Raw genomic sequence first — 57,671 nt, 5'->3', positions numbered from 1 at the left:
AAAGGCTGAGTTAGTTGATTATTCTAGTGTTAAAGGATGTATGATCATCAAGCCCGCAGGCTATGCTATTTGGGAAAATATTCAAAAAGAATTAGATAGAAGATTTAAAGAAACAGGCGTAGAGAATGTATATATGCCTATTTTTATTCCAGAAAGTTTATTAGAGCAAGAAAAAGATCACGTAGAAGGATTTGCTCCAGAAGTAGCGTGGGTAACACATGGTGGATTAAATCAGTTACAAGAGAGATTATGTGTAAGACCTACTTCAGAGACATTATTCTGTGATTTTTACAAGAATTTAATTCAATCATATAGAGATTTACCAAAGGTATATAACCAATGGTGTAGTGTTGTAAGATGGGAAAAAGAAACAAGACCTTTCCTTCGTACAAGAGAATTCTTATGGCAAGAAGGACATACAGTACATGCAACAGCTGAAGAAGCAGAAGAAAGAACAGTACAGATGCTTAATTTATATGCTAATTTCTGTGAAGAAGTTCTTGCAATTCCAGTTGTTCGTGGACAGAAAACAGAAAAAGAAAAATTTGCAGGTGCAGAAGCTACATATACTATAGAAGCATTAATGCATGATGGTAAAGCACTTCAATCAGGAACAAGCCATAACTTTGGAAATGGCTTTGCTAAAGCATTTGGAATTCAGTACACAGATAAAGATAATAAATTACATCACGCATATCAGACATCATGGGGAATGACAACACGTATTATCGGTGCGTTAATCATGGTACACGGAGATGATTCAGGACTTGTGTTGCCACCAAGAATTGCACCAGTACAGGCAATGGTTATTCCAATTCAACAGAAGAAAGCTGGTGTATTAGATAAAGCAAACGAAGTTGTTTCAAGATTAAGTAATGTTTGTAGAATCAAGATTGATGATTCAGATAAAACACCAGGTTGGAAGTTCTCTGAGCAAGAAATGCGCGGTATTCCAGTAAGAATCGAACTTGGACCAAAAGATATCGAAAATAATAAGTGTGTAGTTGTAAGACGTGACACAAGAGAAAAAATCGAAGTTTCACTTGATGAAATTGAAACAAGAGTACCAGAAATTCTTGAAGCAATTCAAAAAGATATGTTTGAAAGAGCAAAAGCTCATAGAGATTCGCATATTTGGGATGCTCATAATTATGAAGAGTTTAAAGAAGTTGCTGAAAATAAACCAGGATTTATTAGAGCAATGTGGTGTGGAGATATAGCTTGTGAGAATAAGATTAAAGAAGAGTTATCAGTAACAAGCCGTTGTATGCCATTTAAAGACCAAGAAAGAATTTCAGAAGTATGTGCTTGCTGTGGTAAACCAGCTCACAAACTTGTATATTGGGGCAAAGCATACTAATATTTAATTACAAAACTACAGCCATCCTATTTTGATTATAGGGTGGCTTTTTTAAAGAAAAAATATAAATTTTTAGGAGGAAAAAGTGAAAATAAATTTACCAGAATCAGTCAAAAAAATAATAAATGTATTAGAAGAAAATGGCTATGAAGGATATGCTGTAGGTGGATGTGTGAGAGATACTATTCTTAGTAGAAGTCCACAAGATTGGGATATCACAACATCAGCTAAACCAGAGGAAGTAAAATCACTTTTTCCTCATACAATAGATACAGGGATAGAGCACGGAACAGTAACAGTTATGGATCAGCATATCGGTTATGAAGTTACAACTTATAGAATAGATGGCGAATATGAAGACGCAAGACATCCTAAGAATGTATTTTTTACTCCAAAATTAGAAGAAGATTTAAAAAGAAGAGATTTTACAATTAATGCAATGGCATATAATGAAAAAGATGGTTTAGTTGACTTATTTGAAGGAAAATTAGATTTAGAGAGAAAAATTATTCGTTGTGTAGGAAATCCGATGGAAAGATTTAGCGAAGATGCACTTAGAATGTTAAGAGCGGTAAGATTTGCAGCACAATTAGGTTTTTCTATAGATGAAGAAACTAAAAAAGCAATAAAAGAATTAGCACCAACGATACAAAAAGTAAGTGCAGAGAGAATACAAGTTGAAATGGTTAAGCTTTTGGTGTCAGATCATCCTGAAGAAATATTAACAGCATATGAATTGGGCCTTACAAAAATATTTTTACCAGAATTTGATGAAATGATGCAAACAAAACAAAATAGCAAACATCATATGTACACAGTTGGCGAGCATTCAGTAAAGGCACTTCAAAATATAAAAAATGATAAAGTATTGAGAATTACAATGCTTCTTCATGATGTGGCAAAACCTAAATGTAAAGTAACAGATGCTAATGGAGCAGATCATTTTAAAGGACATCAAGAAGAAGGTGCAAAGATGGCTAAAGTAATCTTAAAGCGCTTAAAATTTGATAATGCAACAATAAATCAAGTTGTAAAATTGATAAAAGCACATGATGATAGACCAAATTTAGATGAAAAAAGTATTCGCCATGCAATGAATGATAATGGTTTAGAGTGTTATCCTGATTTGTTTGATGTTCAAAAAGCAGATTGTTTGGCACAAAGTGAGTATAATCGTGATAAAAAAATTGTATATTTAGAAAAATATGTCGATACATATAAGAGTATAATTGATAAAGAACAGTGTGTTTCTTTAAAAGAAATGAAAATTAATGGAAATGATTTAATTCAATTAGGAATTAGGCCAGGAAAAGAACTTGGAGAAATGTTAAGAAACTTATTTAATAAAGTTTTAGATGAACCAGAGTTAAATGAAAAAGAAAAATTAGTTGAAATGGTAAAAAAATTGCAGAAGTAGGATACAAAACTTAAATAAAGGGGGATAATAATGAGTGAAAAATCTCGTATTAAAGTTAAAGTTTTGGTATTAAGTGTCTTTTTTCTAATGATTTCAGGTCTTTTGAGTGGTTGTGGGCCATCAAAAGATCGTGAAATATCATTAGGAGTCGAATATTATTCAGCAGATGAAGTAGAAGAAGAGGAAAAAAGTGAAGATCTTTTAGACGAAAATAACTCCAATAAACAAAAAAATAAACAAAAAAATAATAAAAAGACTAACAATAAAGAGGATTTTATAGTAGTTGAAGTGGATCCAGAAGGCAATGGAATCAAGGTTTATAGCAGAAAACATGACCTCGAATATCAATATTATGTTGGTTCAGATACTAAAATAACTAATAAATATGGAAACGATATATCTTTAGGCCAAATTACACCTGGAAAAATAATAAACCTAGATTCTATTAGTAAGGTTGGAAAAGTAGGAAAAATCAGCGTATCACCTAATACATGGAATTATACGAAGATTAAAAAATTTAGTCTTAATGAAGAAAAAAGACAGATAACAGTAGGAAAGGATACATATACCTATGATGATAGGTTAATTGTTTTTTCTGGAAACGAAATGATAGAACTAAATAAAATAAGTTCAAAAGATGAGATAGCATTAGAGGGTAAAGGAAAATCTATATATTCTATTGTTGTGACAACAGGGCATGGTACGTTGAAGTTAAAAAATACAGGTTTGTTTGAAGGTAGTTTTTTACAATTAGATAATAGAGCTTTTGTTAACATTACAAAAGATTTAACAATGGATGTTCAAGAAGGAAAATATTTACTTGCTGTTGCTAATGATGGCTGGGGAGGAAGCAAGGAAATAGTTATAAACAGGGGTAAAACTACAGAGGTTGATTTAGATGAAATTAAGGGACCTGGTCCATCATATGGAAAAATATTATTTGCTCCAAATGTTATAAATGCAATGATTTTTATAGATGGACGGCAAGTAGATTATGCTAATCCTATTTCGTTAAGATATGGAAAACATATATTAAAGGTTATGGCAGCAGGATATACGACAATGAATAAGATTTTGTATGTCAATTCACCAGAAGGAACAGTTGCGATAACAATGGAAACGATTGATCAAACGGCAAAACAAAACAATCAAGCAAACTTGCCTAAAAATCACCAAGAAGTAGAATCGCAAAGGGAAAACCGACAAAATTCACGGCAAGACACTAATACACCAGGAAGTAATTCGACAAATTCAAATAATGCTACTGGAAGTATTGGCCAAAATGGAAACAATAATAAAAATCAAAATAGTTCAAGTAATGAAAGTATGACGGCCGATCAATTGAAAGAATACATGCAGACATTAAGTGAATTACTTAGAAATAAGGGGATATCTTAAATGTTAAATAAGTCTTGACAAAAGTAATAAAAACAAGTATATATATTCTTGTAAAAGATTTTAGGAGCGGGACTCTATAAAATATAATACTCAGAGGAGGAAAAAACAATGAACAGAACAGAGTTAGTTGCAGCTATGGCTGATAAAGCTATGATGTCTAAAAAAGACGCTGAAAACGCTTTAAGAGCATTTCAGGAAGTTGTAGTTGAAGAATTACAGAAAGGTGAGAAAATTCAATTAGTTGGTTTTGGAACATTTGAAGTAGTTGAAAGAGCTGCAAGAATCGGTAGAAACCCACAGACTAAAGAAGAGATGCAAATTCCAGCATCAAAAGCACCTAAATTTAAACCAGGTAAAAGTTTAAAAGAGCAAGTTAACAACTAATTGTTTGAGTGTTAAAATTATAGAAATATCGTGGAACGCAAAGAATGCGTTCCACTTTTTTCTATATACGAAATTGTTTGAGAATAAATTATAAAAAGTGTTATACTTAAGGAGAAGATAAATGAGATTAGATAAATTTTTAAAAGTGTCACGTTTAATCAAAAGACGTACGGTAGCAAACGAAGCATGCGATGCTGGTAGAGTTATGGTTAATGGAAAAGCAGCGAAAGCGTCAGTTAAGGTTAAAGTTGGTGACATCATTGAAATTGCATTTGGACAAAAAACAGTTAAGGTAAGGGTACTAGATATTCAAGATACAACCAAAAAAGAACAGGCAAAGGATTTGTTTGAATACGTATAAGGGGTAAAATATGAAAATTAGACGAAGAGTGAGAAATATTAAAATATTTTTTATTGCAGGTATTATTGCAGTTTTTTTTGTAGGAGCTATGTCATATAATATTTACTCTGCAAAAAAACAAAATAAAGAGTACGTTCAAGAACAAGAAAATTTAAAAAAGAAAATAAAAGAAGAAAAACAAAGAACAAAGCAAATTAAAAAGTATGATGAATATACTAAGTCTAATGAGTACATAGAAAACACAGCAAAATCTAAACTTGGATTAGCTAACGATAATGAAATTATTTTTAAGGAAGAAAGCAAATAATTTTTATGATTAATAAAATAAAAGATTTTATCATCAAAAATAAATTAATACAAAAAAATGACAGAGTAATTGCGGCTGTTTCTGGCGGTGCCGATTCAGTGGCGTTGTTGTTAACGTTAAGAGAATTAAAAGAAGTATTCAGATTTTCATTAGAAGTTGTCCACGTCGAACATGGTATTCGTGGAGAACAAAGTCTAGCGGATGCAAAATTTGTGGAAAACTTATGTGAAAATCTAGAAGTTCCCTGTCATGTTTTTCGTGTTGATGTTATTAATTATGCAAAGAGTCATGGCTTAGGAGAGGAAGAAGCAGCAAGAATTTTAAGATATGAACAATTTCATAAAGTTGCTAAAGCGGCTTCAAAAGAACATGATTCTTTACACGATAATTCTAAAGAGAAAAGTCCCACAATTAAAATTGCGATTGCACATCATTTAGAAGATAATGCGGAGACTATTTTATTTCAGTTGGCTAGAGGAACTGGAATAGATGGTGTGTGTGGAATAGAACCAATACGAAACATAGGAGATAAAATATATTATATTAGACCATTGCTCAACGTAAGTAGGGGCGAAATAGAGGATTTTTTGCAAAAAAATGATCAAGATTTTTGCATAGATTGTACGAATAGTGATATTCAGTACGATAGAAATAGAATTAGAAAAAATATATTGCCCCAGTTGAACCAAATTAATTCACAGGCAGTTTTACATATAAATGAAACAGCTAATAAGTTACGTGAAATTCGTAATTATTTTAGAAATGAAGTAGACAAATATTACAAGGAAATTGTTTCTGTAAATCAACTTAATCAAGGAATAGAAGTTTATAACATTGAAATTAATAAGTTGTCAAAGTGTGATATTGCTATTGCAAAAGAAGTAATTAGAAATGTAATAATTTCTTGTGCTAAAAAGAAAAAAGATATAACAAATAAGCATGTTTTAGCGGTGTATGACTTGATTAATAAGCAGTCGGGACGCAAGATTTTGTTGCCATATAATTTGCAAGCAATGAGAAACTATGATACGATACAGGTTTTTTTGAAAAATGATGTGAAAGAAATCAGTGAAAATGTCGATTATAAAAGCATAAGGAAATATGTAAATGTAGAATCTGATTTTTTGAAAAAGCTTGAGGAGTTAGAAGATGGAGAAGAACTTATTATTTCTATGAATGATGGTACTAAAAGTCATTTTAAGCTTCGTTTAATTCATACATCTGTTAATTCCAGTGATCTTAATAAAAAAAAGTATACTAAATACTTAGATTATGATAAGATAAAAAAAGGCTTTCAAATTCGCAATAGACAAAGTGGCGATTTTTTTGTTAGCGATTCAGATGGACATCATAAGAAATTAAAATCATATTTTATTGACGAAAAAGTATTAGCTAGTGAAAGAGACCACATTCCATTGTTGACACAAGATTCAGAAATAATATGGATTGTAGGAATGAGAATTGGATATTCATATAGAATTTCTGATAAGACAGAAAGTATTATTGAAATTCAATATAACGGAGGAAAGTAAAAAATGGATACAACTAAACACAATATTTCAGTTTATTTAACAGAAGAGCAATTAAACAAAAGAATTGCTGAAATAGGAGCAGAAATCACAGAGAAATTTAAAGGTGAATCAGTATATTTAGTATGCATTTTGAAGGGTTCTATTTTCTTTACAACAGAATTGGCAAAAAGAATTGAATTACCAATGACTATTGATTTTATGACAGTTTCTAGTTATGGAGCTGCAACAAAATCTTCAGGTGTTATAAATGTAAAGAAAGATTTAGAAGAATCAGTTGAAGGTGAAAATGTAATTATTGTTGAGGATATTATAGATTCAGGTAATACATTAAGTCGTTTATTAAAATTATTTGAGAGTAGAAATCCAAAGTCATTAACACTTTGCACATTATTAGACAAACCAGAAAGACGTGTTGTTGATGATGTAAATGTAGATTATACAGGATTTGTTATTCCAGATAAGTTTGTGGTAGGATATGGTCTTGATTTTGATCAGAGATATCGTAATTTACCATATATTGGTTTTATTGAAGATATAGACTAATTTTAACCATAAATGTAAAGGAGGAGGGGTAAGTTGAATAAGAAAATGAGTAGGTTACAAGGGCTTGGAGTGTATTTCCTAGTGTTGTTTGTATTGTTTGGAATTTGGTATTGGTGGTCAAATAGTACTGTAACTAACACTTACACACGAGAAGAATTTGTAAAAGAGATTAAAGATACAACAGAAGGCAAAGCTACAAGAAACAATACTATAAAAGAGGTTACTATTGTTCAAAACGAAGAAGTTCCTACAGGAAAAGTGGAAGTCGCTTTTGAAAACGGAGAGCATAGAGTTCTTTATACTTCTAATGTCAATGTTGAGCAGCAAATAATAAGTGAGTATGGTTTTAAGAACTATCATATTTCGGATGTGAAAAAAGAAGACATGCTATTTAAGTATTTACCAATAATTTTGGTAGGCATCTTGATAATTTGTGTAGGTGTTTTGTTGTCAAATAGTAATTCAGCAAATAATAATAGTGGTGGACGAATGATGAATTTTGGAAAAAGCCGTGCAAGACTTTCGACAAAAGAAAATAATCATATCACTTTTAACGATGTTGCCGGTTTAAAAGAGGAAAAAGAAGAAGTTGAAGAAATAGTAGATTTCTTGAGGGCACCAAAGAAATATACAAGACTTGGTGCTAGAATTCCAAAAGGAATCCTATTAGTAGGACCTCCTGGAACAGGTAAAACATTACTAGGAAAAGCCATTGCTGGAGAAGCTGGAGTACCATTTTTTAGCATTTCAGGTTCAGATTTCGTTGAAATGTTTGTCGGTGTAGGTGCTTCTCGAGTAAGAGATTTATTTGAAGATGCTAAAAAGAATGCACCATGTATTGTTTTTATTGATGAAATTGATGCGGTTGCACGTAAGCGTGGAGCCGGAATGGGTGGTGGTCATGACGAAAGAGAACAGACACTTAACCAGATGCTCGTTGAGATGGATGGTTTTGGTGTTAATGAAGGTATAATTGTTATGGCAGCAACTAACCGTGTAGATATCTTAGATCCTGCTATTATGAGACCAGGTCGTTTCGATAGAAAAGTTTATGTAGGAAGTCCAGATGTTGGTGGAAGAGAAGAAATTCTTGAAGTACACGCTAAGAATAAACCATTGAGCGATGATGTAGATTTAAAACAAATCGCGCAGACAACAGCAGGTTTTACAGGAGCAGATTTAGAGAATTTGCTTAATGAGGCAGCAATTCTTGCAGCTAAATATGATAGAGCCTTTATCATGCAAGAAGATATCAAAAAAGCCTTTATTAAAGTAGGCTTAGGAAAAGAAAAACGTAGTAAAATTATTTCAGAAAAAGAAAAACGTATTACAGCTTATCATGAAGCAGGACATGCTATTTTATTTCATTTACTTCCTGATGTGGGACCAGTTTATTCGGTTTCAATAATTCCAACAGGACAGGGTGCAGCAGGCTATACAATGCCACTTCCTGAAAAAGATGAGATGTTTAATACAAAAGGCAAAATGTTCCAAGAGATAATCGTTGATTTAGGTGGACGTGTTGCAGAAGAAATTATTTTTGATGATATTACTACTGGCGCTTCTCAGGATATTAAACAAGCCACACGAATGGCTAAAGCTATGATTAAACGCTTTGGTATGTCTGATAAATTAGGACTAGTTTGTTATGACAATGATGACGAAGAAGTGTTCATAGGCAATGAATTTGGACGTTCTAGAGGCTATAGTGAGGGTGTTGCAGAGGAAATTGACAGAGAAGTAAAAGTTATTATTGATAAAGCTCATGAACGTGCAGTTCAGATTATAAATGAGAATATGGATGTTCTCGAAAAGTGTGCTCAACTTCTTTTGAAAAAAGAAAAGATTTCTAGAAAAGAATTTGAAGCATTATTTGATAATGACGTAGTTGATGCGAAATTTAAAGATTCAGATGATATGTTTAAGATTGATTTAAAGAAAGAAGAAGTAGATAAAGATAAATCAGATAAAGATAAATCAGATAAAGATGATATTTCAAAAGATAATACTGATTATGATGTATCTGGATTTGATGATTTACTAAGATCTTAACATATATTAATATGAGATATAGAGCCCAATTGGCAAAGTGTTGTTTGTCAGTTGGGCTTTATTTATGTAAATTGTATAAAAAGAAGAATAAAATAGTATGTTTTTTTATATTTGTAAAAGAATGATGAAAAAAAAGTGATTATGCACAAAAAAAGACGAAAAATAAGTGGAAATTTGTTGACACTTTTGTCATTAAAGATGGTATTATAATTACTGTAAAAACCCCCCAATACATTATATATAGTTTTTGCTATACCCCATAGTAAAAATACCTTCTCCTAAAAGGCAGCGTAAGCTGTCTTTTTTTTATAATAAAATAAAAGAGGATTGTAATAGTTAATCTGGATATTATGAGCAAATCCCATTAGTTATAAGATTGATAATAGTCGAAAACAGGCCTACAGACTTTGAAAAATAAAAAAATTAAAAAAAATATAAAAAAAATAAAAAAAGTACTTGCATTTTATATCTAAAGGTGATATACTTCTATCTTGTCAGGAGAAATCTTGATGACCAAATGGGCAGTTTCCCGAGTGGCCAAAGGGGACAGACTGTAAATCTGCTGCAAATTGCTTCGGTGGTTCGAATCCACCACTGCCCATTGTTTTATCAAACTTCTCTTGTTAAATATAAATACCGTGCCGGCGTGGCGGAACTGGCAGACGCGCAGGACTTAAAATCCTGTTGTGGCGACACAGTACCGGTTCGATTCCGGTCGCCGGCATGAATTAATCCATAATCGTAAGATTATGGATTTTTTTTATTCTTAAATAGTAAAGAAAAAACTCAAGTCCTAAGAAAAAATAATTTCTAATAGGGCTTGAGTTTTTTGGTATATATCCTTAGTTGTAATTATTCGTTTATACAGCGTTCCCAAGGCATTATACTGTCCCATTTCGATGAATTAAAGCCTTCTCTAATGCATTTGCAATAATATGCATGCTTATTTCTTATAGGGCTATCTGGAAGAAAGAAACGCTTGTTATCACCATTTAAATAATAAGACATTGCATTTCCGAATATCTCTGCTCGATCTTCAGTTGCAAAAGTGGTTCCGTAACTGTCTATGAAATATTTTGGAAATTTTGAATATCCTTTACTATTGCTGTAATTATCATAAGTCTGTAGATATTCAAAACCAGCCGGATTGTTCTTATTCCAATTATCTTCACTGTAAGATAGTTTGTGATTGTATGATGTTTCAAATTCAAGCTTACGATCAATCATATGAGAAAACTCATGATTAACTGTGTAAGGCCAATCCCAACTGTAGGAAGAATCTAGAACCATAACGAGGTATGAGTCGATAGTATTGACAAAACCACTTGGATCAGAGATCATTCCATTATTTCTTGAAGAAATCGTACTAGCTATATATATTCGTATTCCATAGATATCTGAAAAACGAAGTTGTTTGAAGAAATCCGTTGGATAAGCGGAAAGAATTTTATTAAGCGTATCAAGGCTTTCCTTTATCTCATCGGTATCTAAATTTTGTTTCACATTGAAAACATCAATTTTCTTAGGAACCTGAGGTCCTAGATATATTTTGACACCATAAGTTTTTTCTAAAGAATCAGCATATTCTCGAACAGATTTATAAGAATCCATTTTTTGAGAATTATCATTTTTCATATTGTCGATGATAATTCCAGTCTCATTTGAGGCTGAATTTTGTAAAGCTAATAAATTATCAAAAATGCTAATATCACTTGTGGTGTAATTATTTTGAACATTGTTATTTTTAGTACCATCTTGCTGAGAATCATCATTATCATGTGGCTTCTCAGGTTTAGTTTTATTAGTAGATCCATTTAATTTCCAAATATATAAAAATGGATTTCCTTTTAAATCGTATTTTAGAATAAAAAAGCAACTGCAATGTTTTAAGTATATTTGGTCCTTGGATAAATAATTTTCCTCTCCTTTTTGTGCATTGCCAAAATCTATTTGTATAGAAGAAAGGACTTTGCCGGTAGAAGAATAAGCGGTAAAAACAGAAGTTATATTTTGACGCTTAACAGACTTATCATATCCAATATCTTTTCGTAACATAAGATTGTTATCATAAGGAGTTGCATTTACACAATCTTGTGCTCTAAAAAAACTAGTTTTATTCTTTTTGGCGTTGATAAGTTTCCAATAACCGCGATTATAATCAATTTGTGTAACAATATGTTCTTCAGTTGCATCACCTTTATAGTATGCTGTACCTAAAAATGAGTTTTTAATAGCTTCTTTTTTCTTATCAAAAACGCCATAAGAGTAACAGTAGTTTTGGAGGTTAACACCACGAACATAAAATGTGTCGTCATTATTGTTTTCACCAATTATGTAACAATCCTTGAATGTAAAATTGCTTTTTTTGAAGGTAGCTTTGCTAAAGCTTTCTTTTTGCTCTAAAAAACTTAAAAATGTATGGTGCTTAATCTTGTTTGATAGTTTAATAGTATACAGAGTTCCGTCTTTGTTAAGTGCGTATAAAGTATCTTTGGCAAGATTAAGTGAATAAGTAAAACTGTCATAATCCTCTGAACCTATTACTTCTTTTAATTTTAGACGGTATAACAAAGATAACTTATCATCGTAAATAGATAATGTTTTCTTTTTTTGGCTAAAACATAATAGGTGATTGTCTGATAATTCATATTTTGTGCACAATAGGTTTTGAGCATCAAGAGAATAATCAATATCATTTTTCCAAGGATTATATACATCAAATGAATACAAAGGGGAATTAGATTTGATAGTATCATAACGAGCTTCCCCAATTAAAAGTATATTGTCCCCAAAATTCGCTAAATTGTTATAGGGCTTATTGTCGAAAAGATCACTTTTTAAGGTAAATAAATTATCTTGTTTTGGATCAGCAGATGTTTCTTCCCAAAATTCAGGTGAATCATAAGAAGTTTTGCCCTGCGAAGAAAAAATTTCATTGATTTTAGAGCAACCTGTAATATTTAGTAAGATGCATATTGTTAAAACTATAGGAGAAATTAGTTGTATAAATTTATTTTTTGAAATAATAATATACCTCCTTAGTTAAAATATTTAATTTTTGACAGGTACACATCCAGATGACTCGCGAATAATTAATTGCGGTCTTAGTAATGTGATACTAATTGGAATGTGATTAATTAAAGAATTAAGTGCAACGAAAGCACAGCGACCTAATTCATTACGTTCCTGACGAACAGTAGAAAGTGGTGGCTCTGTAGTTGATGCAATAGGAATGTCATCAAAACCAATAACACTTATATCGTCTGGAACTTTAAACCCACGAATTTTACATTCGTTAATAACACCACTCGCGATTAAGTCATTACCGCAAATTATTGCGGTGGCACCATTAGATAAAAATCCAGGTACATGATACTTAGCACTATCAGCGACGTAAAAACCATAAGCCATTAAATTTTTTTCCGGAACAAGACCACACTTTTGCATGCTGCTTTCGAATGCTTTTTGTCTGTCTTCGGATACTTTTGAATGAAGAGATCCATTTAAAAATGCAATTTTTTTATGGCCTAAATTATGTAAATATTTAACTGCCATGTCAATTCCTTCTGCGTTGTCTGTACCAACGTATCCTACAGTAGGATTTTCAGGAATGAAGTTGTCTAATAATATAGTAGGCATTGTTGTGGTTTCAAGTTGTTTCATCCATTCATCATGAAGGGCAAAACCAACGAGAAAAGCACCACAATATTGATGTTTTAAAAGATAAGTATCATATCTTTCTTGTTCTTGTAAGCTTGGAGTCACGGGTATAATTTCAACTTCAAATTTGTGTCGAAATGCGTTTTGTTTGAAACCAAGGACAATATCATAACCGAAATCATCCATGTTAGAGTATTCCATGTTTTCAACGAAAATCGCAAGTTTTCTGTATTTTTCATTTCGAGAACGTTTTGTTGAATATCCCATTTCAACGGCGGTATCAAGGACGATTTGTTTTAACTCATCGCTAATATCACTCGCACCGTTTAAGCCTTTTGAAACTGTACTGATTGAAACACCTAGTTTCTCAGCTATTTCTTTGATTGTAACCATTTGTATTCTCCTAAAAAGTTTTTAATATCCATACTTATATTATAGGTGATTATGTATAACTTATCAATTGAAAAAGATTCTTTTTTTTCGAAAAAAACAGTCAATTACGTTGTGATTTTTACTAAAAAAATATACAAAAAAGGATAAATTTACACAAAATTAAAATAATTGTATTGGAAAAGTTGACAAAATAAGGGTAGAAAAACTAAAATATACTTAGAAACGAAAAAAAACGAAAGATATTTAACATAAAAATTATGTATTTAAAAGGTATATACAAGAATACATAAAAAATATATACAAGAATACATAAAAAAATACACAAGAGTATAAATACTATATCAAAAAGCGAAGGAGTTGAAAGAAGATGATTCGTGGAGCAGGGATTTTGCTCCCAATATCTAGCTTACCATCATCATATGGAATTGGAACGTTAGGCAGGGAAGCATATGCTTTTGTAGATTTATTAGTAGATATAAAGCAAAAGTATTGGCAAATACTTCCTATTGGACCAACGATATATGGAGACAGTCCATATCAAACCATTTCTGCATTTGCTGGTAATCATTATCTTATAGATCTCGATTTATTGGTTGAAGATAAATTGTTAGAAAGTGAAGAAATAAGAGAATATAACTGGGGAACAGAGTATTCAAGAGTAGATTATGAAGCTATTTTTGAAAATAGAAATAAGATACTATATAAAGCTTTTGAACGATTTGATATCAATGATGACGATTATAGGGAATTTGATAATAGTAATAGTTGGTGGTTAGAAACATATTCAGTTTTTGTAACGTTAAAGCAAGTTAATGATTATAAACCGTGGACAAAGTGGAATGAAGATATAAAATACTTTGATGAAGCGGTGCTTGAGGAACAAAAGAAAAAGTATTTTTCACAAATAAATTTTGCAAAGTTTTGTCAGTATGAATTTTGGAAACAGTGGAAAAACTTAAAAGAATATGCTAATAGTAGGGGAATCAAAATTATATGTGATATACCATATTATGTGGCGTTAGATAGTTGTGATGTATGGTGTAATCCTAATAGATTTAGAATCGATGATGATGGAAAAGTTAAATATGTATCGGCCGCGTTGCCTGATAAATACTCAAGTAAGGGCCAAATTTGGGGAATGCCTCTTTATAATTGGGATGTACATGAAGAGGAAGAATTCAACTGGTGGAAAGCAAGAGTTAAATGGGCGACTGAGAAAGTTGATATAATTAAGTTTAATCATTTTTCAGGAATTATAAAAGATTATGCTGTATTAGAAGGAACAATTGATTTTAAAAAAACAAAATGGTTTAAGGGACCGGGAAGAAAATTTGTAAATGCTATCAATGAAGTGAGGGGGAAAACACCAATTATAGCTGATACATATTGCGGGAAGACCTTAATACCAGGTGTTAACAAATTATTGAAAAAATCAGGTTGGTTAGGTACTAAAGTGTTGATGTTTGCATTTGATGGTGATACATCTAACGAATATTTACCACATAACTACGATAATACAGACATAGTTGTTTATGCGGGAACGCATGATAATGACACATTAGTTGGTTTTTTTAGAGAAAAAACAGAATTTGAATTAGCGTATTTATATGAATATTTAAATATTTCTGATAGGAAGCAGATTCCAGAAGGAATAATTAGAGCTGCATACCAAAGTATAGGCGTAGTAGCAATAATTCAAATGCAAGACATTTTAGGACTTGGAAATGAAGCAAGAATGAATTCTCCATCAACCGTTGGTTATAACTGGAGATGGCGTTTAAATAGTGATCGGTTAAGTGAGGACAGACGCTCATGGATTCGAAATCTTGCAGCAACATATAGAAGGTAATTTTGAAAGAGTATGTAGAATGCTAAACGCATTTTATATATATAGTAATTAATATTAAGGTTAAAAAAGGAGAGGAAAACTATGAAAAGAAAAGTATTACCATTAGTACTTGCAGGAACAATGGCAACAACAATGTTTGCAGGATGTGGAACAACTGAAGAAAAAAAGGCAGATGGAAAAGACACTATAACATTAACAGTTATGGGACCTGCTGAGGATCAGTCAAAAGATAATGGAGAATGGTTACAGACACAGTGTAAGAATTTTGCAAAAGAACACAAAGAGTGGAACATTAAATTCAAATATCAAAAAACATCAGAAGGTGATGCAAAACAGGTTGTAACAAAAGATGTATCATCTGCAGCAGATGTTTATATGTTTGCAAATGACCAATTAGTTGATCTTGTTAAAGCAGGTGGTCTTGCTAAACTTGGTGGAGAAACAGAAAAATATGTAAAAGAATCTAATGATGAAAATATTGCAAACTCAGTAAAATATGAAGGACATTATTATGGTATTCCATATACACCAAATGCATTCTTTATGTATTATGATAAGAGAAAATTCTCTGAAGAAGATGTTAAGAGTTTAGATAAAATGCTAGAAAAAGGTAAGGTATCATTCCCACTTACAAATGGATGGTATATTTCAGCAATGTACACAGCAAACGGATGTACATTCTACGGAAAAGATGGAGCAACAAAGAAAGATAAAATTGATTTTTCAGAAGAAAAAGCAGCACCGGTTACAAAGAAATTAGTTGAATTAGTGAAAAATCCTAATTTTGTAGTAGTAGGTGATGATGGTGATTCTGTAACAGGATTAAAGAACGGAGTTAGTGCTATTTTTGATGGTAACTGGAACTATGATAAAGTAGCTGAAGCTTTAGGTGGAGAAGAAAATGTAGGCACAGCAGTTCTACCAACAATTAATATTGATGGACAGGAAAAACAGATGAAAGGCTTCCTTGGTTCTAAAGCAATTGGTGTAAACCCTAAATGTAAAAATCAGGAAGTTGCTGTAGCACTTGCTAAATATTTAGGAAGCGAAAAATCACAGAAAGCACACTTTGAAACAAGAAAACAAGCACCAGTTAATAAAAATTTAACAACAGATAAAGAGATTTTGGGCAATTCTGCAGTTTCAGCTTTAGTTCAAGTAGGTGAAAAATCTACAGTAGTTCAACCATTATTTGGTTTACAGGGATATTGGGATGCAGCAACACCATTTGGTAAAGCTATTCTTAACAAAGAAATTACAGATGGTAACTACAAAGAAAAAACAGCAGAATTTAATAAACAAATTAATGGTTCAGTTGTTAAATAATAATTAGTAATACAATTTTACAATGAAATAGAACGGATACTAACATTAAATAAATACTAACAATATTTTGTGGCGGGAGTAAATAATGGTTTTGCTCCTGTCACAAAAAAAGTTAATATAATTATGGATTAAGAGGGATTCTTAATCAGGAGGATTCAGGATGAAAGTAGCTAAACAGAAATCAGATTTTGCCACACCTTTTACTGTGAAAAATGCAATAACTAAAGGAGACCTTTTCACTAAATTGTCTGGAATAATCATGGGACTAGGTAACTTCAAAAATGGACAGTTTGAAAAGAGCTTGATTTATTTTGCAATAGAAATAGGTTACATAATGTTTATGATCAAAAACGGATTTTATTACTTAAAGATGCTTCCAACACTTGGAACAAGGAAAGCAGCTGAAGTATGGAATGAACAAAAGCAAGTATATGAATATGTACAGGGCGATAACTCTGTTTTGCTATTGCTTTATGGTGTGGTAACAATTGCAGTAACACTAGTTTTTATTTATTTTTTATGTGATAGTTTAAAAAGTGCGTATAAAGTACAGTATTATAAGGAAAAGAACTGGAAAATTAAAAGTTTTAAAGAAGATGTAGAAGATTTATTTGATAGTAACTTACATAAGTTATTAATGTTTTTACCATTTTCTGGTATATTAATTTTTACTATCTTACCATTGTTATTCATGATTGCAATGGCGTTTACAAATTATTCGGATATTGGAGACCATCTAATTTTATTTGATTGGGTTGGTTTAAAAAATTTTAAAACAGTACTAGGACTTGGCGGAAAAATTGGACAAACATTCTGGCCAGTTTTAGGATGGACATTAATTTGGGCATTCTTTGCTACATTTCTAAATTTTTTCTTAGGAATGATTTTAGCAATTGTAATTAATAGAAAAGAAACAAAAGGTAAAGCATTTTGGAGATTTTGTTTTGTAATATCTATCGCAATACCACAATTTGTATCATTACTAGTTATGAGAACTTTATTACAGAGAGATGGAGCAATTAATACTCTTTTATTAAATGCTGGTTTAATAAAAACAGCTTTACCATTTTGGACAAATGCAACATGGGCAAGAGTTACAGTAATCTTAGTAAACTGTTGGGTTGGTATTCCATATACTATGTTACAGGTTACGGGTATTTTACAAAATGTTCCAGCAGAATTATATGAAGCTGCAAAAATTGATGGAGCAAATCCAATTCAAATTTATTTTAAGATAACTTTACCTTATATAATGTTTATTATGGGACCTTATCTAATAACTCAGTTTACAGGTAATATAAATAATTTTAATGTTATTTATCTTTTAAGTGGTGGAGCACCTGTTGAAGTTGGTAAAACTGCAGGTAAAACTGACTTGCTAGTAACATGGTTGTATAAATTGACAATTGATTATAAGTACTATAATTTAGGTGCTGTAATTGGTATCTTAACTTTCATTATCTTATCAATAGTTGCACTTGTGACTTATAGAAATACTGCATCGTATAAGGATGAGGAGGGATTCCAATAATGAAAAGAAAAGTAAAAAACATTATTATTCATGTTATTTTAGCAATATTAGCAGTTATATGGTTATTCCCAATTTTTTGGGTTGTTATGACAAGTTTTAGAAAAGAGTCAGGTGTTAATATTAATTATTTCTTCCCAAAGGAATTAACATTTGATAATTATACGAGATTATTTACTGATACACAGGTAATTAATTTCCCAAGAATGTTTGTTAATACATTAATAATTTCGATTTTTTCATGTATCATTGCGACTACATTTGTATTATGTACTTCCTATTGTATGTCTCGTTTAAGATTTAAAATGAGAAAACCTTTTATGAATTTGGCAATGATACTTGGATTATTTCCTGCTTTCATGTCAATGGTTGCGGTTTACTTTATATTAAAACTTGCAGGATTGACTGAAGGTGGGCTAATAAGAGTAGCTTTAGTGCTTGTATATTCAGCAGGAGCAGGAGCAGGATTTTATATTGCAAAAGGTTTTTTTGATACAGTACCAAAATCGCTTACAGAAGCTGCAATATTAGATGGATGTACTCAATTCCAGGTGTTTTATAAAATAATTTGTCCTTTATCAAAACCAATTATTGTTTATACAATATTAACTTCATTTTTAGGACCATGGCTTGATTTTATTTTTGTAAAAGTTATCGTTGGTGCAAAGGATGAGTATTGGACAGTTTCAGTTGGATTGTACAATATGCTAGAAAGAGAGTTTATACAAAAATGGTATACATCATGGGCAGCAGGTGCTGTACTTGTTTCAATTCCTATTGCTATATTATTCTTGATAATGCAAAGATTTTATGTTGATGGAATGTCAGGTGCGGTTAAAGGATAGCGTTAAACATTAAAAAAAAGCTTTTATTTACGAGGGTTCGTACATTGAATACCTTGCAAATAAAAGCTTTTATTATAATAATTAATAATGTTTCTTCTCAATATCAATAAGCATATCTTCGATTATAGCGCGAGTATATACGCCAACTTTTTTTTGTTGTTCTTTTTCTAAGTCAGAAATATAAAACGGTTTACCATATCGAACAACAACTTTAGCACGTTTAATCCAAGGAAAATGATTTTCTAGAACATCTTCGGTTCCAGTGATTGCCATTGGAACAATTGGACATTTTGATTTTTGAGCAATCTTAAAACTACCCTCTTTAAAAGGAAGAGTTTGTGTTCTACTAGATGTTTTTATGCGTGTTCCTTCAGGAAAAATACAAATAGAAATGCCAGATTTGACATATTCGATTGCTTTTAAAATAACTCCCATACTTTGACGAATGTCGGTACGATCCATTAGGAGGCAATACACACGTTTCATTAAAAATGAAATTAGAGGAACCTTCTCAATACTTTTCTTTGAAATATATCCAGTTAAATTAGGACAACGAGAATATGTTGCGACAATATCAAAGAAACCTCTGTGGTTACCTATGTAAAGGACCGCTTGATCTCGAGGAACATTGTCTTCGTCTTCAACAATTAATTTGACACCAGAGAGTAAAAGTACAACTTTAAATCCAAATTGAACGTAACCTAGCATGACCATGTCCGAATGATGCTTGCTGAATTTACCAATAATAAATTCAATTAGCATAACTGGTAAACTAAAAATCAAAAATATGGTGATAAAGAGAATACATAATATTGTTCTCATTAAATTGACCTCTCTTATTAAATTTTAATATTTATACATTCATTATATCGTAGTTGTATACGTAAATGCAATAAGTAGAAATGCATAAAAATCTAGTTTAAAAAAGTAAAAAGTTTATAGCTTAAAATAATCACACAAAAAACACAAAAAGAGACATTTTTTGTGCTATTATAATTATGAGGAAAAATGTATGCAAAAGTAAAACAAAAATTATTACTTTCAAACTATTGCAAAAAGTTTAACACTTTGCTATACTAAAATTAACTTGATGTTGTGTTATATGTATTTAATATGCTCAAGCAGAGGAGGATAAAAAATGGAGAAAGCAGATATCAACAAAGTTCGCGCATCGGTGAATCAACAATGTGGCAGTAGAGTTATGATTGTACTTGATCGTGGGCGTAACAAAGTGGATATTCAAGAAGGGGTAATTCAAAAAGCATATCCAAGTGTTTTTACAGTTTTAGTAGAAGATAGCAAGGCGACAAATCCGCCACAGCTATTATCCTTTAGTTATACAGATATCATTACAAAAGACATCCGAATGAAATTGTGCTAATTAATAAGTGTTATCTTTTACAATTGTTTATAGTCTTGTAAAATATTAATAATTAGTGCAAGTAAATTAGATGTAAAGTTACATAAATAATCGCAGGTTGTATATTATTACAATTCTGCGATTTTTTTTATAAAAAAAGTATTAAGAAATATAAAGTCTGCATCGATATATAAAATAGTGATGCTACACTCCAAGGCATCAGTAATGTAGAAGAGTCTCGTTAAGTATAATCTGTCCCTTTTTTCAACTTAAGGGTATTTATATAAAGAAAAGTAATTTTGTCTTTTATTTTTTCTTATTAATATTTCGGTTAAATATTAAGATAATAATTCATTAAATATTAAGATAATAATTCATTAAAAATTAAAGAAGAATTCAGTCTGTAAAATATAGTAAAAAGGTATATCTGTCTTAAAAGAGAAAGTATGGTCGAAATTTAGTGAATATTCTGTGAAAAAAGTGTGTTCATTCTATGAAAATCGTAAAAAAAAACAAAAAATATTACAAAAAAATGAAAAAAGGGGTAGATTTTATTTAACATTTGTGTAACAATAGTATTAGAGAAAAATAAGAAAGAAATTTTAAGAGACAAAATCTCATAGGTATAAGGAAAAAATATTGGAGGAAAAAATGAAATCGCGTAATTTTACAGAGGTAGTAAAGAATAACAGAAAAGGTATAATATCGGTAGTAATGGCTGGATGTTTAGCATTTGGTGCGCCAACAACAGGATTCTTCGAAGGTACACTTGTTCAAAACATTCACGCTACTAATGCAAAACAAAAAAAGGCGGAAGCTGAGAAGAACTTAAAAGAAGTTAATGCAAAACTTGATAATATATTCAAGCAGCAGCAAGCTTTAGATTCTCAGGTAGATCAGTCTACAAGAGAGTTGGCTCAGATTATAAGCTCACAAGAAGGAATCAAGAATGATATTGCTAACAAGAATAAAGAAATTGATAAAGCAAAGAAAGATTTAGAGAAAGCTAAAGCTGAAGAAGAGAAAGAATACAATGAAATGAAAGAACGTATTAAATATATGTACGAGAATAGTTCATCAGATTCTCTTTGGGAAGCTGTTGTAGACTCAAAGAGCTTTGCTGATATGTTAAGTAATATTGAATACGTATCTTCAGTATATAAAACAGATAAGACTTTATTAGAAAGATATAAAGCGGCAGTTAAGAAAGTAGAAGACTTAACAGAAAAATTACAGGATGATATGTCTGAATTACAAGAATCTAAGAGAGAATATGATGCTCAGCAAGCTGAATTATCTAATAAATTATCAGCTTTAAAAGCTCAGTCTAGTTCATATGATCAACAAGTTGCACAGGCTAAACAGTTAGCAGCTTCATATAATTCAACTATCAAACAGCAACAGGATTTAATTAATCAGCAGGTTGCAGCTCAAAGAGCAGTAAGTGCAGCAAATAACGGTTCTGCTAGACAGGCAGCAAGTTCATCACGTAGAAATAGACGTACAGGTGGTGCAGGTATGGCAGCAAGTGCTCCAACATCACACTCAAATCCACCAGCAAACGGTTCGGCATTATCATATGCTAGTCAGTTTGTGGGCCATCCTTATGTATGGGGCGGAACAAGTCTTTCAAATGGATGTGACTGTTCTGGTTTCGTTATGGGTGTATATGCACAGTATGGTAAGAGTTTACCACATAGTTCAGGTGCTATGAGAGGCGTAGGACAAGGTGTCAGCGTTGCAGATATGCAGCCAGGTGATATCGTATGTTATGATGGTCATGTAGGAATTTATGCAGGTGGCGGACAGTTATTAAGTGCTCTTAACAGTAAAAAAGGTATTACATACTGTTCAGTTAACTACAAACCAATCAAAGCCGTACGTAGAGTGTAGTACGATATAATATTTGAATAATCTATGATAATTTTTAATGGAGGCTCACATGAAAATTACATTTGGTAATAGAATTAAGAAGTTTTCATATAAAAATAATCGTTTTTTAATAACAATAATCCTAGCGTTTGTCTTAGGATTATTGTTGTTATATTCAAAAATAAATTTTAATAATAAAAGACTTTTGGTATATTCAAAAAATCTAGATGAAATTTGCGCAGTAGTTGATGGTGATGACCTGACTTTGCGCAATTTTGCGTTTTATGTAGCATATGAAGAAGCAGAAGTAGAAGAAAAAGCAAAAGTTTATGATAGTAAGCATCCTGAAAATTATTGGAAAATGCATACGAATGGCCAATTTATCAAGTATGCAGCAAGGAATGCAGCTATTGATATGGGCGTGCATGATTATTATTTTTACAAGAAGGCCTTAAAGGATAAAGTAAAATTAACAAACGAAGAAAAGAAAATTTTAAAGAATAATCAGTTAGATTTTTGGGAAGATTTAAAAGATCGTGGTGCTGATAAATTATTGGGTATCAAAAAGCAAGATATTTATGATACAATGGAGAAGATGGCGATAGCTCAAAAGGAGCAATACATTTGTGAGCAACTTGATGGAATGGAAGAAGGCGATTATGATTTTAATCAAGATGCTTATAAAGAATTACTAGAAAAAAAAGATTATAAGATTGTTAAGAGTGTTTGGACACGTATTGATTTTGGAAATATAACGTTTAAACATTAGGGAGAAACAATCGGAAAGAAGTTAGATATGAAGTTAGGAAGAAACGATGCATGTTGGTGTGGAAGTGGCAAAAAATATAAGACATGTCACGAAATGTTTGATGCTAAAATTGAAAGATTTAGACGTCAAGGCGCTCAGGTGCCACCAAGAGAGTTAATTAAAACACCAGAGCAAATTGAAAAAATTAAAGAAAGTGCCAAAATAAATGTGGCAGTATTAGATTATATTGAGGAAAATATTAAGCCAGGAATAACAACAGCTCAAATTGATAAATGGGTATATGATATAACAACATCTATGGGTGGAATCCCTGCAGATTTAAACTACGAAGGATATCCTTATAGTGTTTGTACATCAGTTAATGACCAAGTGTGTCATGGTTATCCATCAGAAGATGTAGTTTTAAAAGAGGGCGATATCGTTAACGTTGATTGTTCAACAATATATCATGGATATTACTCAGATTCATCTAGAATGTTTTGTATTGGAGAGGTAAGTCCTGAGAAAAAACGTCTTGTTGAAGTTACTAAAGAATGCGTACAAAAGGGATTAGAAGCAACTAAACCTTGGGGATTCTTAGGTGATATGGGGCAAGCAGTACATGATCATGCTTACGCTAATGGTTATACAGTCGTTAGAGAAATCGGCGGTCACGGTGTTGGAAATGAATTTCATGAAGAACCATGGGTTGGATATAACACAAAAGCAGGTACAGGAATGTTATTAGTACCAGGAATGATGTTTACTATTGAACCAATGGTTAACATGGGTGGCGTAGAAATATATCAAGATGGTGATTGGGAAGTTTATACTGAAGATGGACTTCCATCAGCACAGTGGGAAATTCAAGTTCTTGTAACAGAAACAGGAACAGAAGTAATTTCTTGGTAGCATAAAACTATATAAATTAAATAAAAAAAGAATAATAATTTCGAAATAAAAGGTAGAACGTGGTATAATTATGATAGAGAACAAAAATAAAATTCAAGCTACTAAAAAAACAAGAAAACTTATAATAATTATGCTTGTTGCAATATTAATTGAGGGTACTATTTTTGCGGCATTATTGTATATTAATGACTATTATAAGGCGAAAAGTGTAGCAAAGAGAGCTCTTATTAGTAACGAAAAGGTTACAGTAGAGGAGAAACAAGATTATTACATATTTAAGCCTAACAAAAAAAATGTCAAAGAAGCGATTATTTTTTACCCAGGTGCTAAAGTTGAGGAAACAGCGTATTCACAATTAGCATCGAAGTTTGCAGAAAGTGGCTATGAGTTTTTTATTGTTAAGATGCCAATGCGTTTAGCAATTTTAAAACAGAATGCGGCTGATGATATTATTTCGGATAAGAAGAATAATAATATCAAAAATTGGACTCTTATGGGGCATTCTATGGGCGGAGCAATGGCAGCTAATTACACTGCGGGCAATCAAAAGAAAGTTGATAGGTTAGTGTTGCTTGCGGCTTATGGAACTAAAGATTTATCTAAGTCGAAGGTAAAGGTTTTGAGTATTTGCGGAGACAAAGATAAAGTAATTAATCGAAGTAGTTTAAAAAAGAATAAGTCAAATCTACCTAAGGATACGGTGTCATGCACTTTAAATGGCGCTAACCATGCACAGTACGGAAACTATGGTAAACAAAAATCAGATGGTAAAGCAACTATTTCAGCAAATGAACAGCAAGAAATGGTTTTAGACTTATATTTAGGAACATTTAAAGAAAAAAATTAAGATATTTATTTTGTAAAAATAAAATTAGCTATGACGATATGGTATATAGTGAATAACTTTACTATGAACGAGGTACATGTTATGGAAGAAAGTTTTGTTACATACTCAAAGGTTAATTTTAACACTATGAATCCTAAATCTGAGGATATTAGAATTGAAGATATAGCACATGCACTGTCAATGATGGTGAGGCTTAATGGACATTATGATACTTTTTTCTCGGTTGGACAACATAGTATTCAATGTTGTAAAGAGGCAATGAGTAGACATTATGTGCCAGAAGTATCTCTAGGATGTCTTCTTCACGATGCAAGCGAGGCGTATTTATCGGATGTAATAGGTTCTTCAAAACAAAATATGACAATGTATTTGCAAATAGAGAATCAGTTACAAGGCGCTATATATAAAAAATTTCTCGGAGAAGTTCCGATGGGAGAAGCTTCGGTTCTCATAAAAGGAATAAATGATGCATGTTATTATTTTGAATACAAGCATTTTATGGGAATTGAGAAAAGGCCTAATGAGCCTATGATATTAAGTGAGATGAGCTATGAATTTGAGCCGTTTGAGAAGGTCGAAAAAGAATTTCTTGAATTGTTTAATAAACTTATGTCGGAAATAAAAAAATCGAAGCTAGGTAACAATTATCCAGTAAAGGATGAAGCTTCGAAAATAAAAATATAATATAAAACGGAAGCACTTATACTAATTTAGTCATTAGTTTAGTAAGGCTTCCGTTTTTGTTTTAAAAAAATTTATGTTTAAATATATTTTGATCTGAAAAATTTTATGTTTAAATATATTTTGATCTGAAAAATTTAGTTATTCATTGATGTTTACACCGTTAATGGTGGCATTTTCATTTTCTTCCATTGGGATAACAATGCATTTTTTACCATTTATTTTCTGTGATGTTATTTGTGATGCTTTCTGAGGTTTTACATGAAGAACAACGTCGTAAGATTTTTGTTCTTCTTCGTAGGTTTCAAGTTCTTGTGTTTTCTTAGAAAGCTCAACAATTTTTTCAGTTAATTCTATATTTTTCTCTGAGAGTTCTTCTTCTTGTTCTTGAATCTTATTGTCGCGTTCTTCAAGTTGTAATGTTAGAGAGCCTACTTGATCTTCTAGACCAAGTTTTTCTAGTTTGATGGCATTTTTTTCAAGAGCATTCTTTTCAATGAGATGCTCAGCTACTGGAATATCATCACCGAAAGTTTCTTCAATAGATTTTATAATTCTATCAGTTTTTTCTAACGCTACATTGCTATCAATAAGTGCTTTTTCCACATTTTCTTTGTTTAAAATCAACTTATCCTCTTCGTCTTCGTGGATAAGATCATAATCTTCAATCATATCGTTGATAGTTTGTTGTATATTAAGAAGAGCTTCATCTGTGTGCTCGTCCTCTGGTCCTAAAACATTTCTAACTATAGAATGGAAAGCAATTTTTTGTTCGGTCGCTGTTCTTTTTGGATTACAGCCAAGACCATTTTGAATAAATTCAGTATGTGGTTCTTTTGTGTTTTTAGTATAGAATAATGTTGAATGAATATCAGTACTTCTATCGTTAAAAGCAGGAAATAAAAATGCACTATCAGGCATTGCTACAACCCAATCACGATCTCTAGAAGCAATACGGTTTTCATTTTCTTTATATCCTAAAGCTGCCTTAGATAAGTTAACTGGACAAATAGCAACTAAAATATAGCGATAAACTTCTTCAGATTCATCTAAATCAATATTATCTTTTGTTTTAGTCATTACATCATAAGCGTCATTGAAAAGTAAAATTAAATAATTACCGGCATAATCATAAGAATCGATTACATGATCATAAAAGCTATCAAGTAATTCTTCGTTTTCAAGATTACTGTCTCTAAGGGCCATAAGTATTTGTTGACGGCCACCAACCTCTTCTTCAATAAGAGGAAATTCGAGATTTAAAAGATTATTTGCAACTTTACCAGAAAGACACTTATTAGCGATTTCTAGATATTTATGAAATTCTTCATCCTCTAAATTTAAAAATTTACTACCAAATTTACAAACTTTTTCTCGGTTAGCATCTACATAACAACCGCATAGTCGTGTGAATGTAACTTTATCTTGTTTGAAACGTCTTTTAAGTTCTAAAACTTCTTTTTTGTTCAAAATTTATACCTCTCTTTTTTAATGATTAATAAAAAACCCCTGAATTATCAAGTAAAAATGCAATATTAAAAAAAGCACTTCTAATATTACATTTGCATTAAATATTATATTATATTTGGGTTGAAAACTCCATACAACAAAAATAAAAAAAGACAAAAAAGCTTTACATAAATTTATTTTGTTATATAATTAAATAAAAACATAAAAAGGAGATATAATGGAAACAAAAGAAAAAATTACAAAAATAGTGACTCCTGTATTACAGACAAGAAATTTGACAAAATATTTTGGAACAAGAAAATGTTTAGACAATGTTTCGATTACAGTTGATGAGGGCGACATATATGGATTAATTGGTAAAAATGGTGCAGGTAAAACAACTTTTATGAAAGCATGTTTGGGAATGATTAAGCCTACAAGTGGAGAAACATTTTTTTGGGGAGCACAAAATTGTAGCAATAAAAATAATATAGGAACATTGATTGAATATCCTTCTTTTATCGGAAACAAAAGTGCAAGAGCTAATTTGGAGTTATTTTCTGAGATTTATGGTGGAAAGGAAAATATTGATGAAATTCTTAATATAGTTGGGCTTGCTGATACCGGTAAGAAAAAAGCAAAAAAATTTTCATTAGGTATGAAACAGAGATTAGGTATTGCAATTGCTTTACTTAATAATCCCAAATTGTTGATTTTAGATGAACCGATTAATGGTTTAGATCCAACAGGTATTAGAGAAATTAGAGATTTGATTTTACATTTAAATCGAGAAAAAAATGTAACATTTATTATATCAAGTCATTTATTAGATGAATTAGGAAAAGTTGCAACTAAATTTGGATTTATTGACAATGGAGTCTTAATTGAAGAAGTTACAGCAGAAGAACTCAAAGCTAAATGTACTTATAAAATTGTTATTGAAACAGATGATAATAAAAAAACAATTGATATGTTAAGTGAGTATGTAGACGGTGAGAAAATTAAGGAAATAGAATCATATGTTGTGGTAAATGATAGTGAACTAAAGACAAGAAAAATTAATAAAATATTAGTTGAAAATGGAATTGGTGTTGATTCAATTTATTACAAAGAACAAAGCTTAGAAGATTATTTCATAAAGAAAGTAGGTTAATTGAAAATGAATAAATTAATAAAATATGAATTAAAGAAAACATTTACTTCAAAAGCAATTTATGTATGTGGTGGAATTGGTGTGCTAGTTGCTATACTTAATGGCTTTTTATCATGTACAAAAGGACACGTGGCAGGAAAAAGTTATTTAATTGGTCTTCTTCCAGGTAGTTTATTATCAACTCTACTTGCTATTTTAGTCCCAATTATTGTTTGCGAAGAAATGGAATCTGGTTGTATAAAAACAATGATTGGAAAGGGATATTCAAGAAACAAAATATTTTTCTCAAAAGTAATTGTTTCAAATTTATATATGATTCTGTTAGCTAGTGTTTCGCTTATTACAGGATTAGTATACGCTGCATTTAGTAAAACTAATTTTAATGGAATAACTTCAAAATATATCTTAAATGTTATTTTGGAGATGCTAGTATTCATGATTATAGTTAATCTTGGAATTTTATTCTCTGTTTTAGCGAAAATAAAAGGAATTGCAATTGCTGCAACTATATTTTGTCCATCTGTTATTGAAATTGGTTTACTTGCTCTTGATGTAGTTACTAAAAAAGAAATAATGAGTAAATTTTGGTATGGTTCTTTTAATCCAGCTTTGATGGAAGGGGTACTTAAAAATTCAGAATATATAAGAATTGCATTAGTATCATTGTCGTACAATTTGATTTTTTTAGGAATTGCATATGTACTATTAAGAAAAAAAGATTTTTAAATCGTATAAACGCAAGAATAGCTTTATATAGAACTTATTTCAAAAATAAAATTGAGGAATATTTAAATCGCATTGCGGTATAAATATTCCTTTTATGTTTGCTAAATTTGTACATCGATTGTAAAATAAAATGAGAAAATAAAAAAGGTGATTGCAGATGAAAAGAATAAATATAGGAATATTAGCTCATGTTGATGCTGGTAAAACAACATTATCAGAAGCATTATTATATAAAACAGGGCAAATTAGAAAATTAGGACGCGTAGATCATAAAGATGCGTTTTTAGATACAGATTCGATGGAAAAAGATCGTGGAATTACGATCTTTTCAAAGCAAGCAAAAATAAAAACTAAAGAAATGGATATTACGTTATTAGATACACCAGGACATGTGGACTTTTCGGCAGAAATGGAAAGAACATTAGAAGTCTTAGATTATGCAATTTTAGTAATATCTGGAACGGATAAAATTCAAAGTCATACTAGAACTGTCTGGAAACTTCTAAAGCATTACAATGTGCCAACTTTTATCTTTGTTAATAAGATGGATTTAGTTGGGGCAAATAAAGAAGAAGTTTTATCAGAATTAAAAGGTGGATTATCCAATGAATGTGTGGATTTTTCAGTCCTTTTTGATAATGATGGTGTAAAAAGTGACAAAAAAAACGAATGGGAAGAAGAAATTGCAGTAAGCGATGAGAGTTTATTAGAAAAGTATATGGAAACAGGCGCCTTAGAAGAAAAAGATATTTCTAAGGTTGTAAGTCAGAGAAAAGTTTTCCCATGCATATTTGGTTCAGCACTTAACTTAGAGGGAGTAGAAGAACTTTTTTCGATAATAGAAAAATATACAAGTTGTCCTAAATATGGGGATGAATTTGGAGCAAGAATATATAAAATCGGGCATGATGTTTCAGGAAAGCGTCTTACATTTTTAAAGGTTACAGGAGGAACTATTAAAGTTAAAGACTTGATAGAGTATACTGATAATCGCAGAAGTGAAAATGAAAGTGATGATACTGAAAATACAATTGCTGAAAAGATTGATCAAATTAGAATATATTCAGGAGAAAAGTTTGAGGCTGTTGATGAGGTTTGTGCAGGTACAGTGTGTGCAGTAGTTGGTTTGACAAAGACACAAGCTGGAATGGGACTTGGTTTTGAAAATAATGAGCGAGAAACAATTTTAGAACCAGTATTAAATTATCAGATTTTTTTCCCAGATAATATAACTAAAAATCAAATGCTACAAAATCTTAGAGTCTTAGAAGAAGAAGATCCTAAGTTAAATGTTGTGTGGAATGAGGAACTTAAAGAGATTCATGTACAACTCATGGGACCGGTTCAGATAGAAGTATTAACTCATTTGATAAAAGAACGATTTGATATAAGTGTATCATTTGGAGAGGGAAGCATAGTATATAAAGAGACAGTTGCAAAACCAATAGAAGGAGTAGGGCATTTTGAACCATTAAGGCATTATGCAGAAGTGCATTTACTTATTGAGCCAGGAGAAAGAGGTAGTGGAGTTACTGTTGCAAGTAGCTGCAGTACAGATATTTTAGACTTAAATTGGCAACGTTTAATAACTACTCATATTGAAGAAAAAGAGCATAAAGGTGTTTTAACTGGAAGTGGTTTGACAGATGTAAAAATTACAATTTTAACAGGACGTGCGCATCAGAAACATACAGAAGGTGGAGATTTTAGACAAGCAACATATCGTGCGATAAGAAATGGTCTTATGAAAGCAAAAAATCTATTATTAGAGCCTTACTTTAGTTTTGAAATTGAAGTTCCTAAAGAAAATATTGGTCGTGCGCTTTCTGATATGGAGCAAAATTTTGCAAAATATAATTCTCCAGAATTTATACAAATAAATGGCGAAGAATGGACACGATTAACAGGAAAGGTACCAGTATCAACAGTAACTAATTATAAATCAGTTTTAAATGAGTACACCAGTGGAAGAGGAAGAATATCCCTTAATTTAGAAGGGTATGATATTTGCCATAATCCTCAAGAAGTTATAGCAGAGCGAGCATATAATCCGGAAATGGATCTTAGAAATACAGCAGATTCAGTGTTTTGTGCGCATGGAGCTGGATTTGTAGTTCCTTGGGCTGAGGTAGAAAATTATATGCATTTAGATTATGTATACCAAGGAGGAGAACTTAATTATTCAGGCTATGGAGATGAACTTGAAAATTTTGATTTACAAGCTTTTACAGCTCTTAGCAAACGAAAAGAAGAAGAAAAAAGAAAATTTGAAAAAATGAATAGTTACGAAGTTGATGCACAGCTTCAGTCAATATATCAAAGAGAGTTTGGAATGAACAAAGATGATATGCTTGACTACGAACGTAAAAAATGGATGAAAAAAAATAAATCAGATGACAATAAGGTGTCTACAGTTAAGGTAAAAAAAGATAGACATGGTAATCCAATATATAAAAAAAATAAGGAACAGATACTTATTGTTGATGGTTATAATATTATTTTTGGATGGCCTGATTTATATGAATTAGCAAACACAAATATGGACTCGGCGAGAGATAAGTTATTAGATGAATTAGCTAATTATCAAGGGTTTAAGCATTGTGAAATTATAGTTGTTTTTGATGCATACAAAAATAAAAATAATCCAGGCAAACATAATATGTACCACAATATAAATGTGGTATATACAAAAGAAGATGAAAAGGCAGATACCTATATTGAAAGAAAGGTAAATGAATTAAAGGATAAGTATAATATAACGGTTGCTTCATCAGATGGACTAGTTCAGCTTACAACTATGAAATTTGGAGCATTACGTTTATCTGCAAGGCTTTTAAAAGAGGAAATAGAAGCTGTATGTTGCAATGGAATGGAACAATATAGAGGAAGTAGTGATGAATAAAATTAAATACAATAAATTGATAGATGATATAAAAATTCAAATAAAGCAAAAAAAATATCAACCAGGCGATAGGCTTCCTTCAGAGAATGCTTTTGCAAAAGAATACGAAATAAGTCGTCAAACAATTAGAAAGGCATTAAAAGTATTAGAAGATGAAGGATATATTTTTGCAGTTCATGGGAAGGGAACTTTTGTGTCTGAAAGGGTAAGACATACGAAGCAGTCCAAAAATATAGCGGTTATAACGACGTATTTATCGGATTATATTTTTCCACGAGTAATACAAGGGATTGATAAAGTGTTTTCTGAAAATGGATATAGTATTATTTTAAAAACTACAGGGAATTCCCAAACTGTAGAAGCAAGATGTATAGAAGAATTATTGTCTAAAGATATAGATGGACTCATTATTGAACCAAGTAGAAGTCAAATTTATTGTAAGCATTTAAGCTTGTTTGAACAAATGGATGAATATTCGATACCTTATCTTTTTATACAAGGATATTTTGAGGAATTAAGTGATATACCGGGGGTATTTGTTGATGATGAAAAAGGTGGATATTTAATAACTAAGTATTTGATTTCTAGGGGATGTCAAAATATATATGGAATATTTAAAGTAGATGATATTCAAGGAAAAAACAGACATAAGGGTTATGTAAAGGCTTTACAGGAAGCAAATATTACCTATGATCCAGATAAGGTAATTTGGTTTCATACAGAAGATCGTGGAATAAAACCAAGAGAAGCAATTAGTTCATTGATTAAACGAAATGTGAAAATGGATTCAGTTGTTTGTTATAATGATCAGATTGCGGTCGAGGTGATACGAACCTTTCAAGTACATGGATTAAAAGTGCCAGAAGATGTATCAGTTACAGGTTTTGATAATTCATTTTTGGCAAAAAACAATATAGTACCAATCACAACAGTATCACATCCGCAGGAGTTACTTGGACAAAAGGCGGCAGAATTAATGCTTCAAATGCTTCAAGGAGAAAAATTAGATTATGACGATAGTCACATAGTGATGGAACCGCAGATTGTTGTGAGAAGTTCAACAATATAGTAAACTAAGATTAAAGAAAATAACTAGAAATGAGGGCATGAAATGATAAATAATCCGTATATCAATTTGAATTGGGCACTTAATAGAAACTTGTTTTTTGAAAGATTTAAATTTTTAAATATGGGGAATAAAAACAATAAAATACTATATTTGATTGGTTTTATAATTAATGAGTATATTTTGTGTTTATTAGGTATGGGGGTATTGTGTTATTATTTTAAAAATCCCAAATTATTCATGATATTGCCAATAGGATTGATGATGGCATTGATTATTGGAATAGATGGAAATGATTGGAAGTTATTTGACAGGGCAGATTTTCAAATGTCGGAGCCATCGGCTTTTAAAAGGGCATTAAAAATTTTGAATGGAATTATTATATACAGGTTAGGTATAAAAACAAATATTTTTTTGTATGCGTTACTAACAGGCATTTTTCTTCGCATTTCTCCAGGTGTAATCCTTTGTGTGTGTATAATATTTAGTTTTATTTTTGTTTTGTGTGAAATGTTTGCATTTATAATAAGGTATAGTACTTTTTTGATTAAAAAAATATATAGTTTAATAAGTTACGTTGGTTCTCTGGTGATCTCAACAATATTCTTTTTTTCACTTATTAGTTCTTTGGTATATTTAGCACAGAATGTAATAAATAGAAAAATTACATATAGTAGCATTGAAAAAAAGTTAATACAGAATGGAAAAACTATGTATTTCTTTATTGGTGCCAATAAAGAAATGATATTAATAGCATTGAGTATTTATGCATTGATAATAGTTGGAGGCTTTTTTGTAACAATAAGAAGAATACAAAAGAGTGATTACATTGATAAAGAAAAGAAGTATTATTCATTAAGATATTTGTTTTCGCTTGTTCTTTATGAAAAAATAATAAAAAATATATATAAAGAAAATGAAGAATTATTAGTGATTATTTTGAAGGAAGTGCGTTTATTTGCTGATAGTTTTCGTTATAAATATAGAGATTATTTTTTCGTGATTGGACCAGATCGTTCAACTACTTTTTTGATTGCTGTATTTTTTTATTTGCTATATCATTCAGTAAAAAATCAGCAGATATTTATTGTTCCAATAGTAATTACATTTGCAATCGCAGATATTTTTTCAGCAACAACTATGAAATTACTAACTAATTTTTCATTTGTAGCAGAGTATCAGACATTGCAAACTTATTTAGCAAATGGTCTTGATTTTAGAGATGTTATTAAGGGAAAGATAAGATTTTTCTATGGGATAAAAAGTTTTGGATTTTGCTGTTATTTAGTTAGCGCAAATATTTGCATGTATACATTAAAATGTGAATGGTATGTTTTTTTGGTTAGTAATTCATTGTGTGTGATGATGTTTGCTTTGTTACCAAAGTGTTGTTTTTATAATAATTTGATTTATACAAGAATGAATTATAAGTTATATGAACAATATATGGAAGAAAGTGGAATCATTGATGTTGGAGTTAAGGAGTTTATTCCCTTATCTATGTATTATTCAGGATTCTATTTGATTTCAATAATTGAGATTATAGTAGTCTGTGTGTGTAATTCACTTCCGATGTTTGTTATACCTGTGGGAGTGTTCTATGCGATAACAGTATGTTATGCAATTGTTGGATTAGGTGTATGTAATTATATAATGATGCGAATAGGAAAAAATATTAGTTCTTTTATTGAAAGAGGTGATTTGTCTGCAGATTTTGCAAAGATTTTTGAAAAATAAAACATATAAGCATTTTAGATAGATTATTTAAAAGAGGTAAAATAGATGTCAAATATAATTGAAGTAAAAAATCTAGTTTTTGGATATGAAGAAGACAGAGTTTTGAATGGAATCTCGCTTGAAGTAAAACCTGGCGAGATATTATTGATAGAGGGAGAAAATGGTGCAGGTAAAACAACACTTTTAAAGTGCATGAGTGGAATTGTAAACAATGGAAAATCCATTTTTGTCAATGGTAAGGAAGTGTATAAAAATCGATATTTGTTGAAACAAAATTCCTTCGTGATGAGTGAAGATTTTTTGTATGACTATATGACTACAGATGAAAATATTCTCTTTTTTCAAAAAATATTTAAAGAAGATGAGGAGTTTATTTGTAAGGTGAATCGTTATTTAGCGGATTTTGATGTAGAAAAGTATAAAGATACATTAATTAAAAATCTATCACAAGGAACCAGAAGTAAAGTGTATTTGGCAATTATGTTGTCTAAGAAGCATAAACTGTTGATTTTAGATGAGCCATATACAGCACTAGATTTAAAAACTCAAAAAAAATTGGTTAATATAACACAAAGTTATATACAATCAAAGGATAAAGCAGTTGTTATGGTTACACATATAAAAGAATTTAAGCGATTGGCAACACGTATCATAAAAATAGAGAAAGAAGGGTAAATGTAAAATGACAATAAGAGTAGTACTTAAGATATTATTTTTTATCGCTGTTGTATGTACGTTGTATATTTTGAAAAAGGGTGATAATAAATAATCCAAAAATAAAATCAAAACTTGTACATAATAAAAAAGTAAAAAATACAAGTTCTGTTTTAAATTATGCCGTGATTTAGCATACTTTTTACCGAAAAACTAATAATAAAAAACAACTTGTATATAGCTATATACAAGTAATATACTAAAAATATAAAAAAGAGGTGCAGAATTGTATTTCTAATAGACATTTAAAACGAGAAATGGGGAAATTCTCGTTATATAAGGTGATATAAAAAGGTAAAAAGGAGAGAGCGAAATGAAATTACAAAAGAAAGATTACAAGTTTTGGTTTTGTACAGGATCACAAGATTTATACGGAGATGAATGTTTAGCTAACGTTGCACAACATTCAAAAAGAATTGTAGAAGAATTAAATAAATCAGGAAAATTACCATTTGAAGTTGTTTGGAAACCAACTTTAATTACAAGTGAATTAATTAGAAGAACATTTAATGAAGCAAATATCGATGAGCATTGTGCAGGTGTAATTACATGGATGCATACTTTTTCACCAGCAAAATCATGGATTCAGGGTTTAAGAGAATATAAAAAACCAATGCTACATTTACATACACAATTTAATGAAGAACTTCCTTATGACACAATAGATATGGATTTTATGAACGAAAATCAGTCAGCTCATGGAGACAGAGAATTTGGACATATAGTTACTAGAATGGGAATTGAAAGAAAAGTAGTTGTTGGACATTGGTCTGATGTTGAGGTACAAGAAAAAATTGGCGCTTGGATGAGAACGGCTGTAGGCGTAGTTGAAAGTAGTCATATTAGAGTTATGCGTGTGGCTGATAATATGAGAAATGTTGCAGTTACAGAAGGTGACAAAGTTGAAGCACTTGAAAAATTTGGTTGGGAAGTTGATGCGTATCCAGTAAATGAAATCGCTGAAGCAGTTTCTGCAGTTTCAGTATCAGATACAAATGCTTTAGTAGATGAATATTATGATAAATACAATATTTTATTAGAGGGGAGAGATCCTGAAGAATTTAGAAAACATGTCGCTGTTCAAGCTCAGATAGAATTAGGTTTTGAAAGATTTTTAGATGAAAAAAATTATCAAGCTATCGTAACTCATTTTGGTGATTTAGGTTCATTAAAACAATTACCAGGATTAGCAATTCAAAGATTAATGGAAAAAGGATATGGATTTGGAGCCGAAGGTGATTGGAAAGTAGCAGCAATGGTTCGTTTAATGAAAGTTATGACTGCAGGAAAAAAAGATGCAAAAGGTACATCAATGTTAGAAGATTATACCTATAATTTAGTTAAAGGAAAAGAAGGAATTTTACAATCTCATATGCTTGAAGTTTGCGCTTCAATCGCAGATGGTCCTATTTCTATCAAATGTCAGCCATTATCAATGGGAGATAGAGAGGATCCTGCAAGACTTGTATTTACATCTAAAGAAGGAAAAGGTATCGCAACATCACTTATTGATTTAGGAAATAGATTTAGATTAATTATAAACGAAGTTGATGCTCATAAAACAGAAAAACCAATGCCAAAGCTTCCAACAGCAACTAATTTCTGGACACCTCAGCCAAATCTAAAAGTTGGTGCAGAAGCATGGATTTTAGCTGGTGGTGCACATCATACAGCATTTACATATGATCTTACAACAGAGCAGATGGAAGATTGGGCTAATATGATGGGAATTGAAGCTGTTGTAATTGATAAAGATACAAAAATTAGAGATTTCAAGAGAGATTTATTACTTGGTGATGTAGTTTATCGCTAAAAATTAAAAAAGTTATTAATGGAAATTTACAAGGTAGAAGGAAAAAGAAAAGTGGGCTACGTACAAAGGGGGCAAATAATGAACGTGGATTTAAAAACTTACATTGAAAGTGGTAAAGCTGTACTTGGAATTGAATTTGGTTCAACACGTATAAAAGCTGTTTTAATAGGACAAAATAAAGAACCAATTGCAAGTGGCTCTTATACTTGGGAAAATCAGCTCGTTGATCATATTTGGACATATAGTCTTGATTCTATTTGGAATGGTTTACAAAAATGTTATTTAGATTTATTAGACGATGTTAAGAAAAAATATGATTGTAAAATAAAAAAATTAGGTGCGATTGGATTTTCTGCTATGATGCATGGATACATGGCATTTGATGAAGATGGAAATTTATTGGTTCCATTTAGAACATGGAGAAATACAATAACCCAGGAGGCATCAGAACGATTAACAGAGTTATTCGATTTTCATATTCCACAAAGATGGAGTATTGCGCACTTATATCAAGCAATGTTAAATAAGGAAGAACATGTTGGAAAAATAAAATCATTACTTACACTTGCTGGTTATATAAACTGGAAAATGACAGGAAAAAAAGTAGTTGGTGTAGGCGAAGCTAGCGGTATGTTTCCAATAGATATAAAAACTTGTGATTATAATGAAGAAATGATAACAAAATTTGAAAAAAAAGCACAAGAAAAGGGTTATGAAGTTAGCTTGCGATCATTGTTACCTAAAGTTGCATGCGCAGGTGAAATGGCAGGACAATTGACTAAGGAAGGTGCTGCAAAGTTAGATGTTACAGGAGAGCTAGAAGCTGGAATACCAGTTGCACCAGCAGAAGGTGATGCAGGAACAGGAATGGTGGCAACTAATAGTGTTCGTCCAAGAACAGGAAATGTTTCAGCAGGAACTTCAGTTTTTGGAATGGTAGTTTTAGAAAAAGAATTATCAAAAGTATATGATGCTATTGATTTAGTTACAACACCTTCTGGAGATTTAGTTGCTATGGTACATTGTAATAACTGCACTTCTGATTTGAATGCATGGATTAATATTTTTAAAGAGTTCACAAAACTGTTTAAAATGGATATATCGACAGATGAGTTATATAAAAAATTATATAAAAATGCTATGAATGGTGATGCAGATTGTGGAGATTTAGTGGCATATAATTATTTTTCGGGAGAGCATATAACAGGATTTGAAGAAGGACGTCCTTTGTTTGTTAGAACTCCAGAAAGTAAATTCACATTGGCTAATTTCATGAGAACTAATTTGTATGCGTCACTTAGCGTTTTAAAAACAGGATTTGATATTTTATTCAAACAAGAAGGTGTACAAATCGACAAAATATATGGACATGGAGGTTTGTTTAAAACAAAAGGTGTAGGACAAAATATACTTGCAGCAGCATTAAATACACCAGTTTCTGTTATGGAAACAGCAGGTGAAGGTGGTGCATGGGGAATGGCACTACTTGCAAGTTATTTAATAGACAAAAAAGAACATCAATCACTTGCTGATTATCTTAAAGATGAAGTTTATAAAAACAATATAGGCATAGAAGTGTTGCCAGAGAAAAAAGACGTTGATGGTTTTAATATGTATATAGATAGATACACTAAGGGACTTGAAATTGAACGTGCAGCAGTTGGAGTCTTGTGATTCTTTGAAGTAGGACATGCGTTAACTATATTATAACATTTCCAATGTGGGGGTATTCTTTTTTATTAATGAAAATGATGTATTTATGCGTCTTGTGGCGTTTTGCAAACGCCTAGTAATAATCAATAAAAAAGGGGGATATGATGTCTAATACAATTAATATTACATCTGCTTTCTGGTCACGATACAGAAATTTAGTAAGAACGGAAATGATTCCTTTTCAATGGAATGTGTTAAATGACACTGCTGGTATCAAAATTGAAAAAGAAAGATTAAATGATGAGGGAATTCCTAGCGAAAAAAGTAATGCAATTGAAAATTTTAAGGTTGCTGCTGGGAGAACAAAGGGAACTCATTATGGATGGACGTTTCAAGATAGTGATGTGTATAAGTGGCTTGAAGCCGTAGCCTATTCTCTTAGAGAGAAAATGGATCCTGAACTTGAGAAGAAAGCATTGGAAACTATTGATCTTATCGCAGATGCTCAGGAGGAAGATGGGTATCTTGACACATTTTATTCTATTTTAGGTATAGAGTATAGATATCAAAGCTTGGCAGGTAGTCACGAGTTATATTGCATGGGACATTTTATTGAAGCGGCTGTGGCATATTATGAAGCAACAGGTAATGAGAAAGTTCTGAAAGTTGCTAAAAAGGCTGCAGATAACATAGATGCTAACTTTGGTGCAGAAGAAGGAAAGATACATGGATATGATGGGCATGAAGAAATAGAAATAGGATTACTTCGACTTTATCATATTACTAATGAGAAACGGTATTTAAGCTTAGCTAAATATTTTCTTATGGAGCGCGGAAAACATCCTGATTTTTTCAAAGAACAAGCCAAGGTATATAAAGGACCTAATGCCCTTGGAGGGATAGAAAAAGCGACTGCTTCTTATTTTCAAAATCATAAGCCGATACTAGAGCAGAATACGGCAGAAGGACACGCCGTTAGAGTTGTATATATGTGTACTGCATTGGCTGATTTAGCTGCCACCACTGGTGACAGGGTAATCTATGAAGCCTGCAAAAAACTTTGGGACAATATAACAACTAAACGAATGTTTATCACGGGTGGAATCGGTTCAACTGTTCACGGAGAGGCTTTTACACTAGATTATGATTTACCAAATGATACTATGTACTGTGAAACTTGTGCAGCTATAGGTTTGATATTTTTTTCCAGACAGATGTTGAGAAATGAAGCAAAATCTGAATATGCAGAAGTAATGGAGCGAGCATTGTACAATTGCACATTAGCCGGTATGGCTTTAGATGGAAAGCACTTTTTTTATGTAAATCCTCTAGAGGTAAAACCAAGCAAATCATTGAAGGATCCTGGCAAAAGCCATGTAAAGCCTGTAAGACCAAGTTGGTTGGGGTGTGCATGTTGTCCACCAAATCTAGCGAGAATGATTACATCATTAGATGATTACATATATACGGTATCAGATGATTGTATACTGATTAACCAATATATTTCGTCGAAGGCATCACTTGCAGTAAAAGATGGCTGTGCATTAATACAACAAACCACAGATTTTCCATGGGATGACAAAGATATAATGGTAGTAACAAACAATTCTACTTCCACAATACGTGTAGGAATTCGAATCCCTATGTGGGCGGATAAAGTGACTCTCAAATTAAATGGGAAAGAGACTATGGTAAAACCTGAATGGGGCTACCATTATGAAGAGATCGAACACGGTAAGACGATAGAAATACAGCTTATGTTTAGTATGCCTATTTTGAGAAATTATTGTAACCCTATGGTATCTGAGGATATAGGAAAAATCGCTATTTCACGAGGACCACTGGTATATTGTCTAGAAGAAGTGGATAATGGCGATAATTTATGTGGGCTAAGCCTTCCTGAGGACGCTAAATTGTCATATAGTTTCAAAGCAGACGTTTTAAATGGTGTTGGCGTAATCACTGCTTATGGAAAAAAACTACAACAAAATGTGGATAATTTGTTATATACAAATAAGAAGCCAGAAAAGAAGGATGTAAAGCTTACATTTATACCATATTATGCATGGGCAAATCGAGGCGAAAATGAAATGGAGGTTTGGGTAAGAGAATAACCCCTTTCAGGAATGAGTATGATGATTTGACATCTTTATCATACCGTATTGAACCGACCCCAAAAAGTTTAACTTTTTGGGGTCACCTCATATATCCAGAGAGGGGTTATTCTTTTTAGTTAATTATAAATGTCGTATTTATGAGGCCTGTGGCGTTTCGCAAACGCCTAGTTAGTAAAAATGTAAGTGTGTCTACTGTCATTTTTTCTGCAAAAACAAGATTTATTTATTAAATTAAGAGGTCTATTATAAGGATGGCTGTGCATAAGAATTATCTTCAATTAATTTTATAAATTCATCAATAGGTAAAGGTTTTGAATAATAAAAACCTTGTTCATACTCACAACCAAGAGCTGCTAGTTCATTAGCCATGTGCTCATCTTCAACTCCCTCTGCAACTATTTTCATTTGTTCATTCAAAAACATTTCGATTTGTGATTTCAAAATTTTACTTGTTCCTCTAAAATATGACCAAACAAGTGACATATCTAATTTCACGATAGTGAATGGTAATTCAACCAATCTTGCAACATTTGAAGTACCTGAACCAAAATCATCCATTGAAAAACGGAGACCAACATTAGAAAGTCGATCCATTTGATAACGTATGATACTAAGATCTTCAATGGAAGATTCTGTAATTTCAAGGTTAATTCTATTAGTTGGAATATTGTATTTATATATGGTTTCTAGTAATTCATCTGCTAAATTTTCATTCATACACTGAGTAGGAGAAAGGTTAACATTTATAAAATCAATTCCCAAAGAATCTAAATCATGTTCGTTTATAAATTTACAAGTCTCATCAAAAATCTGTCGTCCAAGTTCAATAATCTGTCCATTATTTTCTGCAATGGAAATAAATTCATTTGGTGGTATAAATCCTAACTCTTCATCATACAATCGTGCAAGAGCCTCAGCGGCTGTAATGCGTCGTTGAGTAGCTGAATAAAGTGGTTGAAGATAAATCATTAAAGTACGATTTTTGATGGCTTTACCAATTGCTCTAGCGACTTCTTCGGTACGATGTACACGTTCTAAGTATGATTCATCAATATATAAAACAGTATTTACACGTTTAAAAGATAGTGAACATTCTGTCATACCAAGCTGTAAACATTCATAAGTTGAATAGAAAGAATCAACTTTTAAAGTTTTTGGTAAAAAGGCATAAGTTATAGGAAATGAAACTTCATAATTTTTGTATTTCCAAGTGTTAGTGAATTTTTCGGAAATAGTAGAAATTTCTTCTTCTAAAGATAATGTTTGTCGTGTGTTAAGTAAAACTAACTGTCCATTTCCAAAATAAAAAATTGTGCAATGAGGATATTTTTTTATTAGCCACTTTCCAACGATACTTAAAATATATTTTAAATTTTGTGGATTATAAAGAGTGTTTAAAGTAGCAAAGTTTTGGATACAAATACAAAGACACTCAAAAGGAATTTTGCGGCGTATTAAATCTGGTATTATTTTTTCAAAAGCCTCATCAGAAAACAAATCTACTCTTCGAACACGATATAAATCCGGGTTCAATGAAGATAAATATATTATCATTATAGCTATTACGCTAAAGAAACTCATAACTAACACATTAGGGTAAGCGCGTCTTATAAATAATCCAATTAGCAAAATAAAGTTCATAGCTATTAGAGATATAGAAGTTCTAGGTGATATATGTTTTATGGAAATAAAAACACAAATGAGTGAAATTATGCGATAAAAACTAGATGATATATACAAAAGAGGATACATGATAGAATTATGGTATCCAGTAGAGTCAATGTAAAATAGCCAGTGTGTAATTGGAGATGTTACTGTAATTATGATTGCAATAAGCATAGGAATAGCCATGGCATACAAAATAGGATAAGGAATAAATTTATATACTTTTGCATCTTCAATAGTGTAATCATATAAAGACCAATTTCGAATGAAAAAGGTAGAAAAGTATATTATATTAATAATATATAATGAAGCTATAGGTAAACGACTGTGAATAGCTACCATTTCACAACTCATTATATCTGAAATATTCATAATTAAAGTTGTCCATAGTACAAGTAAAAAAGATTTATTCTTACGGATTGGTAAATTTTTGTGAGAAAAATAAAATGCTAAAAATAGCGCGTGTACAGGTATAGCGGCTATTGCATAATCATAATTATAATTGCTTAACCAATTTATCATAAAAATCCTCCTTAGGAAAAAATAACTTATCATGTTCTTACTATCGGCCAAAAATTAAATAAAAAAAACCCAATAAATTATAAAAAAATATAACTTATTGGGCATAAAAATATAAAGATTAATGTATGATATAGTGTTCCAATTGTTCTTTATTTCCTTTAAAAATGTTTTTATCGATGTATTTTTCGTTTCCATTGTAACCAGACAAAATTTCGTTGTCGGAATATTGCCACATTGTCCACTTGTTAATAGTGATTATGTGAGCAGGAATATTTACACTTCTAATCCATAGTGGATTTGAAGAAAAATAACCTTTAATATAAGAATAATAAAATCGCGGAGTAGTATATATCATTGCTTTTACACCATAATGTTTTTCAATGGTATTTAAAAATTTATTTAATTCCTCATGTAATTTCTTTTTATCAACTGTTTTGTTACGATAATACTCAACATCGACAACTGGGATTAAGTCTCCCTTTAGATTACCGACCACTTCTATATAATGTTTGGCTTGAGTTTCACCATCGCTTTCAAAAGAAAAAAAATGATAAGCACCGGTATAGATTTTATTTTTTTTGGAATTTGCATAATTAACAAAGTATTTAGAGTCTACACTTGAACTACCTTCAGTTGCTTTAGCGTAGACAAATTCAACACCTTGCTTTTTTAAGATGCTCATATCCACATCGCCTTGGTAATGTGATAAATCAACACCTTTAATATAATTATTAGATAAAAAATAATTATTCAATTTCTTTTGCTTAATCATGATTCCAATTTTTAAAGAAAAAATAATAAAACAAAATATTATAAAATTAAAGAGAGTAAAATATCGTCTTCTTTTTTTCATATAAAATCCTTTTCTTTTTATATTTTATTTGTAAAATTTATAACCGTTTTTTTGGCAAAATCGACTCCTTTAGGCGAAAAACCATGTTCTTCATCTTCTATAACGTATAAATGTGCTTTAGAATATAAATTTATAGCCTTATTTGAATACTTTAAAGGAACAATAGCATCTCGATTTCCGTGAAGTATAAGTACATTGTTTGGGAAAGAACCAATTTCATCAAAGGTATTAATCTTAAGAACACTTTCAAAATAATCTTGTCCCAATTTCATATTCCAAAAATCAAGTTCGTGTGGTAGTTGCTTAAATTCCTTTAAGTTTTGTCTCCAATCATCTGGAATACAAAAAGCAGGATAATATAAAATCATACCAGAAACTTGGTTACTTAATTCTTCAGCTGCAAGAGCAGTAACAAAACCGCCTTGGCTACCGCCTAATAAAAATATTTTTGAATTATCAGTATAATCTAAATTTTTGACGAAATTAAATACAGAGATTAAATCAGATTTCTCTGTAAAAATAGTCATCTTAGTGGTTGGCATGCTACTACGGCTTTTGGTTGAACCGCCACAAAAATCATATGCTACGGCAACATATCCATGTTGTGCAAAATAAGTACATTCTGTTTCAAAATCATCGCCGCAACCATTATAGCCATGACTAAGTACTATAGCTGGTAGTTTCTTACCATCGATGTCTGGGATATAAATTTTAGCATAAATTTTTTCATTATTATATGTGTTAGTAATAGTAACCTCTTTAATATGAAAAGAAACGTGATTTGTATAAGTTAAAGTCTTTTCATAAGATGTGTTAGATAAGTTAATTGTAGTGTTCATAGTTTATTCCTCTATCCTTTTTATTATATTAAATTAAATGAAATACATATATATATTCAGTTATATTTATATATAAAACCGTCTAAGAATAATTGTAATCTAGGAAAAAATATATGTAAATAGAAAAATAAAAAAAAATAAATTATATTGGAGAAGTGACTAATTTGAAATTCGTTTTAGGAAGGTTTTTTATTGAATTATGAAAAAACAAGAAAAAAGTCAGAAATTAACTTGTCAGACACGCTTTTGACAAGTATAATGGTTTCAATGATAAAGACATAGAAGGAAGGAAATCTAATAATGAATCAGGAAAAAGTTATCGTTATTGATTTTGGTGGCCAATACAATCAATTAGTGGCACGCCGTGTTAGAGAGTGTAATGTCTATTGTGAAATATATTCTTATAAGACAGATATTCAAAAGATTAAAGAAATGAATCCCAAAGGTATTATTTTGACAGGTGGACCAGATAGTTGCTATTTAGAAAATTCTGCAACTTGTTCAAAAGAATTATTTGAATTAGGTATACCAGTACTTGGATTATGCTATGGTGCACAGCTTATGCAGCACGTTTTAGGCGGAAAAGTAGAAAAAGCACCAGTACGTGAATATGGAAAAACAGAAGTATTTGTTGATAATACTTCCAAATTATTTGCAAATGTATCAGAGAAAACAATTTGTTGGATGAGTCATTTTGACTATATTTCTAATGTAGCACCAGAGTTTAAGATTATCGCACATACTGCAGATTGCCCTGTTGCAGCAGCAGAAAATGCAGATAAAAATTTATATGCTATCCAATTCCATCCAGAGGTTTTACATACAGTAGAAGGAACTAAGATGCTTGAAAACTTCGTTAAGGGAATTTGTGGTTGCGAAGGAACATGGAAAATGGATTCTTTCGTAGAAAGAACTATTGAAGAGATTAAAGAAAAAGTTGGAGACGGAAAAGTTCTTTTAGCGTTATCAGGTGGTGTTGATTCATCAGTAGCAGCAGGTTTACTTTCAAGAGCTATTGGTAAACAGTTAACATGTGTATTCGTTGATCATGGTTTACTTAGAAAAGATGAAGGGGATCAGGTTGAGTCTGTTTTTGGAGAAAATGGTAACTTCGATTTGAACTTTATTAGAGTAAATGCAGCTGATCGTTATTATGCTAAGTTAAAAGGTGTAGAAGAACCAGAGAAGAAGAGAAAGATTATCGGTGAAGAGTTCATTAGAATATTTGAAGAAGAAGCTAAAAAAATCGGTGCAGTTGATTTCCTAGCGCAAGGAACAATTTACCCAGATGTTGTTGAATCAGGTTTAGGTGGAGAATCAGCCGTAATTAAATCACACCATAATGTAGGCGGACTTCCTGATTTCGTAGATTTCAAAGAGATTATTGAACCACTTAGAGATTTATTTAAAGATGAGGTTAGAAAAGCTGGTTTAGAGCTTGGAATTCCTGAAGATTTAGTATATCGTCAGCCATTCCCAGGTCCTGGATTAGGAATTAGAATCATCGGTGAAGTAAATGCTAAAAAAGTTCAAATTGTACAAGATGCAGATGCAATATATCGTGAAGAAGTTGATAAAGCTGCTAAAGAATGGAAAGCACAGCACAACAATGAAAATCCTTCATGGAAACCAGATCAATACTTCGCAGCACTTACAAATATGCGTTCAGTAGGTGTTATGGGGGATGAAAGAACATACGATTATGCAGTTGCACTTCGTGCAGTAAAAACAATTGACTTTATGACAGCTGAAGCTGCTGAAATCCCATTTGAGGTATTACAGACAGTAATGAGCAGAATTATAAACGAAGTAAAAGGTATAAATCGTGTATTCTACGATTTAACAAGTAAGCCACCAGGAACAATAGAGATGGAGTGACCTGTAAGTGGTTTAGAGGTTAACTTCACAAATCCAGTATTTTCAAGGCCTGAGGCCGTGTGAAATAACACGGTTTCAGGTCTTTTTTTGGTCATCGCTTCTAATATGCTTCTATTTTTTCTGAAAGAAGCAGAAGCGAAATAACTCCAATTAAAGAGTCCAATTCTGTTTCTTATCTTTTATTTTCCACAGATTTCAAAAAAATAAAAAATTTTTGCTGAGATTTAGTAATGAGCAAAAAGCCACCCCAAATGTAATACGAAAGAAAAAATTCGTAATCGGAGGTGGAAGATATGTTTGAATGCAGAACATTTATCACAGTAAAAGAAATCGGCGAAGTACTCGGTGTTTCTGAATCTAAGTCTTATGGAATAGTTCGCGATTTGAATAAGGAGCTTGCTGATAAAGGATACATGGTTATCCCGGGAAGAGTCAGCAGAAAATATTTCGAAGAGCGTTTCTATGGAGTAGAAAATGAAACAAAAGTAAAGGAGGTACAACATGCCGGCGAATAGGGATAAAAAGACAGGCAAGTGGAACTGCCAGTTCTATTACACCGATTGGACAGGAAAAAAAGTCAAGAAGATGAAGCGTGGCTTTGAGACCAAAAAGGAAGCTCAAGATTGGGAGCGACACTTCAAATTGGAAAAAGCCAGTAGCTTAGACATGACCTTCGGAGATTTTTACAGACGTTATGAAGCGGATGTAAAGCCTAAGGTAAGGGAAAATACTTGGCAGTCAAAAGTCTGGGTGATTGAAAAAAAGATTCTTCCATATTTTAAAGATCTTGTGATGAGAGATATCACTCCGCGAGACGTTCTTGCTTGGCAGAACGAGATGCGGAAGATGGAATCGAAAGATGGAAATAGCTTTAAGGGGACCTATCTTAGAAAGATGCAGGCAGAGCTATCAGCTATTTTCAACCATGCTGTTAAGTATTATGAGCTACCAAAGAATCCAGCAGTGATCGCAGGACCACTAGGACAGCATAATGCAGATGAAATGTTGTTTTGGACCAAAGAGGAGTACATGAGATTTATTCCCACTATGGCAAACAAGACATACTCATATATGGCATTTGAAATGCTTTATTGGTGTGGTCTCCGTATGGGAGAACTCTTAGCACTTACTCCGGCTGATTTTGACTTTGATAGAAATAACGTTTCTATTACAAAGTCATATCAGAGAATTAAGGGCGAGGATGTAATAACGAAGCCAAAGACTAAGAAGAGTGTCAGGGTTATTAAGATGCCTGAAATGGTTGCCATGGAGATGCAGGATTTCATCAATAGCATTTATGGTATTGAGCCTTCAGACAGAATCTTTGTACTTTCAAAATCATATTTGCATCATGAAATGGACAGAGGCGTTAAGGCAAGTGGAGTAAAGAGGATTCGTATCCATGATCTCAGACATAGCCATGTATCACTTCTTATAGATATGGGATTTTCGGCTGTGGCTATCGGAAATAGAGTGGGTCATGAAAGTGCAGAGATTACATATCGTTATGCCCATATGATGCCATCTATTCAGGATGATATGGCAGAGGCTCTTGATGAAGAGTGGAAGGAGGGATTCGATGTCAGCGAAGAATCTTGATTCAAAAGGCAGGTATCGTAGTGAGACGATTGCTTACAGATGTTCCCCGGAAGAAAGAAAAGAACTCGATAAACGTTGGAAGCTTATGGGATATCTAACCAAGCAGGACTATGTATTAGATGCGGTTCTTCACAATAAGGTGACTGCAAAAGGAAATCCTCAGATGCTTGTGAACTTTCGAAAAGAGCTTTATATCATCATTTCGGAGTTAGAAAGAATAAATGAGGCATCGGAAATTGACGAGGAGCTGTTTACTCCAGTCAATACCATGTTGGAAATCCTTCAGGCATTTAAGGATAACGAGGATAAATCGAGAAAAAAGAGCAGAAGAGACAAGTTTTTGGAAAGGAGAGTTTATCGCGATGAGTAAAGTTATTATTTGTGCAAATCAAAAAGGGGGAGTAGCCAAGAGTACTTCGGTAGTGAATCTTGGCATCGGACTGGCAAATAAGGGAAAGAGAGTACTTGTCATTGATAATGATCCGCAGGGATCACTTACTGAGGCTTTGGGATATCCTCAGCCGGATAAGCTTGAGATTACCCTGGCGAATGTCATGGAATGGGTGCTGAACGAAGATGATTATGATTTGAAGGCAGGTATTCTTCATCATGAGGAAGGCATCGACCTTATGCCTGCAAATATCGAGTTGTCCGGAGTAGAGACATCTCTTGTAGGGATTATGAGTTCAGAGACAACTTTACGTGAGTATATCGAATCTGTTAGAGATGATTACGATTATATCCTTGTAGATTGTTCTCCAAACCTTGGTCAGTTGACTTTAAATGCTCTTGTGGCGGCGGATGAAGTGATTATTCCAGTGCAGGCTGCATACCTGCCCATTAAGGGATTAGAACAGCTGTTAAAGACCATAAGTCGTGTTAAACGTAAGATGAATCCGAAGCTTCATATTATGGGAATTCTGATTACTATGGTGGATTATAGAACTGTCTATGCAAAGGAAATCACGGAAGTTCTTTACGAACATTACGGAAGCAGTATCCATATCTTTGATGATGTGATTCCTCTATCTGTAAGAGCTGCAGAAGCATCTGCGGAGGGGGTCAGTATTTATAAGTACGACGGAAAAGGAAAGGTAGCGGCAGCTTATGAAAAGATTGTAGAGGAGGTTTTAAACTATGAGCAGTAAGGGTATTTCGCAGAGAATTAAGCTTCAGAGTTTTGATGATATGTTTGACACAGAAGAGAACAATGAAGTGGCCGATTTGGGTGTGAAGCCTGTTGATGGTCAGATTGTGGAAATTCCATTATCAGAACTTCATACCTTTAAGAACCATCCTTTTCGAGTTGTAGATGATGAAAATATGGAAGAGATGGTAGAAAGCGTAAAAGAGTATGGCGTTTTGGTACCGGCAATTGCAAGACCAAGGGCTGAGGGCGGATATGAACTGATATCCGGTCATAGACGTAAGCATGCATCTGAACTTGCAGGTAAAGATACAATGCCGGTTATTATTCGTGATTGTGATAATGATGAAGCTGTTGTGATTATGGTGGATGCCAATATTCAGCGTGAGGACATTCTTATTAGTGAACGAGCTAAGGCTTATCAGATGAAATATGAGGCTATGAAGCATCAAGGCGTTGGAGGAGGCTTGTCTCTGCAGGAAATGAGTGATCAGGCTGGTGAAAGTATGAAGACCATACAGCGCCTTATTTGTCTTGCGAGTCTTGATAACAAGCTTCTTGATATGGTGGATGAAAAGAAATTGAGCTTGCGTCAAGGAGTGGATCTTTCTTTTATACCGCAGGAGCAACAGTTGATAGTCTATGACGTTATAAATGAAATGAATGTGTCTCTTAGTTTAGAGCAGAGTGCGAGAATTAAGGAAGCATCAAGAAAAGGGTATCTTAACGCAGATTTTCTAAGAGATTATCTGTCTGAGAAGAAACCGAAACCGCGTAAAGTAGTGTTTAATCAGAAGAAGTTAGATAACTACTTTACTCCGGATATGAGCAATGAAGATATTGAGGAGCTAATTGTAAAGCTCCTAGATGAATGGAAGGAGAAAGGGGAACCGCGTTAATGGAGAGGCTTAAGCTGGAGTTTTATTATGGGCAGGAGGCAGAGCAGTTTACGTTCTACCGTCTGCCAAAGGCTTTGATAACAGATGACAGATTTAAAGATATATCTAATAATTCTAAGCTTCTGTATGGTTTGATGTTAGATCGTATGTCATTATCAGTTAGAAGCGGATGGTTTGATGAAGAGAATAGAGTTTATATCAAATATTCGCTTAAAAGTATTATGGCCGATTTAAATTGTAGCAAGATGACGGCTGTAAATATGTTGAAAGAGTTGCAAGCAATTGGACTTATAGATGTAGAGCAGAAAAATGGGCTTGCTAACATCATTTACGTTAAAAACTTTGTATCTGGGGGAGAAGAAGCATTAGACCGGTCAGAAAATTGTACAGGTAAGAAAAAAGAACCGGTGAAAGAAGACCAGTCTAATAATCAGACCAGTATAAAAGATGAACCGGTATATGAGGAAGACCAGTCAGATAGTAGTACTGGTACCGGTCAGGATTCTTTACCAGGGGTAGTACAGAATTCAGACCTGAATAATAATGATTTTAACAATACAGATTATAGTGAGACTAATCATATCAGTCTATCAGGTGAGCATATTGATAACCCTATCCGTGTTACGAGGATGGATCAGATGGATGAGACTACAGCATACATGGAACTTATTCGTGAGAACATCGACTACGATATTATGATGAGTGATCCCAAGTGGCTTGACAGGGACATGTATGATGAACTTTATCAGCTAATTTGCGATGTTGTTTGTGTTCCTCGCAAAACTATCCGCATTGCAGGAGAGGACTATCCTTATAGCTTGGTTAAGAGTAAGTTCTTGAAGCTTAACTCTACCCACTTGGAATATGTCATCGGCTGTATGAAGAATAATACAACCAAGGTGTCAAATATCAAAGCATACCTAACAACAGCACTCTATAACGCGCCCAATACGATAAATCATTACTATACCGCGGAGGTAAATCATGATATGTATGGTACAATGTAATTGGAGGAATGATTATGGCTAAGTATATTGTTGAAGAAACAAAAACAAGTAAATATGAAAAGAATTTTAAATTTCCCATGATAAATTTGCTACCTGCAATCGTTTGGTGCATTCCAGTTCATCAGAAATTATCGCCTATTGTTGGAACAGCAGGAACATATGGAGTGGTGGCTGCATTCTTTGCGGCGTACATTTTATTATCATATGTTCCAATCATAGCATTAGCTCCGAGTATAGCGAGTGTGATTATGTTGACTGGATTATTCTGGGTTCCGGCGGATCATATAGGTAATAACGTGGTGAGAATCATTGTAAAAGGAGTAATTCTTGTAATTATGGTTCTTATTGAGGCTTGTGTGCTGATAAATGCAACTTTACCATGGTTGGAGAGAAAGACGGCACTGACACCTAGAGTTAGAAGAATAGATGATCAAGAAAAATGAGAATTACTTGAAAATGAAGTGGTTTTGAGGTATAATAAATAAGTTTCATATTATCCTGCGGTAAGTGTATCAAGGAACTAATAAAATGGGAAATTGGTATTTTTTATTGAAAGATAATAGAAATATATAAGGAGAATAATACATGTATACAATATTTGAAACATTTGTGGGAGCGGGAGGTTCCCATTTAGGGTTTAAAAATAATGGCTTTCAATCAAGGTATGTAAATGATTTTTGCCATGAAGCGATGGAAACATTGTTGATTAATAATCCTGAAATAAAAGATACAGCGATAGTGGATGAGACGAGTATTGTCGATATCAACCCAAGAGATATATTAAAAAAATCAAATCTTAAAGTGGGCGAATTAGATGTATTATTTGGAGGAATCGTGTGTAAAGGCTTTAGTTTAGCTGGAGAACGTTCACCAAATGATGAAAGAAATTATTTTTACCATAAGCAATTAGAGATAGTTGAAGCAGTTAAGCCAAAGATTAGTATTATAGAAAATGTGCCAGGGATACAAACAGCTGAAGTACTCTCTCCTGAGACGCCAGAAGATATTAAAGAGAGAGTTGATAAGGTATGGCAGGACTTAGAAAACTATAAAGGCGAGAAGGCGAATCTTAGAAAAACTAATAGTTTAACACAAGAGTTTGAGGAAAAAGGCAAGCAATTAAGAAGAGAAAAAGAACAATTGCTTAGAGAAATTAAAAATTGTGGCTATATGAAATCTGTATATGATGATATACTTGATTTATATAGTAAACTAGGCTATGTTGTGTACGCTCATCCAGTTAACTCTGCTTGTTATGGTGCAGCTACAAAAAGGGAGAGAATTATAATTGTTGCTGTCAGAGATGATATCAATATTGAATATGAGTTTCCGGAAGCTGTTTGTGAAGATGCTTCTCTAAGAAAAAAATATCCATATTTGTATGTAGAAGGCCATAAATATAAGCCGGTTAAAACTGTAGGAGATGCACTTTCTGAAATAGATTATTCGAATAAAGATGATTATGATAATAAGCCAATGAATCACGCAGCAAAAACAGTTGCTAGATTTAAGCTAATCCCAGAAGGTGATAATATTGCAAATCATATGGATTCTGTACCAGATGATTTAAAAATAAGTAAGTTCTATTCTAGAGGAAATACTATGAGACTAAGTAGATATGAAGCTAGTCCTACTTTAGTTCCAGGTCATAGTAATTTTCCAGTACATCCGTGGGAGGATAGGAGTATTACAGTTAGAGAGGCGGCGACAATTACTGGATTTCCGGTAAATTATAAGTTTATTGGGAGTCATACCAAAAGATGTGAAGAGGTTGGAAATGCTGTTCCACCACCATTGTCTACGGCAGTGGCATCTAAAGCAAAAGAATTATTAGATAAGTACTATAGTAGAAGTAATAAAAAATAAAAGTTGACCGCAATTAAAATTGGAAAGATATTTCCAGTATTTAATTGCGGTTTTTTTGGAGGGTAAAATGCTAGTCTATTTAAAAAATGTTACGAATAATGATACAAAAAAACAGATTGAAACAACTGCTGAGGCATATCAAAATTTCTTTGGTGGAGATCCTAATGAGGCATCTGGAATTAAGGTTAAGATTAAGGAAGCATATAGTGGCCAAGTAGCGGATGTTATAGTTTCTAAAGCCGCAGGAAATGCTAATTCATATAGATTTTCTTCAGAAAGAGGAACTTTAACTTTATCAAAGCTTGTGTTGTATTCAGACAAATCTTTTGCTGCAGGTAATATTATAAAGATGACGAAAATGCGAGAATACTTTTTGTTAGAAATTGTGGAGCCACAGGATTCAGAGTTTGAGACATTAGCAGCGATGATGAAAAATAAACAAGCTACTATAGTTTGTGTAGATGATAATGATGAACAATACAGTGAAGATGATGAAGATTTGAATAAAGATTTACGTGGGAAAAATATATTATTTTATGGTGTGCCTGGCAGTGGTAAGAGTCATGCTGTAGATAAAATTTGTAATGACAACTCTGTGATGGAGCGAATAGTTTTTCATCCGGAATATACATATTCTGATTTTGTAGGACAAATATTACCGCAGATAGCAGAAGATGGTAAAACGATAGAATATAAGTTTGTAGAAGGTCCATTTACACGTATAATAAAAAAGGCAAAAAAAGAAAAAAACAAGATGTTCTATTTAATTATAGAAGAAATAAATAGAGGAAATGCGCCTGCTATATTTGGAGATATTTTCCAATTGTTAGATAGAAATGATTTAGGAGAAAGTAAGTATGGCATTAAGAATATTGATATTGCTAAATCTGTATATGGTGAGGATAAAGCATTAGAAGATGTTGTTATTCCTAATAATGTTACTATTTTAGCGACTATGAATACTTCAGATCAAAATGTTTTTACATTAGATACTGCATTTCAAAGAAGATGGGAAATGAGACAAATACCTAATATTTTTAGTCCGGATCATGAATTTGCGAATACGACAATCCTAGATACTACAATTACGTGGAAAGAGTTTAATGAAACAGTTAATAATAGAATTGTTTCTAATAATCCTATGGCATCAACAGAGGATAAAAGATTAGGAACATATTTTATAAAGGAAGAAGATCTAAAAACAGGAAATAATTTCCCAGAAAAGGTGATTAAGTATTTGTGGGATGATGCAGTAAAGTTTTCAAGAGATATCATTTTTAATGAAAAAGATTATTCAACATTAGAACTAGTCATAGATAAGTTTGAAAAATCTGCTAGAAATGAAAGATTAAAGGTATTTGCTGAAGGTTTATTTAATATTAGAGAAGATACAGATTATACCACTGAAATAGATGAACCGATAAAAGGTGATTTATAATGGATAAGTTTAATTTAATAGATATATGTAAAAATGTAGATTTATATTCGGAAGATACTTTTATAGGAGTAAAATGCGAGAATAATACTATTAATGTTATATTTCCAATAGGATTCAATATAGGGGAAAACAATAATGAGGTAAGAAGTAACATTTTATGCTTATTACAAACACTTGGAAAGTTTTCGCAGTCGAGTAATTCGGTTTTAAAAACTCCAGATGAAAAGAAAAAAAAGGGATTTCCACTATTTTCATATCTCTATATTATTAAAGATTATCTACTTAATGGCTATTATGTAGAAAAGGAAATAAAATATAAACAGGCTAAGAGGGGAAAAATAAACTGGAATAAAACTATAAGAACACAGAAACCGTATCCTGTAAATAATAGTTTTGTGTATTTAGATTTTGTTGTAAAGGATCTTTCAATCAATCAAAATGAACTTATTACACTTGTGCACCAAGCTTGTGTGTATAAATGTTTTAAAAAACTGGGGTGGCTGTATACATCCTACATTCCTCAAAGACCTAAATTGAAATTTGATCAAAAGTTATTTGAAATTGTAGTAAAACAGTCTTTAAATCAAACCTTTGATGATAAAAAACGTATGTTGTTTAATCATATGTTAAATGTAATTGCTGATGCATCCGAGGAAGATGATATGGAATCATTTTCTTTTGGAACAAATAGATTTGAATATGTATGGGAAAATATGATTGATTATGTGTTTGGTATAGATAATAAAGAATACTATTTCCCAAGTAGTAATTGGCATTTAAGTGGAAATAGTAAAAAGAATAGTGTTTTAGAACCAGATACAATAATGATGAAAGATGGAATAGCATTTGTGTTAGATGCAAAATATTATAAATACGGAGTGACAGCCATACCGGCGCATCTACCATCTACGTCTTCTATAGCAAAACAGATTATATATGCCCAATATATTGAAAAAAACAATATGAAGGATAAGGATGGAAATATCTTAAAAACATATAATGCTTTTTTGATGCCGTATTCCAAAAATGGGAAATATTTTCCGACGACGAAAAATTACAAATATATTGGTTATGCAGATGCAGAATGGGAAAAATTTAATAATAATTATGAACATGTAGAAGGAATATTAGTAGACATAAATCATCTTATGTATAGCTGTGTAAGAAATAATAGAGAAGAGATTAATCAATTATCAGATTTGATATTGAAATCATTTGAATAAATCAGGGGGAAATTATGAACGAAAAAGATGTTAGTAAATTTATAAATACATATCAGAATAGTTTTGTTGCGAAGCATTTATCGCCAAGTGGTAATTTTTATTTGGTTCCACAATATAAATTAGACTATGGAGGAGCGGCAGATTGGGCTGTTTTTGATAAAATAACTGGAAAAATACTAGGATTAATTGAATGTAAAGGTGAACCAGATTTAACTGAATTTGTTAGAGGGCTAGGGCAAATAGAACAGTATTATTATGCCATTCAAAGAAATAAAGCTAGTTTTACCCCTAATGCGAAAACGTTGTATGTAGCTGATAAAAAAGTTATAGATAAAATACCACATTGGGATTTAATGCATTTTGAAAAGGCAGATAATCTAGTTGTAATAGATAGTACAGCATTAGGTGGAACTAAATTGCCAACTGATGAATATGCGTTATATTCAAAAAAAGATATAAGTAGAATAATTTCAGTAAAGAGTAATAGTTTAAAACTTACTGGAATTCCATTTGCTAGAGATATTGAAATAAATGAAGTATATATGGCATTAATGGCGTTATATGAAGATAATAAAAATCAGGTTTTTAATGGAGGTACATCTAACATTAATAAGCTGCTGACAAGTGTATTAACAACATATGGTGCTACACATCCAGGAAATGCAAGAAACGTAGGAATATTACTTAGAGATCTAGCGTTAATTGATGATTATAATGTTCCAACAGCATATGGATTGGAAATGTTAAAATCAAAATATGTTGATTTTGTAAAGACATTTATTTTTAATTATTACAATGACACTATAGTTAACGTAGTTACTGCTATGTTAAATATAGCTAGTTCTAAAGGTAGTGATTGGAAGAATATAACAGTAACGCAGAAAGAAATAAAAGATGAAATCTTGAGAATGTATAATGGAAAGCCTTTAAAAAATCTTACAGATGATATGGCGAAAAAATCAAACTATATTGGGACGTGCTTATTGATATTAGAGAGAGAAATAGGGGCTATTACATCAACAAAAGTAGCGGGAAAAAAGCATTATGTTTTTAATTTTTTACCTCTAAAAGAATTATCTATGACAGACGAAATTAATGACGGAATATATAAGAATATTCCAGCATGTTTGAAAAATTATATGAGTGCATTAGGATATAAAGACTGGGAAAGATAGAATATGTTTATAGTAGGTGACGGTTGTGCTAAGCTATCACTTGCGAAAAGGCTCTTTATTCGAGTTTTGATTACTTGGGTATGGGAGCCTTTCTTTATGCCTTTTTGCGCAACCGTGGGTTCCTACTGTCAACATATGAGTGGTATTATTTATATGAAGGGGGAAGAATTAATTTATGATTATATCTAGAAAGTAAACTAATAAAAAGCATCGTTGTATGAGGAGAGGTAGGAATGGAAAGACATGAGCCACATTATCTAAGGAAAATAATTGAGGAAGAAAATTTAACAAAATATGCGTCAAAGGCTGGAGTTACTAGTTTTCAAAATAGTGTTGTAAAAACGTATATGAAAGGGGTAAATGAAAGTCAGTTGGCTAAAAAGTATGAAGTGACTCCTAATGCAATACATGAAGCAATATATGGATATGTAGTTGCTTGTAGGAGGTATTTAGGAAAACGGACTAATTCTAGAAAGTTACCATGGATTGACAGAGTAGAACCCGAAAATGATTTTTTAGAAGATGTACTAAATGGGAAGAATAAATCAAAAGGAGCAGTAGAAGAAGCTTTAGTTGAAGCAACACGAGTAGCGGTTAGTAAATCATTGAACTTAGCAAAGATAGATAAGAAAAACAAAGATAAGTACAAATCTGTGGTTAAGCAATTACGAACAGTTTTAGATATTTCTATGCATTTATTAGAAGATATTGAAGATAAATTAGAAGATTAATAACTTCTGGTCCATTGGACCAGAAGTTATTTTTATTGTGTAGCAAGGTTTTAATAAACCCCCTGCTATGCAGGGGGACAACAGACGCTTTAGCTTACAGTAAAAACCTCCCGTGATATAATAA

The 57,671-nt window shown here is 31.9% G+C and carries 48 protein-coding genes and 2 tRNA genes (1 of these 50 running past the window's edge); 43 read left to right on the top strand and 7 right to left on the bottom strand.

Going from position 1 to position 57,671, the window contains the following annotated elements:
* From proS to BMY79_RS06405, 11 genes are all read left to right on the top strand, one after another.
* A protein-coding gene (gene proS / locus BMY79_RS06455) for a proline--tRNA ligase (RefSeq protein ID WP_074730630.1) crosses the window boundary here: on the top strand, positions 1-1,360 show its 3' portion. The gene continues 80 nt to the left of window position 1, outside the view; the window shows 1,360 of its 1,440 coding nt (coding positions 81-1,440); its start codon lies off the left edge, out of view; it ends in the stop codon at positions 1,358-1,360.
* A gap of 85 nt (positions 1,361-1,445) precedes the next feature.
* A complete protein-coding gene (locus BMY79_RS06450) occupies positions 1,446-2,777 on the top strand; it encodes a CCA tRNA nucleotidyltransferase (protein WP_074730629.1) in 1,332 nt (443 codons plus the stop codon).
* Positions 2,778-2,807: 30 nt separating this feature from the next.
* Positions 2,808-4,175 carry a hypothetical protein gene (locus tag BMY79_RS06445; RefSeq protein ID WP_074730628.1) on the top strand — a complete coding sequence of 456 codons (1,368 nt, stop codon included), beginning with the start codon at positions 2,808-2,810 and terminating at the stop codon, positions 4,173-4,175.
* 108 nt (positions 4,176-4,283) lie between these two features.
* A complete protein-coding gene (locus tag BMY79_RS06440; protein WP_022749443.1) occupies positions 4,284-4,559 on the top strand; it encodes an HU family DNA-binding protein in 276 nt (91 codons plus the stop codon).
* A 121-nt stretch (positions 4,560-4,680) separates the two neighbouring features.
* A complete protein-coding gene (locus tag BMY79_RS06435; RefSeq protein ID WP_022749442.1) occupies positions 4,681-4,920 on the top strand; it encodes an RNA-binding S4 domain-containing protein in 240 nt (79 codons plus the stop codon).
* Positions 4,921-4,930: 10 nt separating this feature from the next.
* Positions 4,931-5,227, top strand: a complete 297-nt coding sequence (locus BMY79_RS06430) for an FtsB family cell division protein (protein WP_022749440.1) — start codon at positions 4,931-4,933, stop codon at positions 5,225-5,227.
* 5 nt (positions 5,228-5,232) lie between these two features.
* Entirely contained in the window at positions 5,233-6,759 is a 1,527-nt protein-coding gene (gene tilS / locus BMY79_RS06425) for a tRNA lysidine(34) synthetase TilS (RefSeq protein WP_027430023.1), read from the top strand.
* A gap of 3 nt (positions 6,760-6,762) precedes the next feature.
* Positions 6,763-7,302, top strand: a complete 540-nt coding sequence (hpt, locus tag BMY79_RS06420; RefSeq protein ID WP_027421695.1) for a hypoxanthine phosphoribosyltransferase — start codon at positions 6,763-6,765, stop codon at positions 7,300-7,302.
* 33 nt (positions 7,303-7,335) lie between these two features.
* Positions 7,336-9,354: an ATP-dependent zinc metalloprotease FtsH gene (gene ftsH, locus BMY79_RS06415; RefSeq protein ID WP_074730627.1), complete on the top strand. Its 2,019-nt coding sequence runs from the start codon at positions 7,336-7,338 to the stop codon at positions 9,352-9,354.
* A 519-nt stretch (positions 9,355-9,873) separates the two neighbouring features.
* Positions 9,874-9,955, top strand: a tRNA-Tyr gene (locus tag BMY79_RS06410).
* 39 nt (positions 9,956-9,994) lie between these two features.
* A tRNA-Leu gene (locus tag BMY79_RS06405) sits at positions 9,995-10,078 on the top strand.
* 128 nt (positions 10,079-10,206) lie between these two features.
* Here the strand turns inward: BMY79_RS06405 and BMY79_RS06400 are convergent.
* Positions 10,207-12,084, bottom strand: coding sequence for a hypothetical protein (locus BMY79_RS06400; RefSeq protein WP_074730626.1), 1,878 nt, complete (start codon positions 12,082-12,084; stop codon positions 10,207-10,209).
* A 321-nt stretch (positions 12,085-12,405) separates the two neighbouring features.
* Positions 12,406-13,407 (bottom strand): LacI family DNA-binding transcriptional regulator, encoded by a 1,002-nt coding sequence (locus BMY79_RS06395; RefSeq protein ID WP_022749586.1) that lies wholly within the window; start codon positions 13,405-13,407, stop codon positions 12,406-12,408.
* A gap of 367 nt (positions 13,408-13,774) precedes the next feature.
* On the opposite strand from BMY79_RS06395, the gene malQ reads away from it, so the two are divergent.
* The 4 genes from malQ to BMY79_RS06375 all read left to right on the top strand — a co-directional run bounded on the left by malQ (position 13,775) and on the right by BMY79_RS06375 (position 18,955).
* Positions 13,775-15,256 (top strand): 4-alpha-glucanotransferase, encoded by a 1,482-nt coding sequence (gene malQ, locus BMY79_RS06390; RefSeq protein WP_022749587.1) that lies wholly within the window; start codon positions 13,775-13,777, stop codon positions 15,254-15,256.
* Positions 15,257-15,337: 81 nt separating this feature from the next.
* Entirely contained in the window at positions 15,338-16,582 is a 1,245-nt protein-coding gene (locus tag BMY79_RS06385) for an extracellular solute-binding protein (RefSeq protein WP_022749589.1), read from the top strand.
* A 160-nt stretch (positions 16,583-16,742) separates the two neighbouring features.
* The gene (locus BMY79_RS06380; RefSeq protein ID WP_022749590.1) at positions 16,743-18,113 is read left to right on the top strand and encodes a carbohydrate ABC transporter permease; all 1,371 of its coding nucleotides are present in this window, start codon (positions 16,743-16,745) and stop codon (positions 18,111-18,113) included.
* The gene (locus tag BMY79_RS06375) at positions 18,113-18,955 is read left to right on the top strand and encodes a sugar ABC transporter permease (protein ID WP_034229632.1); all 843 of its coding nucleotides are present in this window, start codon (positions 18,113-18,115) and stop codon (positions 18,953-18,955) included. Before BMY79_RS06380 ends, BMY79_RS06375 begins: the two co-directional genes overlap by 1 nt.
* Before the next feature lie 81 nt (positions 18,956-19,036).
* Here BMY79_RS06375 and BMY79_RS06370 read toward each other — a convergent pair whose 3' ends face one another.
* A complete protein-coding gene (locus BMY79_RS06370) occupies positions 19,037-19,777 on the bottom strand; it encodes a lysophospholipid acyltransferase family protein (RefSeq protein WP_022749593.1) in 741 nt (246 codons plus the stop codon).
* Between the two features lie 316 nt (positions 19,778-20,093).
* Here BMY79_RS06370 and BMY79_RS06365 point away from each other — a divergent pair, with 316 nt between their 5' ends.
* The 6 genes from BMY79_RS06365 (at position 20,094) to BMY79_RS06340 (ending at position 25,378) form a co-directional block, all read left to right on the top strand.
* Positions 20,094-20,336, top strand: coding sequence for a Veg family protein (locus BMY79_RS06365; protein ID WP_022749594.1), 243 nt, complete (start codon positions 20,094-20,096; stop codon positions 20,334-20,336).
* Positions 20,337-20,966: 630 nt separating this feature from the next.
* Positions 20,967-22,208, top strand: coding sequence for a C40 family peptidase (locus BMY79_RS06360; RefSeq protein WP_051604807.1), 1,242 nt, complete (start codon positions 20,967-20,969; stop codon positions 22,206-22,208).
* Positions 22,209-22,257: 49 nt separating this feature from the next.
* Complete coding sequence (locus tag BMY79_RS06355) at positions 22,258-22,956, top strand: hypothetical protein (RefSeq protein ID WP_022749597.1); 699 nt, start codon at positions 22,258-22,260, stop codon at positions 22,954-22,956.
* Positions 22,957-22,983: 27 nt separating this feature from the next.
* Positions 22,984-23,847 carry a type I methionyl aminopeptidase gene (map, locus tag BMY79_RS06350; RefSeq protein WP_074730625.1) on the top strand — a complete coding sequence of 288 codons (864 nt, stop codon included), beginning with the start codon at positions 22,984-22,986 and terminating at the stop codon, positions 23,845-23,847.
* Between the two features lie 70 nt (positions 23,848-23,917).
* The gene (locus tag BMY79_RS06345) at positions 23,918-24,694 is read left to right on the top strand and encodes an alpha/beta fold hydrolase (RefSeq protein WP_074730624.1); all 777 of its coding nucleotides are present in this window, start codon (positions 23,918-23,920) and stop codon (positions 24,692-24,694) included.
* 81 nt (positions 24,695-24,775) lie between these two features.
* Complete coding sequence (locus BMY79_RS06340) at positions 24,776-25,378, top strand: phosphohydrolase (protein WP_022749601.1); 603 nt, start codon at positions 24,776-24,778, stop codon at positions 25,376-25,378.
* A gap of 138 nt (positions 25,379-25,516) precedes the next feature.
* On the opposite strand, the gene BMY79_RS06335 is transcribed toward BMY79_RS06340, so the two are convergent.
* The gene (locus BMY79_RS06335; RefSeq protein WP_022749602.1) at positions 25,517-26,845 is read right to left on the bottom strand and encodes a DUF4317 domain-containing protein; all 1,329 of its coding nucleotides are present in this window, start codon (positions 26,843-26,845) and stop codon (positions 25,517-25,519) included.
* Positions 26,846-27,062: 217 nt separating this feature from the next.
* Here BMY79_RS06335 and BMY79_RS06330 point away from each other — a divergent pair, with 217 nt between their 5' ends.
* The 9 genes from BMY79_RS06330 (at position 27,063) to BMY79_RS06290 (ending at position 40,702) form a co-directional block, all read left to right on the top strand.
* Positions 27,063-27,977 (top strand): ATP-binding cassette domain-containing protein, encoded by a 915-nt coding sequence (locus tag BMY79_RS06330; protein ID WP_074730623.1) that lies wholly within the window; start codon positions 27,063-27,065, stop codon positions 27,975-27,977.
* Positions 27,978-27,983: 6 nt separating this feature from the next.
* Positions 27,984-28,703 carry an ABC transporter permease gene (locus tag BMY79_RS06325; protein WP_074730622.1) on the top strand — a complete coding sequence of 240 codons (720 nt, stop codon included), beginning with the start codon at positions 27,984-27,986 and terminating at the stop codon, positions 28,701-28,703.
* A 157-nt stretch (positions 28,704-28,860) separates the two neighbouring features.
* Positions 28,861-31,605: a translation factor GTPase family protein gene (locus BMY79_RS06320; protein ID WP_027421686.1), complete on the top strand. Its 2,745-nt coding sequence runs from the start codon at positions 28,861-28,863 to the stop codon at positions 31,603-31,605.
* Positions 31,598-32,674: a GntR family transcriptional regulator gene (locus BMY79_RS06315; protein WP_029066823.1), complete on the top strand. Its 1,077-nt coding sequence runs from the start codon at positions 31,598-31,600 to the stop codon at positions 32,672-32,674. Before BMY79_RS06320 ends, BMY79_RS06315 begins: the two co-directional genes overlap by 8 nt.
* Before the next feature lie 42 nt (positions 32,675-32,716).
* A complete protein-coding gene (locus BMY79_RS06310; protein WP_074730621.1) occupies positions 32,717-34,408 on the top strand; it encodes a hypothetical protein in 1,692 nt (563 codons plus the stop codon).
* A 45-nt stretch (positions 34,409-34,453) separates the two neighbouring features.
* Positions 34,454-35,083, top strand: coding sequence for an ATP-binding cassette domain-containing protein (locus BMY79_RS06305; RefSeq protein ID WP_074730620.1), 630 nt, complete (start codon positions 34,454-34,456; stop codon positions 35,081-35,083).
* Between the two features lie 352 nt (positions 35,084-35,435).
* Complete coding sequence (araA, locus tag BMY79_RS06300; RefSeq protein ID WP_074730619.1) at positions 35,436-36,935, top strand: L-arabinose isomerase; 1,500 nt, start codon at positions 35,436-35,438, stop codon at positions 36,933-36,935.
* A 78-nt stretch (positions 36,936-37,013) separates the two neighbouring features.
* Positions 37,014-38,609: a xylulokinase gene (locus tag BMY79_RS06295; RefSeq protein WP_074730618.1), complete on the top strand. Its 1,596-nt coding sequence runs from the start codon at positions 37,014-37,016 to the stop codon at positions 38,607-38,609.
* Positions 38,610-38,752: 143 nt separating this feature from the next.
* On the top strand, positions 38,753-40,702 hold the full coding sequence (locus BMY79_RS06290; protein ID WP_207645450.1) for a glycoside hydrolase family 127 protein: 1,950 nt from the start codon (positions 38,753-38,755) through the stop codon (positions 40,700-40,702).
* 246 nt (positions 40,703-40,948) lie between these two features.
* Here BMY79_RS06290 and BMY79_RS06285 read toward each other — a convergent pair whose 3' ends face one another.
* From BMY79_RS06285 to BMY79_RS06275, 3 genes are all read right to left on the bottom strand, one after another.
* Complete coding sequence (locus BMY79_RS06285) at positions 40,949-42,892, bottom strand: EAL domain-containing protein (RefSeq protein ID WP_074730616.1); 1,944 nt, start codon at positions 42,890-42,892, stop codon at positions 40,949-40,951.
* 118 nt (positions 42,893-43,010) lie between these two features.
* Positions 43,011-43,745: a glycoside hydrolase family 25 protein gene (locus BMY79_RS06280; protein WP_022749616.1), complete on the bottom strand. Its 735-nt coding sequence runs from the start codon at positions 43,743-43,745 to the stop codon at positions 43,011-43,013.
* A gap of 17 nt (positions 43,746-43,762) precedes the next feature.
* Positions 43,763-44,584, bottom strand: a complete 822-nt coding sequence (locus tag BMY79_RS06275; RefSeq protein WP_022749618.1) for an alpha/beta hydrolase family protein — start codon at positions 44,582-44,584, stop codon at positions 43,763-43,765.
* 300 nt (positions 44,585-44,884) lie between these two features.
* Between BMY79_RS06275 and guaA the strand changes: the two genes are divergently transcribed.
* The 13 genes from guaA to BMY79_RS06205 all read left to right on the top strand — a co-directional run bounded on the left by guaA (position 44,885) and on the right by BMY79_RS06205 (position 57,547).
* Positions 44,885-46,462: a glutamine-hydrolyzing GMP synthase gene (gene guaA, locus BMY79_RS06270; RefSeq protein ID WP_027421678.1), complete on the top strand. Its 1,578-nt coding sequence runs from the start codon at positions 44,885-44,887 to the stop codon at positions 46,460-46,462.
* A gap of 293 nt (positions 46,463-46,755) precedes the next feature.
* Positions 46,756-46,977: a hypothetical protein gene (locus BMY79_RS06265; RefSeq protein WP_074730615.1), complete on the top strand. Its 222-nt coding sequence runs from the start codon at positions 46,756-46,758 to the stop codon at positions 46,975-46,977.
* Positions 46,964-48,061, top strand: coding sequence for a site-specific integrase (locus tag BMY79_RS06260; RefSeq protein ID WP_074730614.1), 1,098 nt, complete (start codon positions 46,964-46,966; stop codon positions 48,059-48,061). The genes BMY79_RS06265 and BMY79_RS06260 overlap by 14 nt, the downstream gene beginning before the upstream one ends.
* Positions 48,042-48,431 (top strand): plasmid mobilization protein, encoded by a 390-nt coding sequence (locus tag BMY79_RS06255; RefSeq protein WP_074730613.1) that lies wholly within the window; start codon positions 48,042-48,044, stop codon positions 48,429-48,431. Before BMY79_RS06260 ends, BMY79_RS06255 begins: the two co-directional genes overlap by 20 nt.
* Positions 48,424-49,209, top strand: a complete 786-nt coding sequence (locus BMY79_RS06250) for a ParA family protein (protein ID WP_074730612.1) — start codon at positions 48,424-48,426, stop codon at positions 49,207-49,209. The genes BMY79_RS06255 and BMY79_RS06250 overlap by 8 nt, the downstream gene beginning before the upstream one ends.
* Positions 49,199-50,107, top strand: coding sequence for a ParB/RepB/Spo0J family partition protein (locus BMY79_RS06245; RefSeq protein WP_074730611.1), 909 nt, complete (start codon positions 49,199-49,201; stop codon positions 50,105-50,107). Before BMY79_RS06250 ends, BMY79_RS06245 begins: the two co-directional genes overlap by 11 nt.
* Positions 50,107-51,114, top strand: coding sequence for a DUF6017 domain-containing protein (locus BMY79_RS06240; protein ID WP_242941482.1), 1,008 nt, complete (start codon positions 50,107-50,109; stop codon positions 51,112-51,114). Before BMY79_RS06245 ends, BMY79_RS06240 begins: the two co-directional genes overlap by 1 nt.
* Before the next feature lie 14 nt (positions 51,115-51,128).
* Complete coding sequence (locus tag BMY79_RS06235; RefSeq protein WP_074730609.1) at positions 51,129-51,557, top strand: hypothetical protein; 429 nt, start codon at positions 51,129-51,131, stop codon at positions 51,555-51,557.
* Between the two features lie 142 nt (positions 51,558-51,699).
* Positions 51,700-52,980, top strand: a complete 1,281-nt coding sequence (locus BMY79_RS06230; protein ID WP_074730608.1) for a DNA cytosine methyltransferase — start codon at positions 51,700-51,702, stop codon at positions 52,978-52,980.
* A 67-nt stretch (positions 52,981-53,047) separates the two neighbouring features.
* On the top strand, positions 53,048-54,418 hold the full coding sequence (locus BMY79_RS06225) for an AAA family ATPase (protein WP_074730607.1): 1,371 nt from the start codon (positions 53,048-53,050) through the stop codon (positions 54,416-54,418).
* Complete coding sequence (locus BMY79_RS06220; RefSeq protein ID WP_074730606.1) at positions 54,418-55,641, top strand: LlaJI family restriction endonuclease; 1,224 nt, start codon at positions 54,418-54,420, stop codon at positions 55,639-55,641. The genes BMY79_RS06225 and BMY79_RS06220 overlap by 1 nt, the downstream gene beginning before the upstream one ends.
* Positions 55,642-55,655: 14 nt before the next feature.
* Positions 55,656-56,816, top strand: a complete 1,161-nt coding sequence (locus BMY79_RS06215) for a hypothetical protein (RefSeq protein WP_074730605.1) — start codon at positions 55,656-55,658, stop codon at positions 56,814-56,816.
* Positions 56,817-57,049: 233 nt separating this feature from the next.
* Positions 57,050-57,547 carry a hypothetical protein gene (locus BMY79_RS06205; protein ID WP_027421665.1) on the top strand — a complete coding sequence of 166 codons (498 nt, stop codon included), beginning with the start codon at positions 57,050-57,052 and terminating at the stop codon, positions 57,545-57,547.
* Positions 57,548-57,671 lie beyond the last annotated feature (124 nt).

Origin of the sequence: Lachnobacterium bovis, from assembly GCF_900111325.1 — a bacterium.
Taxonomy (GTDB): domain Bacteria; phylum Bacillota; class Clostridia; order Lachnospirales; family Lachnospiraceae; genus Roseburia; species Roseburia bovis_A.
Note: the sequence above shows the minus strand (reverse complement) of the source record. Positions and strands in the feature narration are given on the sequence as shown.

Excerpts from the sequence above, each read along its gene's own strand:
- BMY79_RS06340 (WP_022749601.1), top strand. The coding sequence starts at position 24,776 with ATGGAAGAAAGTTTTGTTACATACTCAAAGGTTAATTTTAACACTATG.
- tilS (WP_027430023.1), top strand. The coding sequence starts at position 5,233 with ATGATTAATAAAATAAAAGATTTTATCATCAAAAATAAATTAATACAA.
- BMY79_RS06435 (WP_022749442.1), top strand. The coding sequence starts at position 4,681 with ATGAGATTAGATAAATTTTTAAAAGTGTCACGTTTAATCAAAAGACGT.
- BMY79_RS06265 (WP_074730615.1), top strand. The coding sequence starts at position 46,756 with ATGTTTGAATGCAGAACATTTATCACAGTAAAAGAAATCGGCGAAGTA.
- BMY79_RS06225 (WP_074730607.1), top strand. The coding sequence starts at position 53,048 with ATGCTAGTCTATTTAAAAAATGTTACGAATAATGATACAAAAAAACAG.
- BMY79_RS06305 (WP_074730620.1), top strand. The coding sequence starts at position 34,454 with ATGTCAAATATAATTGAAGTAAAAAATCTAGTTTTTGGATATGAAGAA.
- map (WP_074730625.1), top strand. The coding sequence starts at position 22,984 with ATGAAGTTAGGAAGAAACGATGCATGTTGGTGTGGAAGTGGCAAAAAA.
- BMY79_RS06370 (WP_022749593.1), bottom strand. The coding sequence starts at position 19,777 with ATGAGAACAATATTATGTATTCTCTTTATCACCATATTTTTGATTTTT.
- BMY79_RS06430 (WP_022749440.1), top strand. The coding sequence starts at position 4,931 with ATGAAAATTAGACGAAGAGTGAGAAATATTAAAATATTTTTTATTGCA.
- BMY79_RS06240 (WP_242941482.1), top strand. The coding sequence starts at position 50,107 with ATGGAGAGGCTTAAGCTGGAGTTTTATTATGGGCAGGAGGCAGAGCAG.
- BMY79_RS06215 (WP_074730605.1), top strand. The coding sequence starts at position 55,656 with ATGAACGAAAAAGATGTTAGTAAATTTATAAATACATATCAGAATAGT.
- BMY79_RS06205 (WP_027421665.1), top strand. The coding sequence starts at position 57,050 with ATGGAAAGACATGAGCCACATTATCTAAGGAAAATAATTGAGGAAGAA.
- BMY79_RS06380 (WP_022749590.1), top strand. The coding sequence starts at position 16,743 with ATGAAAGTAGCTAAACAGAAATCAGATTTTGCCACACCTTTTACTGTG.
- malQ (WP_022749587.1), top strand. The coding sequence starts at position 13,775 with ATGATTCGTGGAGCAGGGATTTTGCTCCCAATATCTAGCTTACCATCA.
- BMY79_RS06365 (WP_022749594.1), top strand. The coding sequence starts at position 20,094 with ATGGAGAAAGCAGATATCAACAAAGTTCGCGCATCGGTGAATCAACAA.
- BMY79_RS06445 (WP_074730628.1), top strand. The coding sequence starts at position 2,808 with ATGAGTGAAAAATCTCGTATTAAAGTTAAAGTTTTGGTATTAAGTGTC.
- BMY79_RS06355 (WP_022749597.1), top strand. The coding sequence starts at position 22,258 with ATGAAAATTACATTTGGTAATAGAATTAAGAAGTTTTCATATAAAAAT.
- BMY79_RS06385 (WP_022749589.1), top strand. The coding sequence starts at position 15,338 with ATGAAAAGAAAAGTATTACCATTAGTACTTGCAGGAACAATGGCAACA.
- BMY79_RS06375 (WP_034229632.1), top strand. The coding sequence starts at position 18,113 with ATGAAAAGAAAAGTAAAAAACATTATTATTCATGTTATTTTAGCAATA.
- BMY79_RS06220 (WP_074730606.1), top strand. The coding sequence starts at position 54,418 with ATGGATAAGTTTAATTTAATAGATATATGTAAAAATGTAGATTTATAT.
- BMY79_RS06320 (WP_027421686.1), top strand. The coding sequence starts at position 28,861 with ATGAAAAGAATAAATATAGGAATATTAGCTCATGTTGATGCTGGTAAA.
- BMY79_RS06260 (WP_074730614.1), top strand. The coding sequence starts at position 46,964 with ATGCCGGCGAATAGGGATAAAAAGACAGGCAAGTGGAACTGCCAGTTC.
- BMY79_RS06360 (WP_051604807.1), top strand. The coding sequence starts at position 20,967 with ATGAAATCGCGTAATTTTACAGAGGTAGTAAAGAATAACAGAAAAGGT.
- BMY79_RS06315 (WP_029066823.1), top strand. The coding sequence starts at position 31,598 with ATGAATAAAATTAAATACAATAAATTGATAGATGATATAAAAATTCAA.
- BMY79_RS06245 (WP_074730611.1), top strand. The coding sequence starts at position 49,199 with ATGAGCAGTAAGGGTATTTCGCAGAGAATTAAGCTTCAGAGTTTTGAT.
- BMY79_RS06280 (WP_022749616.1), bottom strand. The coding sequence starts at position 43,745 with ATGAAAAAAAGAAGACGATATTTTACTCTCTTTAATTTTATAATATTT.
- guaA (WP_027421678.1), top strand. The coding sequence starts at position 44,885 with ATGAATCAGGAAAAAGTTATCGTTATTGATTTTGGTGGCCAATACAAT.
- BMY79_RS06310 (WP_074730621.1), top strand. The coding sequence starts at position 32,717 with ATGATAAATAATCCGTATATCAATTTGAATTGGGCACTTAATAGAAAC.
- BMY79_RS06255 (WP_074730613.1), top strand. The coding sequence starts at position 48,042 with ATGTCAGCGAAGAATCTTGATTCAAAAGGCAGGTATCGTAGTGAGACG.
- BMY79_RS06345 (WP_074730624.1), top strand. The coding sequence starts at position 23,918 with ATGATAGAGAACAAAAATAAAATTCAAGCTACTAAAAAAACAAGAAAA.
- BMY79_RS06395 (WP_022749586.1), bottom strand. The coding sequence starts at position 13,407 with ATGGTTACAATCAAAGAAATAGCTGAGAAACTAGGTGTTTCAATCAGT.
- BMY79_RS06275 (WP_022749618.1), bottom strand. The coding sequence starts at position 44,584 with ATGAACACTACAATTAACTTATCTAACACATCTTATGAAAAGACTTTA.
- hpt (WP_027421695.1), top strand. The coding sequence starts at position 6,763 with ATGGATACAACTAAACACAATATTTCAGTTTATTTAACAGAAGAGCAA.
- BMY79_RS06440 (WP_022749443.1), top strand. The coding sequence starts at position 4,284 with ATGAACAGAACAGAGTTAGTTGCAGCTATGGCTGATAAAGCTATGATG.
- araA (WP_074730619.1), top strand. The coding sequence starts at position 35,436 with ATGAAATTACAAAAGAAAGATTACAAGTTTTGGTTTTGTACAGGATCA.
- BMY79_RS06290 (WP_207645450.1), top strand. The coding sequence starts at position 38,753 with ATGTCTAATACAATTAATATTACATCTGCTTTCTGGTCACGATACAGA.
- BMY79_RS06295 (WP_074730618.1), top strand. The coding sequence starts at position 37,014 with ATGAACGTGGATTTAAAAACTTACATTGAAAGTGGTAAAGCTGTACTT.
- BMY79_RS06230 (WP_074730608.1), top strand. The coding sequence starts at position 51,700 with ATGTATACAATATTTGAAACATTTGTGGGAGCGGGAGGTTCCCATTTA.
- BMY79_RS06285 (WP_074730616.1), bottom strand. The coding sequence starts at position 42,892 with ATGATAAATTGGTTAAGCAATTATAATTATGATTATGCAATAGCCGCT.
- BMY79_RS06250 (WP_074730612.1), top strand. The coding sequence starts at position 48,424 with ATGAGTAAAGTTATTATTTGTGCAAATCAAAAAGGGGGAGTAGCCAAG.
- BMY79_RS06330 (WP_074730623.1), top strand. The coding sequence starts at position 27,063 with ATGGAAACAAAAGAAAAAATTACAAAAATAGTGACTCCTGTATTACAG.
- BMY79_RS06235 (WP_074730609.1), top strand. The coding sequence starts at position 51,129 with ATGGCTAAGTATATTGTTGAAGAAACAAAAACAAGTAAATATGAAAAG.
- BMY79_RS06325 (WP_074730622.1), top strand. The coding sequence starts at position 27,984 with ATGAATAAATTAATAAAATATGAATTAAAGAAAACATTTACTTCAAAA.